This window comes from Streptomyces sp. ICBB 8177 (assembly GCF_003144095.1).
Lineage (GTDB): Bacteria > Actinomycetota > Actinomycetes > Streptomycetales > Streptomycetaceae > Streptantibioticus_D.
The window spans coordinates 1-53355 of record NZ_NSKH01000001.1 but is presented as its reverse complement, the minus strand read 5'-3'; the positions used below and the strand labels follow the sequence as shown (position 1 = coordinate 53355).

Genomic DNA, 53355 nt, shown 5'->3' with positions numbered 1-53355 from the left:
CCCGCGGAGCGGGTCCCATCGCGCTGCGCGCGATGCAAGCGAACACCCGTGCTGCGCACGAGTGTTGCGCTCCCGCTCCGCGGGAGCGCTGGCTGACCGCTGCGCGGTCAGCGCACCCGCCTTGCGCAGCAAGGCGGGTGACGCTCCGTCCGCTGCGCTCCCGGAGCGGAGGGGGCTGCGCCCCCCACCCGGTGCCTCCGCTGCGCTCCGGTCACCGGGTGGCGCTTCGCGCCACAAAGGCCGGCCCCGCTGCGCGGGGCGGGCCAACGGGCCTACGGCCCGAGCAGCAGCAAGGGTGGGGGGTGGGCTGTCCTCCGGCTGACCCCTGCGGGTTCTGGGGCTTGCCGCCGGATCAGCGTCTACGGGACCAAGTACTACCGATTCCCGCAACGTGCAGGGCCAGCGCGGTTAGCCCCAGGAGCATGACGTTGACTGACGAGAACGTGTGATTGGTGCTGATCTCGGCCGCGTTGATGAGGAACGCGATAAAGAACAGCACTGCCGCGACTATGCCGAGCATGACGAGCCCCTCTCATAGGAAGTGAACCCCGTATGCCCGGCCACCGCCCCCACAGACATGGGCGGCGCCTCCGAAGTGCTCCGGCCGGTTCGTGCAGGCAGGCTGACGGGTCCTCAGGCGTGGGCGTGGCGGGTATGTGCCGCCTTGTGCGGGGCGGCGTGATGCGCGGGGACTGCGAGACGCCGCAAGGACAGGCTGGCGGTGGCGAGGAGACCGGTGAAGACGGCCAGGAGGAGGACAGATACCCACATCTGCCGGCTCCCGGGGGCCTGCCAGCCGGTCCAGGCAGCGGAGGCCGCCCACAGCAGGACACCCGCGGCGTAGAAGGAGCGGACGCGGTGCAGCTGCCGCACGGCCCGCAGGAACTGGATGCGTTCGGTCATCGGTGCCATGCGGGGCCGTGTACCCCGATGTGCCACGACCATCAGGGCGGAAGGAATCTTGTGCAGGAGGCTTTCCGGGGCGTCTCGCACGTCTACATCTCAATGTGATGCAGCATGTAGCATTGGCGTAATTCAGAGACACCCGGTGGGGAGCGGTTTGCGTGTTGATCTACGAGTATCTTCCGCATGAGCTTGCCCGGCTCGGGGTGGTCGCGAAAGCTGCCGGACTCGATCGACAGCAGGTGGGCGCGCAGGTATGCCTGGCACAGGAACGCGCCGGGCGCGCACGAACGCGCTCTGCAGAACCGCATCCCTTGAGCGAGTTGTTCATCGCGGAACGGCGACGCCTTCAGTGGGAACGGATCGCTGCTCTCATGGACGCGGAGCAGATGGCCACGTACGCGCCGTGCCGCGACTCGCGTGCTCTCCGCTACGAAGAGCAGCGTCTGCAGCGGTTGATGACGGACGTGGTGGAAGCTGAGTGGTCCGGGAACGCGGCTCCGGAGATCTCGCGGCACCGCGTCTACCGGATCGACGCCCGGTCCGCTGGCCGCTCTCGTCTGGACATGCCCGCCCCCACCGTCCACCTGATGGCCGCATCCCCCGATGAAGCGGCCGCGAGAGCCTGGGCCATCCACGGAAGAGACGGCGGCCTCTACCAGCGCGGCGGACACCGCATCGCTTCTGTCAAACAGGTCCTTCCCGAGCCGGGAGAGCTCTTTTGATTCAGCTCCGAGAACACCAGGTGGAACAGAAATCACGGTTCCGTAAATGGGTCGGATTCCCTGCAAGATCACCGGTGCCGCCGGAGGGTGCGAGGGGCACGATCGTGTCCGCGACCGGGTCGGGCAAGACCATCACGGCTGCCGCGTGCGCGCTGGAGTGCTTCCCCAGCGGCCGGATCCTGGTCACCGTGCCGACCCTCGACCTGCTCGTGCAGACCGCCCAGGCATGGCGCCTGGTGGGGCATCGCGCGCCCATGGTCGCGGTGTGCTCGCTGGAGAACGACCCGGTCCTGAACGAACTGGGGGTGCGCACCACCACCAACGCGATCCAGCTGGCGCTGTGGGCCAGGTCCGGGCCGGTGGTCGTGTTCGCCACGTACGCCTCCCTCGTGGACCGCGAGGACCCGGAGGACCCGTTCGGTCAGGGAAACGTCCGTAGGCCGCTGGAGGCCGCTCTGGCGGGCGGGGAGCGGCTCTACGGCCAGCAGATGGCAGGCTTCGACCTCGCCATCGTGGACGAAGCCCACTCGACCGCAGGCGATCTCGGTCGTCCATGGGCGGCCATCCACGACAACGCCCGCATCCCCGCCGACTTCCGGCTCTACCTCACCGCCACCCCGCGCATCCTCGCCTCACCCCGGCCGCAGAAGGGCGCGGAGGGCAAGGAGCTGGAGCTGGCATCGATGGGCCAGGACTCGCAGACCTACGGGCCGTGGCTTGCCGAGCTTGGGCTCTCGGAGGCGGTCGAGCGTGGCATCCTCGCGGGGTTCGAGATCGACGTGCTGGAGATCCGCGACCCTTCCCCGGTCGTCGGGGAATCGGAGGAGGCGCAGCGGGGCCGGCGCCTGGCGCTCCTGCAGACCGCGCTCCTCGAGCACGCGGCGAGGTGGAACCTGCGCACCGTCATGACCTTCCACCAGAAGGTGGAGGAGGCAGCCGCGTTCGCGGAGAAGCTGCCGGAAACGGCGGCCGAGCTATACGCCAACGACGCCACCGACGGGGACCTGGCGGCCGCCGATCGGCTCCCCGCGTCGTCGATCGACGCGCACTTCTACGAGCTCGAGCCTGGCCGCCACGTACTCCCGGACCGGGTCTGGTCCGCGTGGCTGTGCGGCGACCACCTCATGACCGAGCGGCGCGAGGTACTGCGCCAGTTCGCCAACGGCATCGACGCCGCCGGGCGCCGGGTCCACCGCGCCTTCCTCGCCAGCTGCCGCGTCCTCGGGGAAGGGGTCGACATCACCGGCGAACGCGGGGTCGAGGCCATCTGCTTCGCCGACACCCGCGGCTCCCAGGTGGAGATCGTGCAGAACATCGGCCGCGCCCTCCGGCTGAACCGCGACGGCAGCACGAAAATCGCCAGGATCATCGTGCCGGTCTTCCTGGAGCCCGGCGAGGACCCGACCGACATGGTGGCCAGCGCGAGCTTCAAGCCGCTCGTGGCCGTGCTCCAGGGCCTGCGCTCGCATGACGAACGCCTGGTCGAACAGCTCGCCTCCCGCGCCCTCACCCGCAGCAAGCACGCCCGCACGGTCCACGGGCAGCGCGACGAAGAAGGCCGGATCGTCGGCGCCGGCGGCGAAGGCGACGGCGAGGACCAGGAGCACGACGACACCCAGGCCGCCGCCGAATCCGCCCTGCTCCACTTCTCCACCCCCCGCGACGCGGCCACCATCGCGGCCTTCCTGCGTACCCGGGTGTACCGGCCGGACTCACTGGTGTGGCTGGAGGGCTACCAGGCCCTCATCCGCTGGCGGGCCGAGAACGAGATCAGCGGCCTCTACGCCGTGCCCTACGACACCGAGACCGAAGTCGGCGTCACGAAAAATTTTCCCCTTGGGAGGTGGGTGCACCAGCAGCGCAAGGCACTGCGAGCCGGAGAGCTGGAGGAACGGCGCAAGGAGCTGCTGGACGCGCCCGAGGCCGGGATGGTGTGGGAGCCGGGTGAGGAGGCGTGGGAGAACAAGCTCGCCGCTCTCCGCTCCTACCGCCGTGCACGTGGGCACCTCGCACCGAGGCAGGACGCTCTCTGGGGCGAGGGGGCGAGCCAAGGTGCAGGAGACAGCTTGATCCCCGTCGGGCAGCACATGGCCAACCTCCGCAGGATGGGCGGCCTCGGGAAAGATCCCGAGCGTGCCGCGGCCCGCGCTGCTCAGCTCGCTCAGATCGACCCGGACTGGGATTGCCCGTGGCCGCTGGACTGGCAACGCCACTACCGCATCCTCTCCGACCTCGCAGCCGACGAACCCCACGGTTTCCTACCCGACATCCAGCCCGGTGTGCTCTTCGAAGGCGACGACCTCGGACAGTGGCTCCAGCGACAGGCGAAATCCTGGGCGGAGCTGTCCGAAGAGCAGCAGCAGCGGCTGTCCGAGCTCGGTGTGAAGCCCGCTGAACGGCCCACCCAGGCACCAGCCATCAAGAACGGCAAGGCATCAGGGAAGGCGTCAGCGGCCTTCCAACGCGGTGTGAGGGCCCTCGCCCAGTGGATCGAGCGGGAAGGCGCGGGCAGGCCGGTTCCACGCGCGCACAGCGAAGAAATCGTCGTCGACGACGAGGCCGAGCCGGTGGCCGTGAAGCTGGGCGTGTGGATCTCCAACACCAAGGCCCGCCGCGACAAGCTCACTCAGGAGCAGCGCGCTGCCCTCGCGGAGCTGGGGGTTGAGTGGGCATGACTGCCTGTGTTTGCGGGGTGCCCAGGCCGCCCTCCGGGTCGTACCTGCGCACGACGGCGTGGGCGTAGAACTCGTCGACCCGCGCCGGGCTTCCTGCCCCGCCCGCCCATGTCTTCCTCGCCCTGTCCTCTGCCAGCCTATTGCGACCATCGCAAATAGTTGCGATGATCGCACCATGCATCCGCTTGAAGAACTGGCCGCCCTGCGCCACCCCATGCCCGAACCCGGCACCGTCACCCCCGAGGACTGCTACGCCGACGCCTGCGAACAGGTGGCGGAGCAGCGCAGCAACGACGCCCTCGGCCTGGAGGCCGCGAGCCAGGAGCTCGAGACGGACCCGCTGCTGCTGGCGCTGGACGACCTGAAGGCGCAGAAGGAGGCCGTGGACGCCCGGATCCGGCAACTGCTGGCCTACGGGAGGGAGTTCCACGGCAGCCGCCCCTACCAACTGGAGGAACTCGCCCGCCACGCCGGATACAGCCCCTCCGGAGTGCGCACCGCCTACGGCGAGGCGGAGATCAGGCACGTCGCCGCGCAGATCGGCCGGGAACCGAACCGGCCCCGCCGCGACACCGCCGGCAGTCGGTGACCACGGCGGCCGACGCCACGCCGCTGCCGACTTCGGTCCCTTGCCCTGCTGCCTGCCTGCCAGCGGATCCGCCGCAGGCCTTCAGGCGGCAGATGCTGGCCGGCCGGCTGTGGCCGGGTGAACGGCGGCCTGCCGTGCGCAGCCCCAAGGAGCAGTGCACCCTCCCCCGGGGACACCGCTCAGGCGGCGCTGCGTGTCCTGCGCGCCGAGGGGGTGGGCCGGCATCGTGCGACGGCAGCGGCAGTCTCGTCGCCGCCGCTGCCCTGCCCAGGGACGCTGAGGCCAGCGACGGGCCACCGGCAGACCCACATCACATGCCCGCTCGGCGATGCCATCCGGTGGATCCTCCAAGGGCGGGTGCACCCTCATACCGGCCCGGGCGGCACGGTGTGGTGGACGGCCGACGCGTACGTGCAACTGGCGGCCGCCCGCGCCCGGATGGAGGCGGAAGCCGAGGCCGCCGCACGTGCCCGGGCGGCCGAGCAGGCCCGCCGGGCGGCCGCGGCGCGGGCCGCCGCCGCCGAACGGTGCCTTGAAGACGCCCTGCAGCGGGCCCAGGAACGGCAGGCCGAGCAGGAACGTCTGGCCGCCTTCCTCGAACACGCCGCAATAGACGCCCACCTGTGGCCCGCCTTCACGCAACTGCTCCGCAGCGCATCCGGCAAACCGGTCGAGTACGGCGTGCAGAGCCCCGCCCACGGCAACGGCCTGCTCGTCTACAGCAGGCCCCGCCCGGGCCGCGCGTTCACCCTCGCCGGTGTGGTGTGCCCCGATCCCCAGGCACTCGCCCAGTGGCCGGCCGAGCTGACCATCCTGGTCCCCGGCCAGACCTGGCTGGCCCGCATCCAGGCCGCCGCCCGCACCCCGCTGAAAGTCGCGGTGCTGAACCCGATCACCAAGCAATGTTCCTTCCTGCGCATCACGGCCCAGCCCCCGGATCCCACAACGCCCAGCGCCGGACACGCCTCCTCCAGCCCCAGGACCGCACCGCCGGCGGCACCCCGGCCGCGAGTCCGCACCTCTTGCCCACCCCGGTGGCCCCCCACGCGAACGTCCCACACACCCCAGTGACGGTTGGTAAAGTCCGTCACCCTCATACGCCAGAACACCGGAGGGGACCTTCGCTGCCGAAGTCAGCGAGGACAAGCGTGACCCTCCGACCGGTGCCCCATCCACACCGCCACGTCGCATACCCGCAGCGCACTCACCGTCTCCGGCACCCCCGCGACCTGGCGCAGCGCGAGCAACTGGCGGTGCAGGGAACGGTCGTCCGCGCGCAGCGCGGCATGCAGCGCAAGCCAGAACGAGGGGCGCGGGCGGCCCAGAGCGCAGCGCACCACCTTGTCGTAGACCGGCAACAGCTGCGGACGCTTACGAGCCAAGAGCTTCCCAGCGATGACCCAGTCAACTCCGTGCTGTGCGCAGAGGAGGTGCCAGGCCCGGTCCGCCGGCGAGCCCCCGGCCAAGACGTCCGCTTCGGCGTCGACCATGTCGACGTCCGCGGGGATGTCGTGCAGCAGACCAGACAGCTGCGCGCCGAGGGTGCCCTCCAGAATGTCCAGCGCGACAGAAGCCGGAACGGTCACCGACAAGGTCTGCACCGCGACCAGGTCCTCCGCCGTGATCCGGTCGGCGATCTCCGGCTGGTCTCCCCCACCGGCCAGATGCTCGAACCGGCTGCCGGTGAACGTCGCCTCACCGGGTGACATGCCTATGCCGAAGTAACGCCGCAGATCACCCACGGCACGCTCGGCACCCAGCAGTTCTTTCAACCGCTGCCCCAACGGCGACAACGACGCTCCACTGAGAGAGATCACGCGAATCCATCCTTCATTCGAGATCGCGAGCAAACCAGTCTGTAGCAGGGCGGCCAGGTGGGCGTGCCAACACAGAAGCCACTGTCCTGCGCCACCCCCGTCCTGCCGCGACGGGCACCGCCGCCGCGGCAGGGGTGGTGCTGGCCTCGAAGTCGCGGTATGCCATGGCGGCGAAGTCGGTCAGGGGCGGAAGTGCCCGCGGCGCTGCTGCCTGGACGGACCATGACTCTGTGGCCACGGCAACTATTGGGTCACGAAGCGCCATTGGCCATCACATCACCTTCACATACCTGCCAGGATGCGGAATCAGGCTCTGGAACGGGGGGGTTGTGGCGGCACCCGGGTGGTATGCGCGGTTAGCTGCGGTACGCGGAGTGGTCTATCAGCCTCCTACCGGTCTGAATATGGACCGGCTACGGGCCGCCGGTTGGGGGCAACGCCCAAGGATCGAGCGGTTCCAGGGGCGTGAGCCGTCGCTGTGGTGGGGAAACACCACCCAGTCGCCGGCTCAGCAGCATGCCCTGCAGCGCACCGAAGACGTCTCGACCGCTGAGGTGCTTGTGAACCTCGCGGAGGTGCTCGAGCTCCCGGGCCAGGCGTCGGACTACCACTACGCGCTGCAGAGCACGGTCGCGGAGCTGCGTAGGCGACGCCAGACAAGTCCGGAACTTTTTGGCGAGATCGAGCGGCTGTGCCGCCTGGATCTGCAGCTGGCCCTGGCCGTTCCGGACGCGGTCTCGTTCGCCGAGGGCCAGTTCGTGTACATCGGGGCCGTGGACTGGCTGCTGGAGATGTACCTCACGGAGGGGCTGCTGGCAGATGCCCTGTGGGTGGCGGAAGCCGCCGAACACGTCGGGGCCGGTGACAGGCCCCGCGTCCGCAAAGCGCGGGAGCGGGCAGCGCGTGTGGCCGCTGAGGACGCGGCCGTATGACGGGGCATCCCGGTCTGGCGCAGGTCCTGCCCAGCGAGTCGTTCCTGGAGTACGCGTTCGTGCGATGGGTGCTGACCCCTGCGGCTCATCCGGCCATCGTCGACCGAGTGCGGGCACAGGCGCCGCTGGATGTGGGCGGGCACTGCTACCGGCTCGACTATCTCGTGGCGGGCGACCGGCTGCAGGTGGCGGTCGAACTCGACGGCTTCGCGGCCCATAGCGGCCGGGAGGCGTTCACCCGCGACCGGCTGCGGCAGAACGACCTCACTGCTGCTGGGCACGCGGTGGTCCGGTTCTCCTACGACTCCATCCGCACGAACACGGCCCGCTGCGTCGCCCAACTGCAGGCGGTCATGGCCCGTGACCCCGCCTTGGCCCTGCTTGTCATCGCCCATCCGCTCGTGGAGACACCCGCTATGGACCCCGATCCCCGGGCCGCCTTCGGCCCCTCGCCGCGCATCAGCACCGTGGCCGGCGACCGCGACTACTTCACGCTTGCGCGAGAGGCCGTCGATGTGCGGACGTTGCGCGAGTGCCAGAAGCAGGCGCTGGCCGCGCTGAAGGACTTCTACGCAGTCGGCGGCACCAAGGCCGCGTGTGTGATGAGCGTCGGCGCCGGCAAGACCGCGCTGGGGGTGGCCGCTCTGCTCGCCGTGACCCGCAGGCGCGCGCTGGTCGTCACACCGGGCAACGTAATCCGCGGGACGTTCGACACAGCTTTGGACCACTGGGCTGTCGGTAACGCCCTCTACGGGCTGCACGGCGGGCCGCTGATCCCAGGGTGCCAGCCGCCCTCGGTGCTCACGGTGGACCGGGACGCCGGGGGTGTTCGCAAGGTAGATCGACAGAAGCTGCTGGCCGCCGACGTCATCGTCACGAACTTCCACTCCCTGGGCAGTGGGCAGGACCCCGACGATCTGCTGGCCAAGCTGGCCCCGGACGATGTGGACTTCATCGTCGTGGACGAGGCGCACATCGCGGCGGCCGAGTCCTACCAGCGATTGTTCGCGCATTTCGCCTCGGCGCGCGTCGTGCTGATGAGTGCCTGCTTCACCCGCCTGGACGGCAAGCCGATCGATGCGGAGGTGGTCTACCGGTACCGCCTCATCGACTCCATCGCGGACGGCAACGCCAAGAACTTGCGCGTGCACCGGTTCACCCCCGACAGCGCGGCCACCACCTACGAGCTGGTGTGGCCGGACGGCCGACGGGAGGAGATCAACGGCCGGGACGAGCTGCTGGCCATCCTCAAAGACGAGCGTAAGCTCTCGCGTATCACGGCCAGGTCGACCGAGCCGATCCGCCAGGTGATGCGCGTCGTGAAACGCCTGCTCGACCAACAGCGCGACCTGCTGTTCCCGGTCAAGCCCCGGGTGCTGTTCGCGGCCATGGGCCGCCAGCACGCGGAGCAGATCGCGCGCCTGGCCAACGAACACGGCATCACCTGCGACGTCCTGCACCACTCGATGACCGACGCGGCCATCGCCAAGGTCCGCGAGCGGTTCGAGTCGGACGCCGGAGACCTCGACGGCATCGTGCAGCTGAAGATGCTGGGCCAGGGCTATGACTTCCCTCCCATCTGCTTGGTGGTGCCCATGCGCCCCTACGGCAGCTTCAGCGAGTTCTACCAGTTCATCGGCCGCGGCATCCGCATCCTGTCCCACCCCTCGCTGCAGGGCCGGGTGGGCCCCCAGCAGCAGTTCCTCGACATCGTCCTACACGCCGAGCTCGGCCTGGACGACCACCTGGACACCCTCTACGCCGAGAACGACATGGACCCGGCCACCGGCACGGTCGCCGACGACGCGCCCGAGCCGATCGGCACCGCCCCGCTTCCCGGCAGCCGGGGCGGCGACGAAACCGGCCGGATGGACGCATTCGTGCTCTTCGAACGCGGCGAGATCACCAGCCGCGTCGTGCACGACTCCGAGCGCGTCGAGACCCGGCGCGCCGAACGCGAACGCGAAGCCCTCGCCCAGCGCTACGCACTGTATGCGGCCGGCACCCACAGCCCTGTGTCGTTCGAGCAATACGCCGACGTCGTACGAGCGCTGCATGACTGACAGCCTCGGCCGCACCCTCGCGGCCGCCACCGGCCCCGACGCCTTCCTCGCGGCCGAACGTGCCGACGGACAGGCAGGGCGCTTCGCTCCGTTCGAGGAGCTGGCCGCGACCGTCATGACGACCAGCTTCACCGGTACGGCGCCGGTGGAGCTGTCCGCCGACGGACACCTGTCCCTGCGCCTGCCGCCGTCGACGCGCACAGCCATGAACGGCTGGTTCGACCTCGCAAGGCAGCAGGCCAAGGGTGCCTGGTGGCTACCCGAGAGCACCGTGGTCAAAGCCGGCCCGGTCAATCTGCCCGCCTACTACACGGGCAACAACCCGCGGTGGGCCGCGAACATCGCCGCCATGGTCTCCGCGCGCTCCCCACTTGCCGGCAACTCGGACGCGTTCGCCTGCTGGGCGCTGCTCATCCCCTACGCCACCGACCTGCTCGCCCCGCTGGCCCTGCGCGGACCGCAGGCCGGCGCCCTCGAGCCCACCGCAGCCGGTGCCGCCTGGGCCGACGCCGAGGCCCGCTACCGCGCCCTGGGCCTGCTCACCGCGCCCGTGGAAACAGCGCTCGCCCGGCTGCGCCCGGGAGGCGGCTGGTCCCGCCTGACCACGGACCAGCAGATCACCGCCCGCCAAGCCCTGGTCCACGCGCTCACGCCGGCGATCGACACCATCACCGCCCGCTGGCGCGCCACCCAGCTGGCGGTGCTGCTGCAGCGCTACTACCTCAAGGCGAAGACTGGCCGCCCTACCGCCCGCGCTGTCCTCACCAAGGCGCTGCAGCCCACCCTCGCCGCGTTCTTCGACGGCGACTGGCTAGCGTTCCTCGACTACCTGGGCGAGCAGCCGGCCGACGACGAACAGATCGTCACGGCCCTGCCCACTGCCCGCCTGTATGTGCGCGCCTCCGCGAAAGTCGAGCAGATCGCCGCACAGCAGAAGCTGCCCGTCGAGCAGGTCGCCTCGATGGTCGCCAGCTACCTGGGCAGCGACGAGATCCGCTCCCCCATCGAGCAGCGCGTCACCGTGCTGCGCCACTACTGGGAGACCTTCGACGCCCTCCACGCCGCCCAGCCGCCCCTGTTCGAGCTGGTCGGCAACCCCTGGATCCCGCCGGACGAGGACGAAGCCTTCCCCACCCCCGTCTACGAGCGCGTCCTGCCGCCGCAGCTCCTCGCCGAAACCGAGAAGCTGTGGGGCTCGGAATGCCATCCGCGCTACCCCGACCGCCTGGTCTCCGCGCTGCTGCCCCAGGCCAGCATGGCCGAAGCGTTCGGGCCCGCACTCACGTTCTGGCACGAAATCGCCCTGAGCACGTGGTACATCTGCGAAGGCCCCTACGCCCGCAGCGACCTACACGGCCTGGCTGACTACCACGCCCGCCGCACCAACGCCCTGAAGGCCACCGGCACCCCGGTCGATCTAAGCCTGTTCACCGAACTCGCCGACGCAGAACAGCGCCTTGGACCGCCCCAGGACATCCAGCGCCCCATCAAGATGGACCACCCCGACGGCTACACCATCACCGCCACCACAACCGTCGGCCAGCGCCGCGACGGCTTCCCCCTCCTACGCGACATCATCACTCGCCACCGCCGGGCCTGGGCCCGCCAACACCTCGAGACCGCACTCGGCTCATGGGAAGGACAGCTGCAGGAGGTCTCCCGCGAGCTCAACCGGGCCGCCAACGGCCGCGGGAAACCCCTGACCGTCAAGCAGTTCGCTCGGATCGCCGCGCCCGTCGCGAACCGGTGGTTCGGCGGCGACCTGGCCGCCCTGTGCGCGGCCATCGGCGAGAAGACCCCCGTGCAGCAAGAACGCATCCACCTGCTGCCCTACGACCGCACCGCCCTGTGCCGCCACGTGTTCCATGCCCTGGGCGGCCGCTACGTCACCAACACCGGCGGCGACGTGCCCGGCTTCCAGCGAAGCTGGGCCATGACCCGCCTCGTGGCTCAAGCCCCCCGCCTCATCCAGCTCGAAGAACTCCTCGGCCGCACCCCCACCGAAAAGGAATTCCGCGCACCGTCCTACACCTGGCCGGAAGGCCTGACCTACCCGGCCTATACCGCCGCCACCCAGCAGGCCCGTCTCGACCTCCCCCTCACCCGTACCACCGAGGCAGAACAAGAACCCGCCACACAGCCCACACCCCCTCCACTCCCCCCGACCCCCGCAAACACCTCGACACCGACCCCGCAGCAGCCACCCTCACCACCAGCACCTCCGGTGCAGCCCGAACGTCGACGCGGACTCCTCGACCGCCTGCTCGGACGCAACTGAGCCAGAGAGGCGGCGGCCCCGTCCGGGCCATGCTCTCGCAGACGCCCGGGAAGGCTGGCAGCGTCGTAGGCTGGCGTCCGTGCCCCTTCCTCCGCTCCCTGGTGCACTTTTTCTCCCGCCTACCTCGGCAGCAGGCGGAAAAGCGCTCGCGCACCGGCTGCGGTGTCGTCGCAGAAGTGGACACTCCAGGGCATGGGCTCGCGGGCGCGAGGCTGAAGGGAAGTGTCATGATCCAGGGCATGGATAATGCCGAATTCGAGGTCATACCGGAACGGCGGTACGTCAAGAGCGTACGGCGCTACGCGCCGGAGAGTCTCATCCCGCATATTGCGTCGGTCTCGGCACAGTTCGGCATACCGGAAATCGGACGCGGCTGGATGCACCGCCCGGATGAGGGCATCACCTACTATCCCTGGGCACTCGCCGACATCGCGTCGGTGTCGCTGACCGCCCGCGATGCCCCGCGCCGTCACCATGCAACACCACGCCAGCTCCGGGAACTCGTGAGTCTCTACAACGCCTCCGTCGGCGCACACAGCCATGCCACCGGCAGCGCGACCGCCCGCGAAATCCTGCTTCTCACCTCCAACCTGCAGTTTCCGTACCAGGATGAGGCGTATCCACAATTCGCCCGTACCAAGGCGATCTTCGACGCAGGCTTCCCGCGGGACTACACGCCCGAGTGCATCAGACCCGGTTGGGACCGGGAGTTGTTCGGGACTGACCTGGCCGCCTACAGCCGGACCGCTCTGCTTCTCTACGTTGCGGCATCACAGTTCAGCGGCCGTTTCATACCCGACCGGCTCTACAGCGGCCCGGAAGCCGAACAGTTCGAGCAAGCTGCTCCCCGCGAGGAGCTGCTCACCCTCGTCGATGGGCACTTCGCCGCTGACCGTGACCAACTACGCAGGGACCATGCCACGGTCCTGGCCCGCTCCAAGAGCTCCCCGAACTGGACGCCCGACCACCGCAGGTACGCCTACAACCCGCTCACCAGCCACCCGCTCGTGCGTGGGATGGGCCCGGGTTACCTGTGCCCGGTCCCGGCACTCCTGCCGCGCAAGGCCGGTCCGGCGGGCATCTACTTCGCGGGCCTGGCTCGCTGGCGCACCGCCTTCACCCGGGACCTGGGCCACTTGTTCCAGCAGTACGTCGGCAGTCAGCTGGCACTGCTGCCCGCCGCCGACGTCCTGCCCGAAATCGACTACCGCATACGCGGCAGACAGAGAGGCAAGAGCGCGGACTGGATCGTCGTGCACGACGACGCTGTGCTCATCGTGGAGGTGAAGTCCGCGATGCCCACCCAGGACTACCGGCTCGGATGGGCCGAAGGGGTCTCAACCGCCCAGGGAAAGATCAGCGACGCGTTCAAGCAGATCGATCTGACAGCTGGTTTCATCCGCGAGCGACGCGAGGAGTTCACCGCTATCCCCAGCGACCGGCCCATCATCGGACTGGTCGTCACGCTCGAGCCCTTCCACCTGGCCCAGGGCTATCCCGTACGGCAGGAACTGCCCGTCACGTCCACGCCTACGCTCATCTGCTCAGCCGACGAACTGGAACTCCTGGTCATCGCGGAGAATCCCTCGATGAGCGACATCGTCCTGAAGGCCGTCCGCGACCCCACCGTCGAAGGTTGGGCGCTCAAGACCATCACCGGCCAGCGCAGCCCACTGCGTAACCAGATCCTCGAGGCCTCCTGGAACACATTCGCACACGCCTTCCGGTAGGGACCCCCACTCAGTGCCTCTCCCCCGACACCACTGCGGCTGGCTTCCATCAATATCCAGGACAGAGCATCCAGCCCTGCGGCGGCCCTCCACCAGCGGCACCGTTGCGGAGCGGTCCCAACTCGGGCGCACCACGTCCCTGTGCGGGAGTGTAAATCTAACGGCGGATCCGACGATCATGGGAGAGACGTCAAGTGACTGATACCGCCGTGGAGTTGGAGACCGTGGAGTCTGCCGAGAGTGCTGAGTCCGGGCAGCCTGTGCCTGTGTCCGACGAGCAGCTCGTCGCGATGCTGGTGGAGCGTGCCCGGTCGGAGGGACTGCAGCTGACCGGGCAGGGTGGGCTGCTGCAGCAGCTGACCAAGCGGGTCTTGGAGTCTGCCCTGGAAGGTGAGATCACCGATCACCTCGGCTATGAGAAGCACGATGTCGCCGGCCGGGGCAGCGGCAACTCCCGCAACGGAAGCCGGGCCAAGACCGTGCTGACCGACGTCGGGCCGGTCGAGGTCAAGGTCCCGCGTGACACCTCGGGCACGTTCGAGCCGCAGATCGTCAAGAAGCGGCAGCGGCGGCTGACCGGAGTCGACGAGATGGTGCTGTCGCTGTCCGCGAAGGGCCTCACCCACGGCGAGATCGCCGCCCACCTGGCCGAGGTCTATGGGGCCGAGGTGTCCAAGCAGACCATCTCTACCATCACCGACCAGGTCATGGAGGGCATGGCCGCCTGGCAGAGCCGCCCGCTGGACCGCGTCTACCCGGTCCTGTTCGTTGACGCGATCAACGTGAAGATCCGCGACCAGCAGGTCGCCAACCGGCCGATCTACCTGGTCATGGCGGTCACCGTGGAGGGTGAGCGGGACATCCTCGGCATCTGGGCCGGCGACGGCGGCGAGGGCGCGAAGTACTGGCTGCAGGTGTTCACCGAGCTGAAGAACCGCGGCCTCGAAGACGTGCTGATGCTGGTCTGCGACGGGCTGAAGGGCCTGCCCGACGCGGTGGAGACCGTCTGGCCTCCCACGATTGTCCAAACCTGTGTGGTGCATCTCCTGCGCAACTCGTTCCGTTACGCGGCCCGCCAGGACTGGGACAAACTCGCCAAGGCCCTCCGGCCCGTCTACACCGCGCCTACGGCCGAGGCGGCCGAGGAACGGTTCCTGGAGTTCACCGAGGTCTGGGGGAAGAAGTACCCGGCGATCGTGAAGCTGTGGTCAGACGCCTGGGCGGAGTTCGTCCCCTTCCTCGCCTACGACGTGGAAATCCGTAAAGTCATCTGCTCGACGAACGCGATCGAGTCGGTCAACGCCCGCATCCGCAAGGCCGTGCGAGCTCGCGGGCACTTCCCGACCGAAGCCGCCGCCCTCAAATGTGTCTATCTCGCGCTGATGAGCCTTGATCCAACCGGCAAGGGACGACGCAGGTGGACCATGCGCTGGAAGGCGCCGCTGAACGCCTTCCAGATCGCCTTCGACGGCCGACTGACCCCAAGCAACCGCTGACCACCTCAACAAACAAGATCAGCCGTTAAGTTGACACTCCCTGCCCTGGAGCACTGCCTCCCCGACCCGCGGGTATGCAGTGCGATGAGTATCCGTTTGCCAGCACGGACGAAGGCGGCACGGCCCTGCCTGCGACGCAGCGAGCCGTAACCTGGGTCCCTGCAGCGGAGCAGCGCAAGCAAGGCGGCATGGTCTCCGCGTTCCAGGTGCAGAATCGGGTGCTGAAGGGTGACCCGTTCTACGTGGAGGTGTAGCCATGGCTCCGGTGACACGCACCATTTTCGTCGACTACAGCCAGTACTACATCCACGGCGACGACTACGACACCTCTCAGTGGTCCTACGACAACTTCAACGGCCTCGTCGGCGTCTTGGACGCGCAGGGCCACCCGTGTGACCCGGGGGAGTTCGCGGTGGTCATCACTGGTCTGAACTCGGGAGAGGTCTGCGTGACCGTCGATGTCCGCGCGGAACCGCCCACGGTGGTCGACCGCGGGGAGTGGGACGAGATCGTCGAAGCGAGCCTGACCCTGGGCGGCTCGCGACCAGGGTTGTCGACCATGATCCCGACCGACGGGCTCATGGAACTGCCTGACTTCTCCCAAGCAGGCCCGGGCCCGTACCGGGTGCGCGTGCATGCGCGAGGCAGGGACGCCGCGAATGAACTCATGGACCTGCCCGAGGGAACCGAGCCTGTCGAAGAACACCTGATCCAGGTCTGGGGCGCCCCCGCCACTCCGCTGTACGTGCACAAGCAGACAGACACATACGGAAAAACCATGCTGCCCGCCCCTGGAGCCTGACCACCCGACGCGGCAGGACTCATGGTGCTGACGGGGCGCCGCGCCGTCCCGTCAGCACCTAACGCTCGGTGGGGGTTTGTTGGTGTGCGGGGTGGTGGCTGGTCTGGGGTATTGCGGGTTTATTGAGGGGTCGGCTGATCGGTTCCAGCGGGGAGGCCGGGGTGTGTGGGCTGGGGTTATGTGTTCTGTGCTGAGGGCGGATGGGTTTGTTGTGGGTTTCGCTAGCGTGTAAAGGCTCGGTTGGCGTTTTTGCTGGTCAGAGCTGTTTGCGCTGACGGGTGTGGTGGTTTAGCGGCCTCGGCGGGGGTGGTGGTGGGTTTCGGCGAGGTGGTCGAGTCGTACCGCGTCGAGGGCGGTTTTGGTGATGCGTTCGGTGCCGTCGTGGATGGCGGTGATGGCGGCTTGGCGGATGAGCCTTGTGAGGGATCCGATGCGGCCGGCGGTGCGCTGGTGGAGGTAGGGGGCGTGGCGGGGGAGGGTGCCGGGTTTGTGGCGGTGCAGGTCGAGGTTGTTTTCGATGTCGGTGATGGCGTCGCGGAACGGGTGGCGGGTGCCGTGGCGGGCGGGGAGGGGGCCGCAGTCGACGAGGGTGGCGCGTCCGGCGAGTTGAGCTCCCCGTGTCCCGCTGAGAAGCTGTGTCTGAGGCCTGCATGACAATGCGAACGCCCTTCCGATGAGCCATCTATGCTGGTCCGCAGCATCGCAGGGGGGATAGCGGATGGACTGGTTCTGGTGGGTTCTCATCGTCTTTTGGACGGGTGGCTTCGCGTGGGCAGCTGACAACGTGCGCACCGCACTGCGCAATCGGCATGAGCGCAAGTTGCAGTTGCTGGAGGCGGCGAGACAGGAACGTTTGGCCGTTGAAGCAGCGAACAAGTCTCCGGAGCCGGTGTGCGGATGCACGCACCATCTCGCCAAACACGACAAGCAGGGCCAGTGCCACGAGCGCGTCGAGGTGCCAGTGGCCTGGGATGAGAACAAGAAGCCGCTGCGTTACGAGGCTGGTCAGTGCAACTGCCAGCAGTATGTGGGACCGCAGCCTCTGTCGCAGGTGTTCGCGGAGGACCTGACAGATCTCGCCTGACCAGGATGGCGAGGCCGCTCTCCGTACATGACACTGGGGACAGTTGATCGCCAGCGCGATGGGGGATTCCCGGCGGCTCTCTTCGTTCTCTACGGTGGCCGCATGGGCAGGGACGGAGTTCCCCGGCTGCGGCTGGTCGTCGTCGCGGACGACGACGCGGGCCCGCGGTTGTGTCGTGGGTGCGGTGATCCGTTGATGCCGTCGGCCAAGGCGACGGCGGTGTTCTGTTCGTCCGCCTGCCGGTCGCGGAGCTGGCGTCGGACGCGGCGGACGAGGGCGCGGATCGAGGCGGTGACGGCCGGCGTGAGGGCCTCATGCCCGCAGTGCGGGGCCAAGTGGACGGTCGGGGTCGACCGCCTCGTCTCGGCGGTCTACTGCTCTCCCGTCTGCCGCAAACGGGCCTGGCACACGCGGCGCGCGCAGACTGACGAGGAGTGAGCCCGCACGCCGCCGGTCGGCGGGGCCGCTTCGTGCGCCGGGTCCGTACGCTCTTCCCGCCGAAGGCGAGGCGGTCGGATCGTGCGAAGTGGAGGGTCTCCAGGGCGAGTTGACGGCACTGGTCGGGTGTCGTCCCCCAGGGGCTCGTGGGGGTGGTGTCCGGATGACCGGGATGGTCGGCAGTGTGACCCGGCAGCGCTACGACGAGCTGGTGAAGCTGGGACGGGACTGGGTCGCGGAGATGAGCTCCGTCCAGTGGCGGCTGGGGGACGCGGCCGGGGAGATCGAGCCGATGCGCGCCCACGGCGGGGTGAACCCGCCGGGGAGCGAGGAGTTGTTCACCGTCAGCGAGGCCCTGCGGATGTTCGCCGAGGACGTCGGCCTCGCCTACACGACGGTGCGGGACTACCGGTGGGTGGCCTCGCGCTGGCCCAAGGAGCACCGCCGCGCGGACGTCTCGCACACGATCCACAAGATCCTCGCGTCGATCCCGGACGAGGAGGAACGGTTCGAGGCGGTCGCCAGCCCCCCGGCCCACCCGCGCGGGGGCCCGGCACGGTGGACGCACGACAGCGCGAAGCGGATCGTGGGCTGGAAGGTCGACACCCCCGAGAGCGTCCAGGAGAAGGTGGACGCGATCCACGACCTGGCGGCCGACGACCAGGTCGCGGCGAAGGTGACGACGGACTTCCTGCGCCGGCCCGCGGTCGCCTCGAAGGCGATGGCCGACGACACTGCCCGGCACGCCGTGAACGAGGCGCAGTTCGACCGCTTCCGCCAGGAGGCCGCGTTCGTGCACGACGAGGCGGCGCCGCTGCCGCAGCTGGCGCGGATGGAGCACAACGTCCAGTTCATGGACCTGGTCGCGGCCTGCACCCAGTTCGTCGTCACCGCCGGCAGGATCGTGCCGAACCTGCGCGGGGCGCCGTTCGACGACGCCGAACGTGAGACGGTCCTGCACGGCCTGTCCAGGGTGCGGGCCTCGGCCGACTGGATCGAGAACGCGGTCACCCGCGGCGAGGTAGACCTCGACGAGCAGCTCCAGAAGCTGCTGAAGGGCTCGGGCGAGTAGTCGTGGGGCGGGGCGTTCCCGCTCACGTCCACGCCGAAGCCATCCTGTCCGCCCTCCTGGAGGCCCGTCCCGCCGGACTGACCGTCGTCCAGCTCATGGCGGCCACCGAGCGCACCCGCGCGCAGGTCCACACCGGTCTCGCGCATCTGCGCAAGGTCGCCGCAGCGAAGGACCTACCGCCGATCACCTGGGACAGGACCTGGGGCTACCGGATGCTGGAGGACGCGCCGGAGATCTGGATCGGCTACGAGCGGGCGTTCTTCGAGTCCACCCACCACCGGATCGTCAACTTCATCGAGGGCATCCTCCTCGCGCACCGCAAGAAAAAGCCCGACGACCCCTACATCCGCACGGTCATGGCGCAGATGGGCGCGATCGAGTCCACCCTGCACCTCCTCGCCAACCTGGAGTGACCCCATCCGAGGAAGGCGACGGGCCGCGACCGCCCCGCAGTTGGCTCCCAGCACAGGTCGCGGCCCGTCACCCCGCCATGCCGCTGGACCTGCCCCGCTACCGCTACCCGTCCGACACCAGCGACCTCGAATGGGCTCTCCTGGAACGGCTGTTGCCGCCTCCCGCCTGCCGGACCGCCAGGGGCGGGGCGCCGGAGAAGTGGCCCCGCCGACGCATCGTCGACGCGATCCGCTACATCACCGACAACGGCGCGAAGTGGCGGGCGCTGCCCGCCGACTTCGGCATCCCCTGGCGCACCGTGTTCGGCTACTTCGCCCGCTGGGCGAAGGCCGGCGTCCTGCGGCACATCCTTGACCAGCTCCGCCGACGGCTTCGTCTTCGGCGGCACCGGTGTCCCTGGCCGGTCCGCGTGATCGTCGACTCCCAGTCCGTCAAGGGCGCCGAGACCGTCTCGAAAGCGACTCGCGGCTACGACGCGAATAAGCACATAAATGGGAGGAAGCGGCATCTCCTGGTTGACCAGGACGGCCTCCTCGTGGACCTCCTCGTCACCCCCGCCGACGTCCAGGACCGCGATGCGGCCCGCGTCCTTCTCGCCCGCCTGCACACCGAGCACCCCGAGATCGTGCTCGTCTGGGCCGACAACGGCTACGGAGGCGAGGAGTTCGCCACCTGGGCACAGGACGCCCTCGGCATCACCGTCAAGGTCGTCTCCCGCCCCAAGGACGCCAAAGGCTTCGTCCTGTTGCCGAAACGCTGGGTTGTCGAGCGGTCGAATTCGTGGACGATGCGGGCCCGCCGCAACGCGAGGGACTACGAGCGCCTGATGTCCCACGCCGAGGCTCACATCCAGTGGGCATTCATCACCCTCATGAGCCGTCGCCTCACCCGCCGAAACCCCCGCGTCGAGGCTGTCCCGGCTCCTCTTGCGACAGCAGCCTGACGATCTACAACTGCCGTTCGGGTGGGCGTCCATGGACGCCCACCCGAACGGCAACCTCAATCAGCACCCGACCTCACAACGTCGCTACCTGCGGAAAGAGGATGTGACACAGGCACTGAGCGGGTTGCCGCGCCGGGAGACCAGCCGTACCGGCCCGTCGCCTTCCGGGCGCAGCAGCAGGGCACGGAACCCGTCCCACTTGGGCTCGTGCGCCCATCCCGGCCCGCCCGGCACCTCGTCCACCGCCGTGGCGAGCATCGGCGCGTCCGGCAGGGCGCGGCTGACTCATGCGCCCACCATCCCGCGCGGCGGCGCGTTCTGCACAGGACGGCATACGCCCGGGTGGCGACCGCCGAGGCATGAGGGTCGGCGCGCTTGCTCGTCCTGGCGGGGCTGGTCCTCGTGATGGCGACAGCGGTGTACGTGTGGCGGCGCTCGACGCGGTCGGGAGACTACTTTTCGCTCCAGGAGGCGCGGCGCTCCCCGTCGCCGACGTCGTCACCCACTCCGGTGCGCGGCACCTGATCCGTCACCTTCCGCCGCCGCGGCCGCCCGCACTCGCTGCTCTTCGCGAACAGAGCCGACGTCCCGTTCCAGGGGTGTGTGGCTCACGGCCGTCGCGAGGTCCTCCAAGGCCCTGCTTTGCAGTTCCGCCTCGCGCCGCACGACCGGGCTCCGGTCCCCGGCCGCGTTCTCCCACGTGTGAAGCGCCTCCTCCACGCGTCCCCAGTCCGGATTTCGGTGCTCGCGTACGGCGGCTGCTGCCTTCGCGGTGTCCGTCTCCAGGGCGTCGGCGAACCGCTCCGCCTCGGGGACGACACGGCTGTCGGCCCCCGGGACGTGGCTCTCCATGAGCATCGCCGCGCGGCCGAACCCCTTGAGCGCCTCCTGCGCCTCCTGCGCCTCGCGCGACGTCAGTCCCCTGGGGCGGACGGGTTCCTGCCTTGCCCGGTCGTACGCCTCCTGCCAGGCGGCGCGTGCTTCCCTGCTCGCCAACAGTGCCCTGCGCATGTCGGCGTGATGCTCGCGGGTCGGTTCGGCGTAGTTGCGGAGCACCGCGGTCGCGTAGCGGCCGTTGGCGGCGAGCCAGTCCGCAAGCCGGCCAGGCAGCCGGGGCGTCTCCCATGCGGGGAACACCACGTAGGCCAGCATTGCCAGGGCCCCGCCGAGCAGGGTGAGCACCACCCGTTCCGGGACCGTCTGCTCCCATGCCTGGCCGCCCATGCCGAGCAGGAAGACGACGTACGCAGCGGTGAAGCACTGGGAGTAGGCGTAGCCGGTTCGGTTCAGCGTGTACGACAGGGCTGCTGAGCCCACGGCCAGCGCGCCGGAGACACGGGCGTCCGGGCTCAGGGCCCGCACCATGCCGGTGGCGAGCGCGACCCCCGCCAGGGTCCCAGCGAGACGGCCCACCGCACGCGCGTACGTCCGGTGGAAGTCCGGCCGCATCACCATCACGGAGGCGATGGGCGCCCAGTAGCCGTGGCCCAGGTGTAGCCGGGCGGCGATCAGATATCCGAGCGTGGCCACCGCCGCCAGGCGGACGGCGTGCCGGAACACGGGCGAGTCCCGGCGGAACTCACGCTGGACCGCCCGAACGACGACCGGGACCAGCCGGAACATTGTCGGGCGCATCAGGAACTCGGCGCTGGCGGGGCCGGGCAGCGTGGGCGTCCTCCCCGGCTCGCAGCCGCTCCCGGCGATCTCCAACGCCTCGCCGAGCAGTTCCACGAGCCGCTCGGCGGCCTGCCTCGCGGGGCCTTCCAGCACCTCGTGCTCCTCGTCGGCGCACAGGACGTCCGTGCTCCCGGGCAGCACCTCGGCAGGAGTGCCGCGGCGAATCGAACGGGCGACCGCATCCAGAACGTCGGCGGCCGCGTCGAGCAACTCCCGCGCGCGGTCCCGCCCAGGGCCCTCCGCCGGGGCGCCTACGTCCGGATCGGCGAGCGCGGCGACGACCGGCCGAATGCGCTCGGCGAGTCCTCGGGGGCCGTGGAGGGCGGGGGGACGGGTTCGGGCCTGTGACGGCGTCACGGCAGCCGCGTCCCGGGCCGTCATCAACGGCTCCGGATCGAACGGGGCGGTCGGATCGTGCCGCAACCGGCGGGCGTAGTCCGCCACCGCGGCCAGGGCGTCGGCGAGCGCGTCACGATGCGCCCCCCAACGCCGGATCGGGAACAGCAAGATCAGCGCGGCCTGCGTCACGCCTCCGAGCGCGATGACCCCGGCGTGCTCCAGGGCGCCCCCGACGCTCGTGGGCAAGGTGACGGTCACCAGCATGCTGCCCACGGTCGTCGCTGCGACGATCCCAGCGGTCGATCCGACGGCCCACGCCATACCCGCGGCAAAGGCCCACACGGCCAGCAGCGGAAGAAACGTCACGAGTCGCCCCGCCGCCAGGTAGCCTACGAAGGTGCTGAGCGCCAGGCCCGCGCCGGCGCCGAGTGCGATCACCTTGCGTGGACGCCAGGTGCGCTGGAAGGTGGCCCCGCCCGCGGAGTAGGCACCGAGGGCGGCGGACGCGGCATACGCAGGGGAGACCAGCCACAGCGCCAGCCCGATGACGATGGCCATCCCAGCGGCCGTGCGCAGCGCGAGCAGGGGCTCCAGCCGCGTCTCCTCGATCGTGAGCCCAGATCGCACGACCTCCCCGAAGGCCCGCAGCCACGTCACGGGTGTGAGCCTAGCCGGAACGCCCTTGCCGAGTGCGTCGGCCACGCCGTCGCCGTTTGGCGGCGCCACGCTCGGCGAACGCGCGATCCCGGGCCGACCTACACTCACAAACCGGCACCCTCGCATACAGGGCGATCGTGGACCCCCCCAGCTCCAGCTGTCAGGCCAAGCGGCCGCGGATCGACGTCGTCCTCGCGGCCGTTCCGGGATGGCCGAACGGAGGTCGCGAAGCGACTGAAGAAGGATGACGGACCTGCGCTACCTGGACTGCATCCGCCCCCTCATCGCCGTGATCGGCCCGCAGGGCACCTCGCGCTGCTGTCGCTGCCCATGCTCGGCTGATGCGCGCCGCCCACCGGCTGAGGCGGCGGCCCTCGGCATGATCGGAACGCTGATCCCGGAGCCCGACGACGCCCTGCCACCCGGAAGGATCCAGTACGCCAGCGAGGCACCGCACCTCCGCGGGCGGTTGCGGCTGCTAGGCGGGATGGTCCGCGTCAACCGGCCCTGGCCGTGCTGATCACCGGCCTCTCCCGAGCGCTCGCTGGCGTGTTCGCCACCCCAGCGTTCGGCCTTATGAGCAGCGGCATCTGGGGTCACCCTTTAGGTGGGGCAGTCCCCCCGACGCGGTGTTTGCCCTGCCGTCGATCCGCACGCCCGCCGACTACCCGGACAGTCGGACGCCTGGGCCTGGCAGGGCAATACAGGGAGGCTAATTGGGCCCGACATGCGCATGCGTTCGCGCGCCCCGTCGGCCAGGCTGAACGGGAAGCTCATGGGCCGGGAGCCCGCAGCCGGAGGTTGCCGTCATGACCGTGATGTCCATCGCCAGGTTCGAAAGGTTCTTCCGCGCCGCCGCGGGGCTGGATGTCGACAAGAACGATCTCAAGCGCTACAGCGACTTCGTCGACGCCAAGCTCTACGATCTGCTGACCGTCGCCCAGGCCACAGCCAAGGCCAACGGGCGCGACATCATCCGGACCTGTGACCTACCGATCACGAAAGGCCTGCAGGAGAGCATTCACCACTTCCGGAAGATCGACCAGGAAGTAGAACTCAAACCGATCCTGGAACAGCTCGCCACCCACCCCGCTCTGGACCGCACGCCCGACGAGGAGACCGAGGCAAGGTATCCGGACATCATCGGCGGACTCAGCCTGGCCCTTGCTCAGTGCTTCAAGATCCTCGACCCCCACCTGAAGAACCCCCAGACCCAGCACTGGGATGAGGCCCGAGCCGTCTTCGACCTCTTGTTGTGAGTGGCGACCGGACCAGGCGGCGCAGACCAGGACCGCTTTCGGCAGCACCTTGGACGCGGACGTGGACGAGGGCCTGCGGCGAGCCGGCGGGTCGTTGCGGCAGTCGAGGAGGCAGAGCGCGCTGAAGCTGTTCGGCCGTGGAGTCGCGTCTTGGCCGCTGCTCTCGGTGCTTTCACTCGTCTCGCTGATCTCGCGGCTTTGCAACCTCGGCCTTGGGTACGGTGACACCCCCTCCGACATCTGCGCATTGATCTTTTCGGTGTCGGAAGCCGGTGCTCGAAGGCTCCGGTGCGGCGGGTGCTCCGGCGCAGGACGCCTTTGCGTCTTTCTCCTTGATTTTTCCGGTGACCACCAACTCCTGGCCGCTGGCTTCGACGTCGATGCCCTTGCTCTTGACGCCGGGGAGTTCGATCTCGACGTGGAAGGCGGCGGACTCAGTGACATCCGCCAGGAGTGTCCACGCGACTGCGGGCGCCAGGCCTCCCATCGTGGAACTCATCTCGCCGAGCAGTTGGTCGAACTCCGTCAGCGGATCGCGTGCTCAGCCCAGGGGCCTGTCCTGCACTGCACCACCACGGTGGCGCGGGACATGGTCATTCCCATCGCCTCCTTCTCGTGATCCCCTCACCCGCTGGGCGTCATGCAAGCCAAGCGGACTCCTTCGGACGCATGTACGGGGAGCTGTCGGTGCCGCCCGGCGCGGCCGCGTGGCCCAGGTAGCGGTGCACGAAGTGGATACTCATCGCGCCTTCTCCGACCGCGGAGGCCACACGTTTCACCGAGCCGCTGCGAACGTCGCCTGCGGCGAAGACGCCAGGCAGGCTGGTCTCCAACGTCAGGCAGTCACGGCCCTGGCTCTGCCACAGCTCGGGAACGGAGCACGCCTGCGCCTGTGCGCCGGTCAGCACGTAGCCGCGCGTGTCGAGGGCGAGCGCGCCAGACAGCCACTCGGTGTGAGGGTCTGCGCCGGTGAAGACGAACAGGGCCCGCACCGCGAGGTGGCGGTGCTCGCCCGTACGGTGGTCAACCACGGTGACCGCCTCCAGCGCCTTGTCGCCGAGTGCCTTGGTCATCTCGGTGTGCAGCAGCACGCGCACCCGCGGATGGTGCTCGATCTGATCGATCAGGTAACGGGACATGTGCGCATCGAGGCTCTGCCCACGGACTAGCAGATACACCTGCGGTGCGAACCCGGCCAGGAAGAGCACGGCCTGGCCCGCGGAGTTGCCGCCTCCGACCACCGCCACAGGGTCGGTACTGCACTGCTGAGCCTCATAGACGGTCGCCGAGTAGTGGACGCTCGCGCCCTCCAACGGCTCGACGCCGGGCACCTGGAGGCGCCGGTACCGGGCGCCGGTGGCCAGAACGACGGCACGGGCGGTCACCTCGCTACCGTCGGCGAACCCAACGGTGTAGTGGCCGTCCCTCCGTTCGAGCCGGGCCGCCTCCGCAGGGACGCTGATCCGGGCGCCGAACTTGTCCGCCTGGAGCACCGCGCGCTCCGTGAGTTCGGCGCCGGAGATGCCGGAAGGGAAGCCGAAGCAGTTCTCGATCCGGGAGGATGTCCCGGCCTGGCCGCCGGTGCCCAGCGCCTCGACCACGGTCGTGTCGAGGCCCTCCGAGGCCGCGTTCACCGCGGCGGCGAGACCTGCCGGTCCGGAGCCGACGATGAGGAGATCGCCGCGGTCGTTGCCCGATTCCAGGGGCGGCAGGCCGATGAAGCGGGCCAGTTCGGCGTTGCTCGGATTGCGCAGCAAGGTCGTGTCCTGCCAGATCACCAGCGGCGTCTGCTCCGGATCGACCGCGAAGCGCCGCAGCAGCGCCTCGGCCTCCTCGTCCGTCTCCAGATCGATCCAGCGGTGTGGCAGCCGGTTGCGGGCGGCGAACTCGCGCAGCCGCCGGGTGTCGGGCGAGTAGCGCGAGCCGATGATGCGGAAACCGGCGCCCTGCCCGACGAGCAGAGCACGGCGCCCCAGGCAGGCGCGCAGCACCACATCACCAAGGGTGGAGTCCCGGGTCACCAGGTCACGCAGCTGATCCATGGACAGTACGAGGATCTCACCGGGGTCCCTGACCACGGCGGTGTAGAAGGCCACCTGCCCGTTCAGGAGGCCGAGTTCGCCGATGAAACGGCCTGGGCCGTGCACACGTAGAAGGTGTTCATCGGGCGTGCCGTAGCCCTCGACGATGGCGACCGAACCACTGAGGACGACGTAAAACGACTCGCACCGTTCCCCCTCCCGGATCAGCACGTCACCGGCGTCGGCCGCGTGCCGTCGGCCGTGCTGCGCCAGGCGGGCCATCTGGTCGTCCGCCAGGCGGGGATAGGCGCCGTAGATGTCGGGCGTCTCGAAGGGGACGCTCGCTCCCCCCTCGTCCGGCACAGGTGCTGCGCCGGGCCGCGTCTCGTCGCCGGGCATCACACGAACGCCTCATGGACGAAGCACCACCGCCAGTCCTCGCCGGGCTCCAGCGACGCCACGATCGGATGACCGTCGGCGGCGGCGTGACGGCGGGCATGCCGGTTCGGCGAGGAATCGCAGCAGCCGACGTGGCCGCAGGTGAGGCAGAGCCTGAGGTGGACCCAGGGGGAATGTGTGGCCAGGCACTCCTCGCACCCCGGGGCACGCGGGGCGACGGGGCGTACGAGGGCGAGGTGGGGGTCGATCCGTACGGTCATGGCCGATCATCCTTTCCCAGCCGGTGCGCGGCCCGCGATCGACTGCTCCACCCACCGTCGCAAGGCGGGGGCAGGTGCGGCACCCGACTGCCGGGCGATGGTCTGCCCTTTGTCGAGGACCAGCAGCGTCGGTACCGCCTGGACCTCGAACCGCCGTGCCAGGCGCGGGCTCTTGTCGATGTCTACCTTGACCAGCTTGATCGTTCCTGCGAGATCGGTGGCGACTTCCTCCAGCGCGGGGCTCACCATGCGGCAGGGGCCGCACCAGGTGGCCCACAGGTCCAGGACAACGGGCACGGTGGCCTGCTCGACGACGTCGGTGAAGTCGTCGTCGCCCGCGTCGGCCATCCACGGCAGCGGCTGCTTGCAGGCGCCGCACCTGGGGCGTCCCTCGGCCGCCGCCGGCACCCGGTTGGTGCGCCCGCAGTGCGGGCAGGCGACGTTGGCGGCTTGCACGGTGCTCATGCCGCCCTCGCTCCCTCCACGTCCTCGGGCTGGTCGTAGGTGACCACCAGCTCTCCGTGTTCGGCGTCGACGCGGACCGTCGCACCGTCCTGTACGTCACCGCGCAGCAGGGTGCGCCCGACCATCGTCTCGACCTCGTGGGAGATGTAGCGGCGCAGCGGCCGGGCCCCGTACACCGGGTCGAACCCCTGGTGGGCGATCACCTCGCGTGCGTCATCGGTGAGTTCGACGGTGATGCGGCGTTCGGCGAGGCGGTGGCGCAGTTCGTCGAACTGCAGCTCCACGATCCGCTCGATCTGCCGCTCACCGAGCGGCTTGAACAGCACGATGTCGTCGACGCGGTTGAGGAACTCCGGGCGGAAGTGCCCGCGCAGCTCGCCCATCACCAGGGCGCGGGCGTCCGGCTTGATCTCGCCCTCGGCGGTGGCGCCGTCGAGGAGGTGCTCGGAGCCGATGTTGGACGTCATGATGATCACGGTGTTGCGGAAGTCGACGGTGCGGCCCTGGGAGTCGGTGATGCGGCCGTCGTCGAGGACCTGCAGCAGGGTGTTGAAGACATCGGTGTGCGCCTTCTCGATCTCGTCGAACAGCACGACCGAGTACGGCTTGCGGCGTACGGCCTCGGTGAGCTGGCCGCCTTCCTCGTAGCCGACGTATCCGGGCGGTGCGCCCATGAGCCGGCTGACGGTGTGCCGCTCCTGGTACTCGCTCATGTCGAGGCGGACCATGTTCTCCTCGGAGTCGAACAGGGCCGCCGCGAGGGTCTTGGCCAGCTCGGTCTTCCCGACGCCGGTGGGGCCGAGGAAGATGAACGAGCCGATGGGGCGACGCGGGTCGCGGATACCGGAGCGGGCGCGGATGATGGCGTCGGCGACGAGCTTGACGGCCTCGTCCTGGCCGATGACTCGCTCGCGCAGGACCTCGTCGAGGCGCAGCAGCTTCTCGCGTTCGCCCTCTTGGAGACGGGCAACGGGGATGCCGGTCCAGGCGGCGACGATCTCGGCGATCTCCTCCTCGGTGACGACCTCGCGCAGCAGCCGGTTCTGCCCTTGTTTGGCGGCCAGTTGCCCCTCCTCGGCCGTCAGCCGGCGCTCCAGGTCCTGGAGGCGGCCGTAGCGGAGTTCGGCGGCGCGGTTGAGGTCGTAGGCGCGTTCGGCCTCCTCCGCCTCGTGGCGGACCTGCTCCAGTTCCTGGCGTAGTTCCTGCACGCGGCGGATGGCCTGCCGTTCGGCCTCCCACTGGGCGTGTTTGGCGTCGGCCTCGCCGCGCAGGTCGGCCAATTCTCTGCGCAGTTCCTCCAGGCGGTTCTTGCTGGCGGCATCGGTCTCCTTGGACAGCGCCGCCTCCTCGATCTCCAGGCGGGTGACGCGGCGGGTGATCTCGTCGAGTTCGGCGGGCATCGAGTCGATCTCGGTACGCAGCCGGGCGCACGCCTCGTCGACGAGGTCGATGGCTTTGTCGGGCAGGAATCGGTCGGTGATGTACCGGTGGCTGAGGGTGGCCGCGGAGACCAGCGCGGTGTCCTGGATCTTCACGCCGTGGAAGACCTCCAGGCGTTCGCGCAGTCCGCGCAGGATGGAGATGGTGTCCTCCACGCTCGGCTCGTCGACCAGCACCTGCTGGAAGCGGCGCTCGAGGGCGGCATCCTTCTCGATGTGCTTGCGGTACTCGTCGAGGGTGGTGGCGCCGATCATGTGGAGTTCGCCGCGGGCGAGCATCGGCTTGAGCATGTTGCCCGCGTCCATGGCCCCTTCGGCGGCGCCCGCACCTACGACGGTGTGGAGTTCGTCGACGAAGAGCAGGATGTGCCCCTGGGCGGCCTTCACCTCTGCCAGCACGGCCTTGAGGCGTTCCTCGAACTCGCCGCGGTACTTGGCGCCGGCGACCAGGGAGCCCATGTCGAGAGCGAACACCGTCTTGTCGCGCAGGCCCTCGGGGACGTCGCCGCGAACGATGCGCTGGGCCAGGCCCTCGACGATGGCGGTCTTGCCGACGCCGGGATCGCCGATGAGGACGGGGTTGTTCTTGGTCTTGCGGCTGAGGATCTGGGTGACGCGGCGGATCTCCGCATCACGGCCGATGACCGGGTCCAACCGCCCGGACCGGGCCTCGAGGACCAGGTCGCGGCCGTACTTCTCCAGAGCCTCATAGGCCACTTCGGGGTTGGCGGAGGTGACGCGCTGGTTGCCGCGGACCTGAGTGAGCGCGCTCAGGAACGAGTCCCGGGTCACGCCGTGCTCCTTGAGCAGGCGTCCGGCGGCGGTCGCCGAGCCCTCCTCGGCCAGGGCGAGCAGGAGGTGCTCCACGGACACGTACTCGTCCTTGAGGCGTTTGGCCTCCCGATCGGCGGCATCGAGCAGGCGGGACAGGCGCTGGGTGACGAAGACCTGGCCGGGTGCAGCGCCGGGACCGGTGACCTTCGGGCGGCGGGAGAGTTCCTCGCGCACGGCCGCGCGCAACTCCTTCGGCTCAGTGCCGGCCTGCTGCAGCAACCGTGGGATCAGACCGTCCTCCTGATCGAGAAGCGCGAGCAGCAGATGTTCCCCGTCGACCTCGGTCTGCCCCATGCCGACGGCCGCGCTCTGGGCCTCCTGCAGGGCTTCCTGGGACTTCTGGGTGAGACGGTTCATGTCCATGAGGGTGTTTCACTCCTCGTGCCGCGGCCGCGCAGGGCGGCTTCGAGCAGGCTGATGCGGTCGAGCAGGTCGAGCACCAGGCCGATGGATGCGTAGTTGAGGCAGAGTCCGGTGCGCAGCCGCTGGATACGGGCGAGAACCGCCGGGGCCGTGGGGTCGAACACCAGTCGCCCCGCGGAGTCGCGTTCGGCGTCGACCAGCCCGAGGGCGACGAACCGGCGGATCAGGTCGGGGTGCAGGCCCGAGCGAAGGGCAACGGCGGGCAGGGAGAGCCTGGGGACGGGCACGAGCGCGTACCGGACAGCCGTCGGGGCGGTGATGTCGGCGCCCGTTCGTACCGGACGGGCGTCCACGCCGGCCCGGCCGATGCCCCCAGCTCCCGCGGGTCGGTCGTTCATCGCGTCCTCCTGGGGTCGAACGAGGAAGTGGCGGCCAGCTCCTCGAACAGTTCGCGCTCCCGGTCGCTCAGGGCGGGAGGCACCGTGACACGGAGTTCGGCGTACAGGTCGCCGTTCGTGCCTCGCGGGTTCGGCATGCCCTCGCCGCGCAGCCGCAGCCGCCGGCCGCTGGACGAGCCCGCGGGCACCGTTGCCTTGCCCGTGCCGCCGCCGGGGGTGGGCACCGGCACCGTCGCGCCCAGGGCCGCCTCCCATGGAGCGACCGGGACCTGTACGTGCACGTCGCGGCCGTCCAGCCGGAACCGGGAGTGGGGCTGGATACGGACCCGCAGGTACAGGTCGCCCGCGGGGGCGTCACCACTGCCCCGGCCGCCCTCGCCCGACAGCCGGATGCGCTGCCCGTCGGTGACTCCCGGCGGCACGTCGACCTCGTACCGCCGCGGCTGACCGGTGGGACCGGCGAGTGTGACGGTGCGACGGCCGCCTCGGTACGCCTCCTCGACGGTGAGCGGCAGTTCGGCCTCCTGGTCCGCTCCGGGGACGCCGCCTCGGGTGGCGCCGGCTCCGAACATGGAGCCGAGCAGGTCCTCGATGTCGATGTCCTCCGCTCCGAAGTCGTCGCCGAAGCCGGTGGTGTACCGGACGCGAGGGCCGCCCGCGCCCGAGGTCCTTCGAGCGCGGAAGCCGCCGCCCGCTCCGGCCGCGACCCGTTCGTCGAAGTCCTCAGGGATCTTGCGGAAGTCCTCGCCGAAGCGGTCGTAGCGGGCTCGCGTCTTGGGATCGGACAGCACGCTGTATGCCTCGTTGAGGTCCTTGAAGCGTTCCTCCGCCCCGGGGTCCTTGTTGACGTCGGGGTGGTACTTACGGGCGAGTTTGCGATATGCCTGCTGGATCTCGTCCTGGCTTGCGGCCCGCGGCACGCCCAGCACCTCGTAGAAGTCCCGTGCCATGATCGGTCACTCCCGCTTCGTGACCGTCACGGCGGCGGGCCTGAGCTGCCGTTCGCCGTCCCCGTAGCCGGGGCGCAGCACCTCGACGACGGTGCCCGGGGGGGCGTCGGGGTCGTGGACGACGCCGACCACCTCGTGCCGGGCCGGGTCGAAGGCGACGCCGGTCTCCGCGTGCCGCGGGTAGCCGAGCAGTTCGAGGACGTTCACCGCCTGGTCGCGTACGGCCCGGATGCCCTCCGCGATCGCGCCCGGATCGGCGCCGACGTGGGTCAGGGCGAGTTCGAGGTTGTCGAGGACGGGTAGGAAGGCGGCCGCCGTGCGGGAACGCTCGACCGCCCGTTCGCGCTCCAGTTCCCTGGCGTGGCGCTTGCGAAGGTTGTCGAGGTCGGCGAGTGCGCGCCGCCAGCGGTCCTCCAGTTCCCGGATCGCGGTCGTGTACTCGTCCTCGGCGGGCGCGGGTCCGGCGGCATCGGGTCCCGGTTCGCCGTTCGCCGCTTCGGGCCGGGGCGCGCCCGGCTGGGGCAGGTCCCCGCGAGGGGGGCCTCCGGCGCCTTCCGGGACCCGTACGTCCGGGTCGGACGCTGCCCGGTCGGGCTTCTGGGGGTGGGTAGGCATGGCGAGCCTCAGCCCCTGTCGAACTCGGCGTCGATGACGTCATCGTCACCGCCACCGCCACTCGTGGGACCGCCGGTGGCCCCGTCCTGGCCGGGACCGCCGCCCGTGGCGGAGCCCTGATGGGCCGCCAGCCCGGCGAGCACCTGCTGGAGTTCGGAGGTCAGGGGCCGCACGCGCTCCACGCCCGCCTCTTCCTTGACCGCCACCCGGGCGTCGGACACGAGCATCTCGGCGCGTGCCTTCTCGTGCGCGGGCGCCGCGTCGCCCAGTTCGTCGAGACGCTTCTCGACCTGGTACGCGACGGCGTCGAGTTCGTTGCGGGCGTCGACGGCCTCGCGGAGTGCCTGGTCCTGGCCCTGGTTGCGCTCGGCCTCCTGGACCATGCGCTCGACCTCACTGCGGTCCAGGTTGGAGCTCTCGCTGATGGTGATGCCCTGTTCCTTGCCGGTGTCCCGGTCGCGGGCCTTGACGTTGAGGATGCCGTTGGCGTCGATGTCGAAGGTGACCTCGATCTGCGGTTCGCCCCGCGGTGCCGGCCGGATGTCGGTGAGCTGGAACCGGCCCAGCACCCGGTTGTCGGCGGCCCGCTCGCGTTCGCCCTGGAGGACCACCACGTCGACGGCCGGCTGGTTGTCCTCGGCGGTGGAGAAGGTCTCGCTGCGGCGCACCGGGATGGTGGTGTTCCGCTCAATGATCTTCGTCATCACTCCGCCGCGCGTCTCCACGCCCAGCGACAGGGGCGTGACGTCGAGCAGCAGGACGTCCTTGACCTCACCCTTGAGCACCCCGGCCTGAATCGCGGCGCCCAGGGCCACGACCTCGTCGGGGTTGACGCTCATGTTGGGTTCCTTGCCGCCGGTCAGCCGGCGGACCAGGGCCTGGACAGCGGGGATGCGGGTGGAACCCCCGACCAGGATGACCTCGTCGATGTCGCTCTCGCCGACCTTCGCGTCGGCCATCGCCTGCTCCACCGGTCCCAGGCAACGTTCCACCAGGTCGCCGGTGATCTGCTCGAAAGTGGACCGCATGATCGAGTCGGTGAGGTGCTGGGGGCCCGAGGTGTCAGCGGTGATGAACGGCAGGCTGACCTGCGTCTGCGTCACCGAACTGAGCTCGGTCTTGGCCTTCTCCGCAGCCTCGAACAGTCGTTGCAGCGCCTGCGGGTCCTTGCGCAGGTCGATGCCGTTCTCCTTCTGGAAGTCGTCCGCGAGGTAGTCCACCAGACGCCGGTCGAAGTCGTCGCCGCCCAGGTGGCTGTCACCGGCGGTGGAGCGCACCTCCACCACGCCGTCGCCGACGTCGAGGATGCTCACGTCGAAGGTGCCGCCGCCCAGGTCGAAGACGAGGACGGTCTCGTGCTCCTTCTTGTCCATGCCGTACGCGAGGGCGGCCGCCGTCGGCTCGTTGATGATCCGCAGCACCTCCAGTCCGGCGATCCGTCCGGCGTCCTTGGTCGCGGTGCGCTGAGCGTCGTTGAAGTAGGCGGGCACCGTGATGACCGCCTCCGTGACCCGCTCCCCCAGCTGCTTGGACGCGTCGTCAGCGAGTTTGCGCAGCACCTGGGCGCTGATCTCCTCAGGCGCGTACTGCTTGTCGCGCACCTTGAAGCGGGCCGCCCCGCCGTCGCCCTCGACGACGTCGTACGCCACCGCCCTGGCCTCGTCGGAGATCTCGTCGAAGTGCCGACCGATGAACCGCTTGGCCGAGTAGATGGTGCCCTTCGGGTTGAGGATCGCCTGGCGCCTGGCCAGCTGCCCCACCAGGCGCTCGCCGGTATCGGTGAAGGCCACCACGGACGGTGTCGTGCGGTTGCCCTCGCTGTTGGGCACGACGGACGGCTCGCCGCCCTCCCACGCGGCGATCACCGAGTTGGTGGTGCCCAGGTCGATGCCCACTGCCTTCGCCATGAGGAACTCCTCCCGGTCCGGTGCCTGCGCCGACTCTCCGGATCACGTTTTTCAGGTACGACTGGAACCTCAGCCGCCGTCTGCAGCAACCCGCCGATCAGCCGTACGGCCTCGTCGGCGACCGCCTCGTCCGCCACGACCTCGTACCGGCTCGGCTGCATCGAGCAGAGCGAGGCGCAGTCCCAGCGACCGCCCTGCAGGGCCTGCGGCGGCCAGGGCGGAGAGGACGGGGTCGAGCCCGTCACAAGGCCGAACAGCCAGCCGTCAGGACACCGGAGAGCGAACCGCTCGACCCATGGCCCTTCCGTAGTCCATCCGGCCGATCACCTGCTCGACCATGCACACGTCCTGGTCGGCGATCGCCACCGTCTCCACGGGAAACTCATGGTCGGAGAGGTGTCAACGGTGTGTTCGGCTTCCCGGTACGTCTTGTACGAGGCACCGGCCCGCGATGCTGCTCGGTCATCGCCCGACCCTTCCTGCCGACGCGCGCGGAGGGTTTTTCGAACACTCCCCAGTGTGGCGAGCCGAGCGACTCCACGCCTGCGCCTGGCGAGTCAGAAATGCACGGGTCCGGTCCCCCCGAGGGAACGAAAAGAACTATTCAGGCAAATCGGATAAGACGGCCATGAGCGGGTACGCGAAAGCCGCTCACCTCCCTGTAGGGTTGGATAGAACGGAGTGATCCCATGGTCGGCCCCCGGGCGCACAACGTGCACCGTCGGCGCTCCGACCGGGAGGGCAGCCTTCCGCGGGGCAGCGCCGGGCGGCACCCCAGGGCCGCGCGCAAAGAGCCTCGCCCACCTGCTCCAACCCCAGCCGACCACGCCTCACACGAACTGATGGCGCTCTCCCGCGCCCTGTTCGACACCCCGGACGAAGGCGAGATCCTGCGCTTGGCCATGGACCAGGTAGCCGCCGCAGGGCCGTACAGCGCCGTCGCCGGATACCTCGAGGTGGACGACGACCTGGTCCCCAGCCCCAGAAACGGGGAGATCCATGCCCGGGCCGTGGACTCCAGGGTGCGGGAACTGGCCGGGCAAGACGGCCGTGTGACCGTACCCGGCCGGCCCTGGGGCCGGGCCCTGGGCCTCCGCGGACTTGAGAGGCTCCACGGCTACCTCGTGGTGACGTCCCGCTCCCGGCCTACCGAGGCCGAGTACTCCCTGCTAGTCACGCTCGTCCGGCACACCGCCGCTGCACTGTCAGTCGCCTTCGCACACCGCCGCCAACGCGAGGACGCGCTGGAACTGCACCGGCTAAGGGAGGAACGCACAGTCCTCCAGCGGCAGCTGATCTCCGTCGCGGCTGAGCTGGGGTACCAGCGGGCCGTTCACGCGCTCATGGCCGACGTCGCTGCCTCGGGCGGCGGCGAGGAAGCCATCACCCGCGCACTGCACGGGCTCACCGGACTCCCCGCGCTGGTCGAGGACCGCTTCGGCCGACTGCGGTCCTGGACCGGTCCTGGCCGACCGGACCCCTATCCGGAACCGGACCCCGTGCGCCAGGACGAAATGCTGCACGCCGTCGCCCGAGAGGTCGGGCCGGTGCGGATAAGGGACCGGCTGATCACCCTGGTCCGCCCGCATGGCGAGATCTTGGGCGTGCTGGCCCTGGTCGATGCGCGGGACGAGGCCGACGGGCACACCGTGCTCGCCCTGGAACACGCCGCCACGTCGCTCGCCCTGGAACTGGTGCACCTGCGCAATCTGGCCGAAGTGGAGCTGAGGCTGCACCGCGAGCTGGTCGACGACCTCCTGGCAGGGACTGACGAAGCGAGCGCCTACGCCCGGTCCGAGGCAGTCGGACACGACCTGCACCGCAGCCACTACGTCGTCGTGGTGCAGTGGTCGAACCGGACTGCGGACGACTCCTTCGCGCAGACCGTGGGCCGGGCGGCCGCTGCGGTGGGCATGCGCTCTCTGCTGACCCGGCGTTCCGACCACGTGGTCCTGGTCGCCGACGACAGGCCGCGCGCCCGCGCACTGTACGAGGCGCTCGCCCGGGAGACCGGGACACGGTCTGGGGCGATCGGGGTGAGCGCCCGTTGCGACTCCCTGGACGGCATCCCCCACCGCTACCAGGAGGCGCAGCGCGCCCTGCAAGTGCGCCGCCACTCCCGCGAGCACTACGGCACGACGTTCTTCGACGAGCTTGGTCTCTACCGCATCCTAGGACCTGGCAGCGATTACCGGGAACTGGAGACGTTCGTCCACGAGTGGCTCGGGCAGCTCATCGACTACGACTCCCGACACCACGCGGCCATGGTGGAGACCCTCTCCCGGTACTTCGACTGCGGCGGCAACTACGACGAGACCGCCGAATCCCTCGCGATCCACCGCAGCACGCTCCGCTACCGGCTCCAGCGCATCCGCGACATCAGCGGCAACGACCTCGCGAACGTCGAGGACCGGCTGAACCTCCAGGTGGCGACCCGAGTATGGAAGATCGTGCTGGGCGGACACGGCTGATACAAGCGCTTGAACTGTTGTGCGAGCGATACCGGGCCGCAGTGGCCGGGCTGAGGGACTGACCGCTTGCGCGGCCCGCTGACCGTCGCCCGATGCCGCCCGCGCCTGCACTGCACTGCGGAGCGAGCCAGCCAGCCAAGCCGCTCATTCCTATTTGGCGAGGTTTCGCCGATTCGGCATAGATGCTGTGTAGGGTGGTTGTCGTGATGAGTACGGAAGACCTTCTCCGGCTCACGGTGTCGGCGTTGATGGCGCGTACCGGGGAGACTCAGGGTGATCTCGCTGCTGCGGTGGGCTTGTCGCAGACGCAGGTCAGCCGTAAGCAGAAGGGCCAGCGTAACTGGTCGCTGGACGACTGTGACCGGCTGGCCGCGCACTGGGAGATGCCCGTCCTCGACCTGCTGGCGGGCCCCACACACGCGGCATCCAGGCTGCCGGCTCACCGGGTGAGCGCCACCCTCGGCGGCGCCCAGACACTGCTCGCCGTGCCCGACCCGACCCGGAAGCAGGCACCGAAGGCAACCGCGACAGACACCGCGTCACCCGATGTGCGCGACGCCGTGGCCCAGCCCATCGGCAACGAGCTGGCGCGACACGACGGCAACCGCGAGGCGGCCACGCAGGCCGTGGTCGACCGGGCAGGCCAGGGCTCGCCACCCGGGGTGCTGCCCGAGCGCCCGGCGGCCGACGTCGAACTGCCCGACACCGGCCGCGTCCCCGCCCCCGTCGCGGCGCCGGTGGTCGAGCCTGCCGGGCCAGACCTGAATGCGGACGGCAGCAACGTCCGCGAGGCGCCCGCTCCTTGTGTGCTGTGCGGGCACGCCACGCCCTACCGGGCGGCGGGCCGCCCGCAGCACCCGTGGGGCCTGTGCCAGACCGCCACGACCCCCGTCCCAGCTCCCGCCCCGGTCCCGGCTCCGGCCTCGGCGCCTGCCGACGTCGAGCACCCCGCCGCCCCGGCCGTCGACACCGCGCTGCGCCCGGCTCGCGCCCGCGACGACGCCGGCCCCGGCATCGATGAACTGACGGGGCGTATCCGCCGCACGGTCGCGGACGTGCTGGAGGAAAAGGCGGGCGACCTGGAGGCGGCGCAGACCGTGCTGATCCGTCGCGCGATCCCGGACGTGATGGCGCTGTTCGACCTGTCCCGCGTGGGCGGCCGGTACGAGCACACCGTGTTCATGCGCGAGGTCGCCATCCTGCAAAAGCGCTCCCAGAAGGCCGCTGACGAGATCTGGGAAGCCCGCCCGAAATGGCGGAACGAAACCATCTTCCAGTCCGTCAAAAAAGGCGAAGGACCGTTCGAGGTGACGGCCCTGGATGCGAACGCGGCGTATCTCGCGGCGTTCAAAGCCCACCTGCCCATCGGCCGCCTGGAACACGACCCCACCGGCAGCTGGGACCCGAAACGCTCCGGCGTCTACCTCATCACCCCACCCACCTGGCAGCACCCCGACCTCCCCAACCCCATGGGCGCCCGCCGCGAGGCCGGACCCGTGTGGGTCACCGGCCCCACCCTGCGGCTCCTGCTACGCCTGGCAGGCCCCAAGTACGCCCTGTGCGGCGCGCCCACCATCCACGAGTCCTACACCTCCGGCTCCACCGAGGGCCTGCTGGAGAAGCTGCGCCGGGCCCTGGCGGCCGCCCGCGAGGACGCCATCGCCGCGGGCGACACCCTCACCACCGAGTACGTGAAAGCCATGTACGCCAAATTCGTCTCCACCATCGGCCAATCCTCCGCGAACCGCGAAATCTGCCGACCCGACTGGACCCACATCCTGCGCTCGCAGGCGTTCGCGAACCTGTGGCTCAAGGCCCACAAAGCACACTCCGCCGGACTCACCGTCGTCCGCATGCAAGGCACCGACGAACTCCACGTCACCGGAGACTGGCACACCGTCTTCACCGAGGGCCGCCAACTCACCGACATGAAAGCCAAGGAAACCTACACCCTCGGAGGCAAGTAAATGGCCGCCTCCGACCTGTGGACCAACTTCGGCTACTACGGAGCCCACGGCATCACCGGCGCCGAAGCCCTCATCTACGAAATCAACCGCATCGTCTACGAATCCGGCATCAAATCACCCATCACCACCACCCGCGGACTCAACGCCCGCCTGCGCTACCTCGACTCGGCAGCAGGCCGCGCCGAGATGCGCGCCCAGGGCATCAGCCCGGCCCGCATCCGAGCATGGCGATCCGGAAAAGCAACACCCAGCCCGACAAGCCGCGAAAAGCTCGACAACGCCTACTGGACCCGCCGCCGCGAGAACGTCATCAAAAGCGGCTACCTCAAGCGGCTACTCGACAACGACGGCCGAGGCCGCCAGATCGAGATCCACGCCGTCGACCAGTCCGCCGTCCAGCCCGGCCGGGCACGCTCGAACGTCACCGACCGCACCATCCGCGTGCGCTACCTGTGGAACGACGCGGTGGACGCCTGGGCCGCCCAGGATCTCGGGGCGATGGACGAGGTGTGGGACGACATCATCTGCGACCTCGACAGCGCCTTCCGTGCCTACGCCTACGTCACATCGGTCGGCATCGCCGCATGATCGTCGCCCCGCGCCTGCTGCGCACTCGCCCCCAATGAGCCGAAGCTCGGTAGTTGTCACAGAGGCAGGCTTGTTGTCACCGACCTGCGCGGCGGCGTATCTGTTCGTGCCACGCCGACAAGGTGCTCCGACTACCGTCGAGGCGTCGCGTACCAAACGCCGGTGACAAACTGCACCAGGTGATGCGCGGAGACCCTGGATGCCGCGGAGTACTCCGTGCCGGTCACGCCCGGGACGCGAGGTACCGCCAGTCGTTCCACGTGTCGAGCCGCTTCCGATAGGCCGCCTCGACAACCGGATAGGGGTACGTGCCGAGGAAGAGCCGCAGGGGTGGTGCGTCGGTGTCGACGAGTTCGAGGACGACGGCGGCGGTGGCTCGCGCATCCTGGGGCGTGCGGGCGGACGCACCAGCCCGGCGCGCGGCGCGCACGGGTTCGTAGGCGGGCAGCGGCTCGGTGCGCACCGCGGAGGCGCCCGACCAGTCGGTGCCGTAGGGGCCGGGTTCGACCAGGGTCACGTTGATCCCAAACGGGGCGATCTCCTGGGCCAGGGCCTCGCTCATCCCTTCCAGGGCCCACTTGGAGGCGTTGTACAGCCCGAGCGTGGGGAAGGCGGCGAGGCCACCGAGGCTGGAGACCTGCAGGATGTGACCGCTGCCCTGGGCCCGCAGGTAGGGCAAGGCCGCCTGCGTCACCCACAGCGGGCCGAACAGGTTGGTGTCGAGCTGGGCGCGAGCCTGTTCCTCGGTGGCTTCCTCCACCATGCCGAACAGGCCGTAGCCCGCGTTGTTGACGACCACGTCGAGGCGGCCGAAGGTCTCGGCGGCCCGCTGCACCGCGGCAGTCGCGGCGGTGCGGTCGGTCACGTCGAGGCAGAGCGGGAGCACGTCGTTCCCGTGGGCGTCCACGAGGGGCCGCAGGGCCTCGAGATCACGTGCGGTGGCGGCGACGCGGTCGCCGCGGTCGAGAGCGGCCTCGGCCCAGATACGGCCGAGGCCGCGGGACGCGCCGGTGATGAACCAGGTCTTCATGGCATCGAGCCTGCGCCGTGCGCACCTCGGCAGCCAGCACCCCCACAGGGTTACCCTCACACCATGGCGGTCGACAATCTTCTGGGAGACTTCCTCAAGGCCCGGCGCGGACGGGTCGCTCCGGCGGAAGAGGCGGTGCCCGCTGGCGGACGTCGCCGGGTGGCAGGACTGCGCCGGGAGGAACTGGCCCGGCTCGCCGGAATCAGCGAGCCGTACCTGGTCCGGCTCGAGCAGGGCGTCGACCGGCACCCCTCGCCCCAGGTGCTGCGCTCCCTCGCTCGGGCGCTGGAACTGGACGCCGACGCCTCCGCCCACTTGCACGCCCTTGCTGGCCCCGCCCCTGTGCCACCATCGCGGACCGAGGTCTCCGCGGACGTGCACCGGCTCCTCGACGCGTGGGCGGACCGCCCTGCGTACGTGCGCGACCGGTGCTTCGACGTGCTGGCGGCGAACAAGCGGGCCCGCGCGCTCGCCCCGATGTACGAGCCCGGACTCAACCTTGTCCGGGCGGTGTTCCTCGATCCGGCGTCCCGCCGGCTCTTCCCCGACTGGGCGGAGGTGGCTGCACAGACCGCGGCGGCCCTGCGCGCCGAAGCCGACCCACGCGACCCCAGGATCATCCGCTTGGTCACCGAGCTGGAGACGGACGAGGAGTTCCGTCGTCTGTGGGATCGGCACGAGACGCGGCCCGTCCGTGACGAACTCAAGCGCTTCGCGCACCCAGTCGTCGGCAGCCTCGCCCTTCGACGGCAGGCCCTCACCGTCGGCGGCGCCGAGCAACAGGTGATCATCGTGTACCAGGCGACGGCCGGGAGCCCGTCCGAGACGGCCCTGACGCGTCTTCTGTGACGTGCCATGCGTTTACGGGCGGCGGATCACCCGGCCGCGATCGGACCGAGGTAGGTGCCACCGGAGACATCGATGATCTGGCCGGTCACCCAGCGCCCCCGCGGGCCCGCCAGGAAGCCCACCACGTCTGCGACGTCTTCCGGCTCGCCGATCCGTCCGAGCGCGGTGATCGACTCGAGTCCGGCCACCGCCTCGGGAACGCCGGTCCACCCGGCGGTCATATCGGTGAGCACCACCCCGGGTTCGACCGTGTTCACCGTGATTCCGCGTCGGCCCAGTTCGTTGGCGAGCGACGGGCTGAGGGCGGCCAGCGCGGCCTTGGTGACGGTGTAGCCGATCTGGAGAGGATTCGCGATCCGGGTGGCCGCCGAGCCCACGTTGACGATCCGTCCGCCGTCGCGCAGCAGTGGCAGCGCCCGCTGGATCACGAAGATCGGCGTGCTCACGTTGACCGCCAGAAGCCGCTCCAACTCCTCCTCAGTCAACTGCCCGATCGAACTGACTGAGTGGACACCCGCGTTGTTGACCAGGATGTCCAGGCCGTCCGCGCCGTGGTCCGCCAGCCCGGTGGTGAGTCCGTCGAACAACGTGTCCACCGCGCCGCTCTCACCGAACCTGGCTTGCACCGCGAACGCCCGGCCTCCGGCCTTGCCGATCAGCGCCACGGTCTCCGCGGCGGCCGCGTCGTTGCCGCCGTAGTGGACCGCGACCAGCGCCCCCTCGGCGGCGAGCCCCAGGCAGATCGCGCGCCCGATCCCGCGCGAGCCGCCTGTGACCAGTGCCGTCCTGCCGTCAAGTTCCCCCACGCCCGCCACTCCCCTCATGCTCCCCCGGCCGAATCCGGGGCAGGCTCAAGTACATCCCGAAGTTCCGCGCCGGCAAAGGGGCGAAGGGTATCCAAGCTCGGTAGTGTGACGAAGCTGCGGTCGAAGCCGCACCATTGGCCGGCGTCATGGAGCTGCGGCGGATCCCGCCATGTCGGGCGGGGTGAGGGATGGGCGATCCTTGGAGTTGCTGGGCAGGGCGCGGTCGAAGTGGGTTGCCGGCCCGGCACGACGCAGGTGATCCTCCAGCGGATGGCCGGGGTAGGTCTCCCAGTGGTGACGCAGCGCCAGATCGAACGCGGGCAGTGGCTGCCATCCCGGTCAGGGCAGGCCGCAGGGCACTTGCCAATGCCTCCCACGCCAAGGGAGACCAGCACGTCGTGTTTGCGGCGCCTCCATTTCGGGTCGAAGCCCGGCCGGCTGGGAGGCGTGGTGCAGGTGCTCGGCGAACGCGGGCCCTCGCCGTCCGGCCACCGGGCCTCACGGCTGGTGAACGCCTTGTCGGCGTCCAGCAGTGGGTCGTTCGAGCTGAACAGTGCTTGCGGACCCCGGCCCGCCGCAACTCGCGCCCCGCCGAACTACACTGACGTCCAGCCGGCCAACCCCGGACGTGTACCGGAGGCTGCTTGTCGAAGGCTGGCGGGCGTCCGCCCCGGCTGCCGCGCCGGAGCCGGTTGCGGATCTGGTCGGACCGCTCGGGGATGGTGTGGCTGATACCGCGCCGTCGCAGCCAGGTGCGGATGGCTTTGGAGCTGTAGCCCTTGTCGCCCAGGACGTGGGCGGGCCTGTTGCGGGGCCGTCCGGGGCCGATGCGGGGCACTCGTATCGCGTCCATCACGGCGGTGAACTGCGTACAGTCGTTGGTGTTCCCGCCCGTGACCACGAAGGCGAGCGGGCGGCCGAAGGCATCACACGCCAGGTGAATTTTGCTGGTCAGGCCGCCCCGGGAGCGTCCGAGTGCCGGTGGGCAGAGCCCCCTTTTCGGGCCCCGGCGGCGTGCTGGTGGGCTCGCACGACGGTGGAGTCGACCGACACCAGCCAGTCGATGTCCCCGGCCGCGTCCGCCTCTGCCTGGGCGGCTCGGAGCATCCGCTCGAATGTGCCGTCCAGGGCCCACCGGCGGAAGCGGGTGTGCAGCGTCTGCCACGGCCCGTACCGCTCGGGCACGTCCCGCCAGGCGGTGCCGGTACGGAACTTCCACACGATCCCGTCGAGGACCCTTCGGTGGTCCAACCGCCTCCGGCCCCGCAAGGGCACAGGCAGCAGTGGCCGGACGAACTCCCACTCGGCATCGGACAGTTCATGGCGTCGTATCACCCGACCATGATCCACCATGCAAGATCATTTGAAGACACCCCCTAGGTTCTGTCTGATAATTGATCTTGTGGTGGGTCGTGGTGAGTTGACGGATGCGGCGTGGGAGCGGATAGCGCCGCTGTTGCCGGGTGTTGACGGGCGGGGTCGTCCGTGGCGGGATCACCGGCAGGTGATCAACGGGGTGTTGTGGCGGTTGCGGACGGGTGCTCCGTGGCGTGACCTGCCGGAACGGTTCGGGCCGTGGCGGACGGTCTATGAGCGGTTCGCCCGGTGGGAGGCGGACGGGACCTGGGGCCGCCTGCTCGAGGAGGTCCAGGTCCGCGACGACTCGGTCGGGGCGGTGGAGTGGACGGTGTCGGTCGACTCCACGATCAACCGTGCTCACCAGCACGCCGCCGGAGCCCGCAAAAAGGGCGGCGTCGGGGGGACGAACTGGAAGATCCGGAACGCGCGGCGGATCGTCAGGCGCTCGGCCGGTCCCGCGGTGGGCTGACCACCAAGGTCCACCTCGCCTGTGACGGCCGGGGCCTGCCCCTGGCCGTCCTGGTCACGCCGGGCAACGTCAACGACTCCACCGCCTTCGACGCGGTCCTGGACGCGGTGAGAGTGCCCCGGGCCGGCGTCGGCCGGCCGCGCCGCAGGCCCGACGCGGTCATCGCCGACAAAGCGTATTCGTCACGGGCGATCCGCCAGACGCTTCGGCGCCGGGGCATCCGTGCCGTCATCCCCGAACGGGCGGACCAGAAGGCCAACCGGATGCGGCGCGGCCGGGCCGGCGGCAGACCACCGGCCTTCGACCGCGACCTCTACACGGCCCGCAACGTCGTCGAACGCTGCTTCAACCGCCTCAAGCAGTTCCGCGCGATCGCCACCCGCTTCGACAAACTCGCCGACCGCTACAAGGCCGGCATCCGCCTCGCCTCACTCATCCTCTAACTCCGGGAACCTACCCAAGATCATTTGTCAGACAGAACCTAGTGCCGAGCGGACCGCCCCCTGGGCAACCCTCCTTGGGAACAGTGCTGGCATCGTACGAGTCATGACAACAGCAGGAACGACACCGGAACCGGAATCCTCGACACGGAGTGGCCTCACGTCTCTGGGTGAGGTGGCCTGCCGTTATCAGGCGGATGAGATCCGACTGGAGGACCTGCCGATGGTTGCGGCCGAGGCACTCGCGGCCGGGCTGGACACCCCGACGTTGTGCGAGCTCGCCGGTTTGCCTCGCAACGCGGATGCCCGCGATATCCGCGACGCGTTCGAGCAAGCACTCTCCGAGGCCGGAGTCGAGTTGCCTGATCCGGGCCTGGCCCGGCGCCACGCGCTGCGTCGGCTGGCGGCGAGGCTGATCAATGGGGACGTCGCTCCCGCCGATCTGGCCACGGACGACTGGTGGGAGACGGAGGTCGAAACCGTTGAGGAGCGATCGTTCGTATCGCTGATCCCGCAATGCGCGTGCTGCATTGAGTACACGTTGGGGCTTGACCAGCAGACGTGGGCGGCCGAGCTGCGGATCGCCGCGCTCGCCCTGACATCGTCTCCGCCGACCTGCCCCGGCTGCTGACTCTGCCCTGACGGCATGCTCCCCCGTCAAAGGCGTGTACCGGTCGAGCTGACTTCACCGAAGTGGCTGTTCAGCAGCCTGGTCTAGCAGGGCCCGTGCGGAGTCCGCGTAGCGGATGGCGGTCTTCTCGTCGATGCCGAACACCAGGGCGAGGTGGAGGGGGTCTGCGCCGTGAGGGCCTCTTCGAGCTGTCGGTCGACGCGGAGGCGTTCGAGGGTGGCGGTGAGGTTGCGGGTGGCCCGGGTGGTCCAGAGCTTGCCGGCCGGGCCGAGTTCGACGGCGGTCTTCTGGGTGATCAGCAGGTGGGGGTTGGCCGTGTTCGGCCAGCGGTTGTGGCGGTGGTCGAGCCAGTCCAGGAGAGCACGGTGGGTGAGGTCATCGAGTGGGCGGACGTGGCCGCCGACGGTGATGCGCCGGTTGCCCAGGTCGACGTCCTCCATCTGCATCGTGCGGATCATCTTCGGCCGTGCCGCGTGGACGGCAGCCAGAGCGACGATGAGCCGGATGTCCGCGGTGGTGGCGGTGGCGATGGCCTCGTCGATATCTTCCTGGACGAGAGCCTGGAGAACACCGCCAGTCTGCCGGGGGACACGGACGCGGATCGTGGGGTTGCGGAAGATCTGGCCCTTCTTCTTCACGTGCCGGAACAGAGACCGCAACGCGACGATCCGGCTCTCGCGCTGCTTGCCGGTGACAGCGTCCCGGGCCGCGATGATGTCCTCCCGGGTGACCTCTCGCAGGTGGTCGTAGTGGCTGGACCACTCCAGCAGCACCGGCTGGATCTCACCCAGGTAGGCCCATGTCGTATGAGGCGAGCGAGGCTCGGACCGCGGGCCACCGTCGAGGAGAGTGTGAACCCAGGCTTCGACGGCGCGACGAATGCCCGGAGATATCCCGTCGAGTTTTCGCTCCAACCAGCGGTCGACTGCAGGTGCCCGGTCGTCGTCGAACAGGCCCAGACAGTCGAGGACTTCGGCGGTCCGCACGACGGGGAGCCCACGGACTCGTAGGGCAGGGAAGAGCTCGGAGTATCGGATCGACTCACCTTCGCGGAAGCCGGACAGCACGGTTCATGTCACCAGCCGCGTCCGCCCGGGTCTGGGCGGCCCGCAGCATCCGCTCGAACGTGCCGTCCAGAGCCCACCGGCGGAAGCGGGTGTGCAGCGTGTGCCACGACCCGTACCGCTCGGGCACATCCCGCCACGCGGTCCCAGTCCGGAACTTCCACACGATCCCGTTGAGCACAGTGCGGTCATCAAGACGCTTCCGCCCGCGCAGTGACTCGGGCAGCAACGGCCGGACGAACTCCCACTCCATGTCGGTCAGTTCATGACGACGTATCACTCGACCATGATCCACCACCCAAGATCAATTGAAGACACCGCCTAGGAACACCACACCCAAGGCGGCAAGCGATGACAGCGCGGACGGCCGGGAGGGTGAGCCTGATCGGATGTAGCGGCCTCCGCTTGGGCGTGCGCTCGACAAGGATCCCCCCGGACTTCTCCGTACGGCCCCACGGCCGTGCAGTGATCAGTTCAACCGGCTGAGTGTGGCAGCCAGCCATCTCCCCGCCCAGCATCTGACCAGCCAATTGCGGCCGCACAGAGGCCGAACCACCACTGCCGACGGGGCGCACAGGCGACCGCTGGGTACACGGACATCGACCGCCGGGCACTCGAGAACGCTGCGAGTGGCAGACCGGGCTACGGCACTCATTACGCAAGGCGATGTGTACCGCACTGTGCCGATCGAGCTTGGAGCGGTAAGCGTCCGTTAGATGCCGAAGAGCCCCTGGGCATCCTCTTGATCGATAGAGGAGAACAGCGTTACGGTGCCACTCCTGACTTTGCGTCACGGAAGAAGCACGGGCTGAAAGCGGTGGGTACCGTGCGCTGGGGGGTGCCGTGAAAGATCACGTGACGATGGCGGCTGGTGTGCCGCCGATCAGTTTCGTGGCTCACCAGATGCGTACGGGTGGAATGGGCGGTGCCCGGGACGACTTCGAGAAGATGATCATTGAGCTCGCCAACGCCACGATGCCAGGGGTCCGCACCATCGCAGCCAACCCGGGTGACTGGGGCATCGACGCGTTCGCTGGCGACCTCGGTGGCTCCATCACGGTCTGGCAGTCCAAGTACTTTCATCCCGTCACCGCGGCTACACACCAGCGGACGATCAGGGAGTCCTTCCAGTCGGTGATCAAGCAGGCGGCCGAGCACGGGCACACGGTGAAGATGTGGATCCTGTGTATCCCCTCCAGCATGGATGGGCCGACCACGAAGTGGTGGGACAAGTGGAAGAGGACCCAGGAACGTGACCACCACCTGGTCATCGACTTGTGGGATGAGACGCAGCTGACGGTGAGATTGCGGGCTCCGGAAGCTGATCAAGTGCGCCGCGCATACTACGAACTGCCCACGGGAGTGCCTCCCGCTGACGGGGAAGCCCGACCCGTCCTGGAAGTGGACGACGACAAGGCGGTTGCCTTCGACTCTGCGCTCTTCGTCAGGCAGATGAGGGAGGCCGGCCATCTTGAGCTCGATGGTGCCAAGCGCCAGTTCTTCAATGCGGACCTGGTCGCGCGCGAGATCGCCCATAAGGGAGTGCCGTCGGAGGTCAACGCTCTGGTGTCCACCGACGCGACCCTCCACGGCGTGTGGGAGACCCGCTTCAACGAGTGCTGCGCTGACGACAGCATGCGCAAACTGCACAGTCTGGTCTGGGCTGACGTCCGGACGGAGCACCCTCAGCTGCCCAAGCAGTTGAGGCTGGAGGTAGCGCACGCCTGGGGCCTGGTTCACCGGCTCGTGGACAACCGAAAGGCCGGCTGGGTCAAGCACTGGCGCACCGTTGCCGCCGCGCACTCCGAAACCGATTCACACACCCAGCAGTCCCGGCACGAGCCCCCGACCGACGATGAGGAGTCGCCGTGGACGCCGACCGTCCGGTAGTCATGCCGGAGGACGAGGTCCAGTTCCGGCTGGCACAGCTCCTTCTTCTCATGAACGCCATGGCCAACCAGAAGCCGCCGGGCGCGAACCTGGAACGCATTGCTTACTACGACTTCCTCTCCGCGAACCCCTTCCTGGTGGTGGAGCCGGACAGCCGGGAGGCATCCCTGCTGCGTCTCGCGGGCTTCGACCCGCGGGTGCTGTCCTACGCGTCTTCGGGACAGCGATTCACCAGCCGCCGTGAGCGCATTCAGCATGACTTGAGCCTGCTGGTGGCCTACGGATGCTGCACCGCCGCGAATGAGCAGGGTGGCCTCGTCTACCGCATCACCTCTGCCGGACGTGATTTGAGCGCTCACCTCACCACGACCTACGCCAGATCCTTCACCACCGCAGCCGAAATGGTCGTCGGAAAGCTACGTCGGCTCAGTGACGCCCGCCTGCGCAAGGAGACCGCTGGCTGGCTGCGTGTCGACGGCAGCAACCGGCCCGCCGCAGCTCTCGCCAGCGTTCTTGCAACCGTAGACAGCGGCAGGACGGTACTTCAGCCACTTGAGCAGCCCTTCGTGGAGGACGGCCGATGACCGAAGCACATGGCATCCGCGTACGACGTCTCCGCCTGGTGGGTATCGGTCGTAACTACGACATCGACTTCACCACAGAGGGCCGAGTCCAAGATCTCTCTGTCATCTCGGGAGCCTTCAGCTCCGGCAAGACAGCCGTCCTGGAGTTCGTCGCTTATGGTCTCGGCGCCAAGAACCATCCCAGACACCCCGAAGTCCTCCGGAAGGTCCGCTCGGCCTTGCTGGAAGTCGAGCTCTCCGGCGACAGCCACATCATCGAACGCGCCGTAGGCGAGCCCTCCACCGTGGCCTTCGTCCGCCGCGGACGATTGGACCAGCCTTCCTTCGCCACCATCGAAAAGAAGGTCATCGCCCCGGCCGGCGACCCTCAAAGCCTGTCCTCTCTACTGCTGAGCCACTGCAAGCTGGAAGGCGTGGAACTGCGGGAAGCGCCAACCGACGCAGAATCACGCACCGACCCGCTCAGCATCCGCGACCTGATGTGGCTGACCTTCCTGCCCAACGAACGGGTCGCTGACAAGAACTTCCTCTTCGAGAACAGCCCTCCGCGCAAGCACAAGCTGCGCCAGGTCGTCGATGTCGTCTTCGGCGTCCACGACGACCGCGCAGTAGAACTCGGATCACGCATCAAACAGCTCGAGGGACGCCTCAACCGTTCGCGGGCTGAGCTAGCCGCAGCCACCGCCTTTGTCGCCGAACAAGACGGTGAAACGGCCACCGACCCGCAGACCCGCCTGGATGCCGAGCGCCAGTTGGCGTCGATCACTGCACAGCTTGAAGAGCTCGATGAGCGGGCCCACGCCGCCACCACCTTCGCCGAAGAGCTGCGCCAGACCCACCGGCGCTCTGCAGAGGAGGCCCGCACAGCTTCCGCCGTTCTGCGTGACCGGGAAACGCAGCTTGCACGCATGCTTCCCCTGCGCGCCCAATACGCCGACGACCTCCTCAAACTCGGCATGCTGGCTCAAGCGCGGCAGTTGTTTGATCCGCTCCGTGTCCGCACGTGTCCCGCCTGCTTGAACCCGTTGTCTGTCCCGCCCCATGTCATCGACGGGCGCTGCAGTATGTGCGACCACGACTTGCCGGAGCCGCCGGACCTGACCCTCGGTGCCGCTGCCGGCAACAACACCAGCGAACAAGCTGAGCAGCTGGACGTCGCGGCTGAGATCCGTTCGACGAAGGCCCGGCTCAGAGAGATCACTACGTACATCGAGGAACTCGATGCCTCGCTCTCCTCTGCCAGGCAGCGGGCTCAGACCGCCAGCTTGGAAGAACAGCGTGCGGCGAAAGCCCTCGACGAAGCCACCTCGCCGACCGTCTCCACCTTCCTCGTGGCCCGAGACGAGTTGCATCGCCGCAAAGAGGCAGTTACGCGCCAGATCGATCAGTTGAACACCGCGTCCAAACTCCAAGAAGGCTTGGCCAAGCGGGCTGGACTCGTGAACCGGCAAGAGGCGAACCTGAGCCAGCTTCGTGAGGAACTTGCGCAACTGGGTGATGCCACCCAGGACCGGAATGAGGTGCTCCGGCAGATCAGCACGCGGTTTGGTCGTCTTCTTGCTGAGTGGCACTATCCCAAACTCAGCCAGGCTCACGTGGCGAACGACCTGACTCCCCTTGTGCGTGGTGAGCCTTACCAGGTGGCATCTTCAGGAGCTAGGACGCTCATCACCCTCGCATGGCAACTGGCCGTCTTCGAAACGGCCTTCGAGAGCGGGGCATCGCACCCTGGCTTTCTCATGATCGACAGCCCGCAGAAGAATCTTGGACACGGCACCGGCCGTGACTCCCTCATCGCGGATGCTGTCAGCACCGACGACTTCTATCGGCACCTCACACAGTGGCTGGCACGTCATGGCAACGGGGCACAGGTCATCGTCGCAGACAACAGCCCACCCGAGCTGATCGAGGACCGTGTGATCGTCCGATTCAGCCGAGACGAGACAGAGCCGCCCTACGGCCTGATCGATGACGAGACGGGCTGAAAAACAAGGCCGTCCGGCTCAGGTCCTGCCCCGAAGACCGGACAGGGCCTGAGTCCGGGCTCACGCCCACTCCACGCCCAGCTCCCGCAGCGCGTCCAGCTGCTCCGCGCTGAGCTTGTACCGCCGGGTCTTGGTGTTCGAGACCCACACACCCAGCTTGACGACCACCGAGGCGGCCTCGCCCTCCACCGCGATCTCTTCTGCGTGGGCCCTGGGGACGCAGTGGTGGCCCTCCCGGGCGATGTACTGTGCAAGGGCCTGAACGCCGCGCTGGAACGCCTGCTGCGCCTTGCCCGGGCCCTTCGTGGCACGCGTGGCCGCAGGCGCGGGAGACGGCGTCTGGGCGGGCTTGATGCCCAGCGCGGCCAGTCGCTCCTGCTGCTCGGTCGACAGCTGCGCCCAAGTACCCGGCTGAGACTGCCGCTGGAGCCAGCGCCCGATGTCGTCGCCGTCGAACAGCACCCCGGGCCGGATGTGGGGGAGGTGGCCGTCGGCGTCGACGAGGTCGGCCAGGACGCGGTAGTGGCGTTGCCAGTTCAGTGGCCAGGGGCAGTTCCAGTCGGGGTCGATCTCCGCCAGTTGCTTCGCCCGCTCCGCCGCGCGCTTCGGATCCTTCCCAAGTCCGCCTTTGCGGCGGAGGTTGGCCATGTGCTGCCCGATGGGCACCATCGTCTCGCCTTCGCCCCATACCGCGTCCTGACGCGGCGCGAGGTGCCCCATGGCCCGCCGGTAGGACCGCAGCGCGGCCAGCTTGGCCTCCCACGCCTCCTCACCCGGCTCCCAGACCATCCCGGCCTCCGGAGCGTCCAGCAGCGTCTTGCGCCGCTCCTCCAGCTCCCCGGCCCGCAGCGCCTTCCTTTGCTGGTGGACCCATCGGCCAAGCGGAAACGCCTTCGTCGCCCCGACCTCGACCTCTACGTCATAGGGGACGGCGTAGAGGCCGGTGATCTCGTTCTCCTTCCGCCACCGGAGCAGGGCTTGGTATCCCTCCAGCCAGACCAGCGATTCGGGCCTGTAGACCCGGGTGCGCAGGAACGCCGCGATGGTCGTCGCGTCGCGGGGGCTGGAGAAGTGCAGCAGGGCCGATTCGGCAGCGGCGTCGGTGTCGTCGTCGTGCTCCTGGTCCTGGCTGTGGCTCGGGCCGCCGGCGGCCCCGACGATCCGGCCGTTCTCGTCGCGCTGGAGGTGAATCTTGCGTTTGCCGCTGGTGAGCGCGCGGGAGGCGAGTTGTTCGACCAGGCGCTCATCATGAGAGCGTAGGCCCTGGAGCACGGCCACGAGCGGCTTGAAGCTGGCGGAGGCGACCATGTCGGTCGGGTCCTCGCCGGGCTCCAGGAAGACCGGCACGATGATCCTGGCCACCTTCGTGCTGCCGTCCCTGTTGAGCCGGAGTGCGCGGCCGATGTTCTGCACGATCTCGACTTGGGAGCCGCGGGTGTCGGCGAAGCAGACGGCCTCGACGCCTCGTTCGCCGGTGATGTCGACGCCTTCTCCGAGGACGCGACAGCTTGCGAGGAAGGCGCGGTGGACCCGTCGGCCGGCGGCGTCGATGCCGTTGGCGAACTGGCGTAGCACTTCGCGCCGTTCGGCGACGGTGTGGTCGCCACAGAGCCAGGCCGACCAGACGCGGTCCGGGGGTAGGTGGCGGCCGGTCTCCAGCTCGTAGAAGGCCGCGTCGATCGTGGACGCGGGGAGCTTGTCGGCGGCGGCCAGGTCCTCGTCCGTGGCGTCGTTGACGTACAGCGCAGCCGCGGTCTCGGGGAGCTTGTCGGCGAACGCGGCGGCTTCCTCGACCTTCTGGTGGAACGTCATGACGGTGCGCAGGTTGTGTGCGGCGGCGTGTTCCAGGAGCGCGGTCTGCAACAGGGCCAGGCGCCGGCCGCGCCGCGCCTCCTCTGATTCCCCGAGGACCGAGGAGGGGTCGCGGATCTCCAGCACGTCGATCTCGAACCCGGCGAGGATCTCGCGTTCGATCGCCTCCGAGAGCCCGAGTTCGGCGATCCAGGGCCCGTAGGTCTCGGAGTCCTGGCCCATTGAGGCGATCTCCAGCTCCTGGCCGTCCGCGCCTTTCTGCGGCCGGGGGGAGGCGAGGATGCGGGGGGTGGCTGTGAGGTAGAGGCGGAAGTCGGCGGGGATGCGCTGGTTGTCGTGGATCGCCGCCCAGGGCCTGCCAAGATCACCTGCGGTTGAGTGGGCCTCGTCTACGATGGCGAGGTCGAAGCCGTTCATGCGCTGGCCGTAGAGTCGCTGGCCGCCTGCCAGAGCGGCCTCCAGTGGCCCGCGAACCTTCCGCTGGCCCTCGGGTGCGTCGATGTCCTCACGGTCGACCAGGGAGGCGTAGGTGGCGAACACGACCACGGGCCCGGACCTGGACCACAGGGCGAGCTGGATCGGGTTGGTGGTGCTGCGCACTCCCAGTGCCTTGAGGACCGGGTCGTTCTCCAGCGAGCACACCGCGAACATCGGGGCGCGGTGGCCCACCAGGCGCCATGCCTGGGCGGTCTGGGCGAGCAGGTCCAGGGTCGGAACCGTGACGAGGATCCGGCCGTCCGCGAACGACTCCAGCGCGCACGCGGCGGCCGTGATCGTCTTGCCCGAGCCGGTCGCTGACACGATCGTGCCCCGGGCGCCCTGCGGGGGCACAGACGACCTTGCAGGGAATCCCACCCACTTACGAAACGCGTAGCGCTGATCTACTTGGTGTTCCCTGAGTGAGATGACCTGCATTTTCTGGTTCCCTTTTCCGGGGCGGGATTCAGGTTGCGGGCGTCAGGTTATTTCGAGGGCGTACCGATGTCATCGAGTCCTTTGAGCCTCCACGCATCCAGTCCGGCGTAGATGGTGGCGGTCTGGCAACGTGGCGCCTCCATGACTTCTGCTTCGCCGCGGTAGAAGGCGATCAGCGAGTCGGTGCCGCGCCACCAGGTGTCCGCACAACCGGCGACCTCTGGCACGGCCTCGAACTCGGCCAGCTCAAGCTCGTCCACGGCAGCACCCGTCAGCGTCCTGGTCGTACGCGCATACCGACGGGCATGATCCGCCAAAGCCAAGGCCTCCACCCACCCCTCGACACTCGCATGCAAGGGCACCCACTTCCCGGCCTCGAGCCCGAACTCCCCGTTCGGACCCACCACGAACGCATAGGGAAGAGCCGTACGCCGCGCCCCGGCCTTGAAGAGCCAGTCAGGGGCCGGCCCTTTGGGAACGCCCCCGCGGAACGCCCGGGGGCCCCCGTCGTAGTGAGGAGACGGGGGGAAGGGCCAGGCCACCCCAGACAGCTTCGAAGGCCGCCACCCGATCGATCTGCTCTTCCGGAACGCCATGCCCTTTCCAGAGAGCCCGGTAGTGCTCGATATCAACGCTGCCAGTCCAGTAGCCGTGGCACCCAATAAAGTACCGTGCTCTACGGGTAAGCCCTTCCGGGATTCCCTCGTCGATTGGCACCCTCACCCCTACCTAGTTTCTGCCAATGTTACATGCTGCATCAGATGGAACCCACCGGTACACTGCAACCTACACAAACGAGCACCCCCACCCTCGTAGCCAGCTTCGCCCGCGTCAGCGGGCCCCAGCGGTTCTGGAGGCGCAGCCGGAAGAACCGACAGGCGGGGGAGCGCAGCGGACCCGCCAACCGGGCTGAAGCGAAGCGGAAGCCCGGTAGCGGGACGAAGTCCCGCT

At 69.1% G+C, this 53355-nt stretch carries 43 protein-coding genes and 3 pseudogenes; 24 read left to right on the top strand and 22 right to left on the bottom strand.

From position 1 onward, the window contains the following. Positions 1-352: 352 nt before the first annotated feature. Complete coding sequence (locus CK485_RS28905) at positions 353-520, bottom strand: hypothetical protein (RefSeq protein WP_165939570.1); 168 nt, start codon at positions 518-520, stop codon at positions 353-355. A 113-nt stretch (positions 521-633) separates the two neighbouring features. Next, on the bottom strand, positions 634-912 hold the full coding sequence (locus CK485_RS00245; RefSeq protein ID WP_109445572.1) for a hypothetical protein: 279 nt from the start codon (positions 910-912) through the stop codon (positions 634-636). 152 nt (positions 913-1064) lie between these two features. Between CK485_RS00245 and CK485_RS00240 the strand changes: the two genes are divergently transcribed. From CK485_RS00240 to CK485_RS28900, 4 genes are all read left to right on the top strand, one after another. Next, on the top strand, positions 1065-1628 hold the full coding sequence (locus CK485_RS00240) for a hypothetical protein (protein ID WP_146214469.1): 564 nt from the start codon (positions 1065-1067) through the stop codon (positions 1626-1628). Next, positions 1625-4303, top strand: coding sequence for a DEAD/DEAH box helicase (locus CK485_RS00235; protein WP_109445568.1), 2679 nt, complete (start codon positions 1625-1627; stop codon positions 4301-4303). Before CK485_RS00240 ends, CK485_RS00235 begins: the two co-directional genes overlap by 4 nt. A 175-nt stretch (positions 4304-4478) precedes the next feature. Next, positions 4479-4892 (top strand): hypothetical protein, encoded by a 414-nt coding sequence (locus CK485_RS00230; RefSeq protein ID WP_109445566.1) that lies wholly within the window; start codon positions 4479-4481, stop codon positions 4890-4892. Between the two features lie 357 nt (positions 4893-5249). Further along, positions 5250-5963, top strand: coding sequence for a hypothetical protein (locus CK485_RS28900; RefSeq protein WP_199239180.1), 714 nt, complete (start codon positions 5250-5252; stop codon positions 5961-5963). A gap of 62 nt (positions 5964-6025) precedes the next feature. On the opposite strand, the gene CK485_RS00220 is transcribed toward CK485_RS28900, so the two are convergent. Next, entirely contained in the window at positions 6026-6709 is a 684-nt protein-coding gene (locus CK485_RS00220) for a DUF6308 family protein (protein ID WP_241968033.1), read from the bottom strand. A gap of 404 nt (positions 6710-7113) precedes the next feature. Between CK485_RS00220 and CK485_RS00215 the strand changes: the two genes are divergently transcribed. The 6 genes from CK485_RS00215 to CK485_RS00185 all read left to right on the top strand — a co-directional run bounded on the left by CK485_RS00215 (position 7114) and on the right by CK485_RS00185 (position 16010). Beyond that, entirely contained in the window at positions 7114-7641 is a 528-nt protein-coding gene (locus CK485_RS00215; protein WP_109445564.1) for a hypothetical protein, read from the top strand. Continuing rightward, a complete protein-coding gene (locus CK485_RS00210; RefSeq protein WP_109445562.1) occupies positions 7638-9704 on the top strand; it encodes a DEAD/DEAH box helicase family protein in 2067 nt (688 codons plus the stop codon). Before CK485_RS00215 ends, CK485_RS00210 begins: the two co-directional genes overlap by 4 nt. After that, positions 9697-11982 carry a stress protein gene (locus CK485_RS00205; protein ID WP_109445560.1) on the top strand — a complete coding sequence of 762 codons (2286 nt, stop codon included), beginning with the start codon at positions 9697-9699 and terminating at the stop codon, positions 11980-11982. The genes CK485_RS00210 and CK485_RS00205 overlap by 8 nt, the downstream gene beginning before the upstream one ends. 227 nt (positions 11983-12209) lie before the next feature. Then, a complete protein-coding gene (locus CK485_RS00200) occupies positions 12210-13712 on the top strand; it encodes a hypothetical protein (protein ID WP_109445558.1) in 1503 nt (500 codons plus the stop codon). Positions 13713-14002: 290 nt separating this feature from the next. Then, complete coding sequence (locus CK485_RS00195; RefSeq protein ID WP_241968036.1) at positions 14003-15208, top strand: IS256 family transposase; 1206 nt, start codon at positions 14003-14005, stop codon at positions 15206-15208. 256 nt (positions 15209-15464) lie between these two features. After that, positions 15465-16010 (top strand): hypothetical protein, encoded by a 546-nt coding sequence (locus tag CK485_RS00185; RefSeq protein ID WP_109445552.1) that lies wholly within the window; start codon positions 15465-15467, stop codon positions 16008-16010. Between the two features lie 288 nt (positions 16011-16298). Here the strand turns inward: CK485_RS00185 and CK485_RS00180 are convergent. Next, positions 16299-16649 (bottom strand): annotated as a pseudogene (locus CK485_RS00180) (ATP/GTP-binding protein); the annotation flags it as partial. 79 nt (positions 16650-16728) lie between these two features. Between CK485_RS00180 and CK485_RS00175 the strand changes: the two are divergent. From CK485_RS00175 to CK485_RS00155, 4 genes and pseudogenes are all read left to right on the top strand, one after another. Further along, the gene (locus CK485_RS00175) at positions 16729-17094 is read left to right on the top strand and encodes a hypothetical protein (protein ID WP_109445550.1); all 366 of its coding nucleotides are present in this window, start codon (positions 16729-16731) and stop codon (positions 17092-17094) included. 601 nt (positions 17095-17695) lie between these two features. Then, positions 17696-18604, top strand: coding sequence for a DUF6192 family protein (locus CK485_RS00165; RefSeq protein ID WP_109445548.1), 909 nt, complete (start codon positions 17696-17698; stop codon positions 18602-18604). Between the two features lie 2 nt (positions 18605-18606). After that, entirely contained in the window at positions 18607-19017 is a 411-nt protein-coding gene (locus tag CK485_RS00160) for a RacP protein (protein ID WP_109445546.1), read from the top strand. Between the two features lie 77 nt (positions 19018-19094). Further along, positions 19095-19910: pseudogene (locus CK485_RS00155) on the top strand (IS5 family transposase); the annotation flags it as partial. Positions 19911-20045: 135 nt separating this feature from the next. Here CK485_RS00155 and CK485_RS28600 read toward each other — a convergent pair. Together CK485_RS28600 and CK485_RS00150 are read right to left on the bottom strand one after the other, a co-directional pair. Continuing rightward, on the bottom strand, positions 20046-20219 hold the full coding sequence (locus CK485_RS28600; protein WP_158288138.1) for a hypothetical protein: 174 nt from the start codon (positions 20217-20219) through the stop codon (positions 20046-20048). 240 nt (positions 20220-20459) lie between these two features. After that, positions 20460-22634, bottom strand: a complete 2175-nt coding sequence (locus CK485_RS00150) for an FUSC family protein (RefSeq protein WP_109445578.1) — start codon at positions 22632-22634, stop codon at positions 20460-20462. 809 nt (positions 22635-23443) lie between these two features. On the opposite strand from CK485_RS00150, the gene CK485_RS00140 reads away from it, so the two are divergent. Beyond that, positions 23444-23893 carry a DUF1931 family protein gene (locus tag CK485_RS00140; RefSeq protein WP_109445540.1) on the top strand — a complete coding sequence of 150 codons (450 nt, stop codon included), beginning with the start codon at positions 23444-23446 and terminating at the stop codon, positions 23891-23893. 172 nt (positions 23894-24065) lie between these two features. Here CK485_RS00140 and CK485_RS00135 read toward each other — a convergent pair whose 3' ends face one another. From CK485_RS00135 to dnaK, 9 genes are all read right to left on the bottom strand, one after another. Beyond that, positions 24066-24380 carry an Hsp20 family protein gene (locus CK485_RS00135; protein WP_241968035.1) on the bottom strand — a complete coding sequence of 105 codons (315 nt, stop codon included), beginning with the start codon at positions 24378-24380 and terminating at the stop codon, positions 24066-24068. 151 nt (positions 24381-24531) lie between these two features. After that, positions 24532-26313 carry an FAD-dependent oxidoreductase gene (locus CK485_RS00130; RefSeq protein ID WP_109445538.1) on the bottom strand — a complete coding sequence of 594 codons (1782 nt, stop codon included), beginning with the start codon at positions 26311-26313 and terminating at the stop codon, positions 24532-24534. Next, positions 26313-26573: a UBP-type zinc finger domain-containing protein gene (locus tag CK485_RS00125; RefSeq protein WP_109445536.1), complete on the bottom strand. Its 261-nt coding sequence runs from the start codon at positions 26571-26573 to the stop codon at positions 26313-26315. Before CK485_RS00125 ends, CK485_RS00130 begins: the two co-directional genes overlap by 1 nt. Positions 26574-26579: 6 nt before the next feature. Further along, a complete protein-coding gene (gene trxA, locus CK485_RS00120) occupies positions 26580-27038 on the bottom strand; it encodes a thioredoxin (RefSeq protein ID WP_109445534.1) in 459 nt (152 codons plus the stop codon). Next, the gene (clpB, locus tag CK485_RS00115; protein WP_109445532.1) at positions 27035-29674 is read right to left on the bottom strand and encodes an ATP-dependent chaperone ClpB; all 2640 of its coding nucleotides are present in this window, start codon (positions 29672-29674) and stop codon (positions 27035-27037) included. The genes trxA and clpB overlap by 4 nt, the downstream gene beginning before the upstream one ends. After that, a complete protein-coding gene (locus CK485_RS00110; RefSeq protein ID WP_109445530.1) occupies positions 29665-30072 on the bottom strand; it encodes a chaperone modulator CbpM in 408 nt (135 codons plus the stop codon). Before CK485_RS00110 ends, clpB begins: the two co-directional genes overlap by 10 nt. Further along, complete coding sequence (locus CK485_RS00105; protein WP_109445528.1) at positions 30069-31022, bottom strand: J domain-containing protein; 954 nt, start codon at positions 31020-31022, stop codon at positions 30069-30071. Before CK485_RS00105 ends, CK485_RS00110 begins: the two co-directional genes overlap by 4 nt. A 6-nt stretch (positions 31023-31028) precedes the next feature. Continuing rightward, entirely contained in the window at positions 31029-31637 is a 609-nt protein-coding gene (grpE, locus tag CK485_RS00100; RefSeq protein ID WP_109445526.1) for a nucleotide exchange factor GrpE, read from the bottom strand. Between the two features lie 8 nt (positions 31638-31645). Next, positions 31646-33544 (bottom strand): molecular chaperone DnaK, encoded by a 1899-nt coding sequence (gene dnaK / locus CK485_RS00095; RefSeq protein WP_109445524.1) that lies wholly within the window; start codon positions 33542-33544, stop codon positions 31646-31648. A 689-nt stretch (positions 33545-34233) separates the two neighbouring features. Between dnaK and CK485_RS00085 the strand changes: the two genes are divergently transcribed. The 3 genes from CK485_RS00085 (at position 34234) to CK485_RS00075 (ending at position 38570) form a co-directional block, all read left to right on the top strand. Next, positions 34234-36015 (top strand): helix-turn-helix domain-containing protein, encoded by a 1782-nt coding sequence (locus CK485_RS00085; protein WP_109445522.1) that lies wholly within the window; start codon positions 34234-34236, stop codon positions 36013-36015. A gap of 194 nt (positions 36016-36209) precedes the next feature. Then, positions 36210-37982 (top strand): helix-turn-helix transcriptional regulator, encoded by a 1773-nt coding sequence (locus CK485_RS00080; RefSeq protein WP_342673443.1) that lies wholly within the window; start codon positions 36210-36212, stop codon positions 37980-37982. Continuing rightward, positions 37983-38570 (top strand): hypothetical protein, encoded by a 588-nt coding sequence (locus CK485_RS00075; RefSeq protein WP_109445518.1) that lies wholly within the window; start codon positions 37983-37985, stop codon positions 38568-38570. It abuts the gene before it with no gap. 223 nt (positions 38571-38793) lie between these two features. Here the strand turns inward: CK485_RS00075 and CK485_RS00070 are convergent, their stop codons facing one another. Next, positions 38794-39600 (bottom strand): SDR family NAD(P)-dependent oxidoreductase, encoded by an 807-nt coding sequence (locus tag CK485_RS00070; RefSeq protein ID WP_109445516.1) that lies wholly within the window; start codon positions 39598-39600, stop codon positions 38794-38796. Positions 39601-39663: 63 nt separating this feature from the next. Here CK485_RS00070 and CK485_RS00065 point away from each other — a divergent pair, with 63 nt between their 5' ends. Then, positions 39664-40449: a helix-turn-helix transcriptional regulator gene (locus tag CK485_RS00065; protein ID WP_109445514.1), complete on the top strand. Its 786-nt coding sequence runs from the start codon at positions 39664-39666 to the stop codon at positions 40447-40449. 26 nt (positions 40450-40475) lie between these two features. On the opposite strand, the gene CK485_RS00060 is transcribed toward CK485_RS00065, so the two are convergent. Together CK485_RS00060 and CK485_RS29255 are read right to left on the bottom strand one after the other, a co-directional pair. Continuing rightward, positions 40476-41255 carry an SDR family oxidoreductase gene (locus CK485_RS00060; protein ID WP_109445576.1) on the bottom strand — a complete coding sequence of 260 codons (780 nt, stop codon included), beginning with the start codon at positions 41253-41255 and terminating at the stop codon, positions 40476-40478. A gap of 646 nt (positions 41256-41901) precedes the next feature. Further along, a pseudogene (locus tag CK485_RS29255) lies at positions 41902-42608 on the bottom strand (IS5 family transposase); the annotation flags it as partial. Positions 42609-42657: 49 nt separating this feature from the next. Here CK485_RS29255 and CK485_RS00050 point away from each other — a divergent pair. Both CK485_RS00050 and CK485_RS28595 read left to right on the top strand, forming a co-directional pair. Next, positions 42658-43526 (top strand): IS5 family transposase gene (locus tag CK485_RS00050; protein WP_199239177.1). Its coding sequence is split into 2 segments (ribosomal slippage): positions 42658-43012 and positions 43012-43526, totalling 870 coding nucleotides; the frame shifts between segments, so codons are not numbered across the junction. A gap of 103 nt (positions 43527-43629) precedes the next feature. Further along, positions 43630-44154: a hypothetical protein gene (locus tag CK485_RS28595; RefSeq protein WP_158288137.1), complete on the top strand. Its 525-nt coding sequence runs from the start codon at positions 43630-43632 to the stop codon at positions 44152-44154. 83 nt (positions 44155-44237) lie between these two features. Here CK485_RS28595 and CK485_RS00040 read toward each other — a convergent pair whose 3' ends face one another. Both CK485_RS00040 and CK485_RS00030 read right to left on the bottom strand, forming a co-directional pair. Continuing rightward, a complete protein-coding gene (locus CK485_RS00040; protein WP_146214468.1) occupies positions 44238-45140 on the bottom strand; it encodes an integrase in 903 nt (300 codons plus the stop codon). Positions 45141-45195: 55 nt separating this feature from the next. Next, positions 45196-45498 carry a transposase gene (locus tag CK485_RS00030; RefSeq protein WP_146214467.1) on the bottom strand — a complete coding sequence of 101 codons (303 nt, stop codon included), beginning with the start codon at positions 45496-45498 and terminating at the stop codon, positions 45196-45198. A gap of 563 nt (positions 45499-46061) precedes the next feature. Between CK485_RS00030 and CK485_RS00025 the strand changes: the two genes are divergently transcribed. From CK485_RS00025 to CK485_RS00015, 3 genes are read left to right on the top strand one after another with little or no spacing between them, the layout of a single operon-like run. Beyond that, the gene (locus tag CK485_RS00025; RefSeq protein ID WP_241968032.1) at positions 46062-47108 is read left to right on the top strand and encodes a serine/threonine protein kinase; all 1047 of its coding nucleotides are present in this window, start codon (positions 46062-46064) and stop codon (positions 47106-47108) included. Further along, the gene (locus CK485_RS00020; RefSeq protein WP_109445502.1) at positions 47087-47692 is read left to right on the top strand and encodes an ABC-three component system middle component 2; all 606 of its coding nucleotides are present in this window, start codon (positions 47087-47089) and stop codon (positions 47690-47692) included. Before CK485_RS00025 ends, CK485_RS00020 begins: the two co-directional genes overlap by 22 nt. Then, positions 47689-49677 (top strand): DNA recombination protein RecN, encoded by a 1989-nt coding sequence (locus CK485_RS00015; protein WP_109445500.1) that lies wholly within the window; start codon positions 47689-47691, stop codon positions 49675-49677. Before CK485_RS00020 ends, CK485_RS00015 begins: the two co-directional genes overlap by 4 nt. A 60-nt stretch (positions 49678-49737) precedes the next feature. On the opposite strand, the gene CK485_RS00010 is transcribed toward CK485_RS00015, so the two are convergent. Both CK485_RS00010 and CK485_RS29250 read right to left on the bottom strand, forming a co-directional pair. Continuing rightward, complete coding sequence (locus CK485_RS00010; RefSeq protein ID WP_109445498.1) at positions 49738-52404, bottom strand: DEAD/DEAH box helicase; 2667 nt, start codon at positions 52402-52404, stop codon at positions 49738-49740. A 47-nt stretch (positions 52405-52451) separates the two neighbouring features. Further along, positions 52452-52664: a hypothetical protein gene (locus CK485_RS29250; protein WP_241968031.1), complete on the bottom strand. Its 213-nt coding sequence runs from the start codon at positions 52662-52664 to the stop codon at positions 52452-52454. Positions 52665-53355: the final 691 nt, after the last annotated feature.

Excerpts from the sequence above, each read along its gene's own strand:
- grpE (WP_109445526.1), bottom strand. The coding sequence starts at position 31,637 with ATGCCTACCCACCCCCAGAAGCCCGACCGGGCAGCGTCCGACCCGGAC.
- CK485_RS00140 (WP_109445540.1), top strand. The coding sequence starts at position 23,444 with ATGACCGTGATGTCCATCGCCAGGTTCGAAAGGTTCTTCCGCGCCGCC.
- CK485_RS00015 (WP_109445500.1), top strand. The coding sequence starts at position 47,689 with ATGACCGAAGCACATGGCATCCGCGTACGACGTCTCCGCCTGGTGGGT.
- CK485_RS00200 (WP_109445558.1), top strand. The coding sequence starts at position 12,210 with ATGATCCAGGGCATGGATAATGCCGAATTCGAGGTCATACCGGAACGG.
- dnaK (WP_109445524.1), bottom strand. The coding sequence starts at position 33,544 with ATGGCGAAGGCAGTGGGCATCGACCTGGGCACCACCAACTCGGTGATC.
- CK485_RS00185 (WP_109445552.1), top strand. The coding sequence starts at position 15,465 with ATGGCTCCGGTGACACGCACCATTTTCGTCGACTACAGCCAGTACTAC.
- CK485_RS00210 (WP_109445562.1), top strand. The coding sequence starts at position 7,638 with ATGACGGGGCATCCCGGTCTGGCGCAGGTCCTGCCCAGCGAGTCGTTC.
- CK485_RS00245 (WP_109445572.1), bottom strand. The coding sequence starts at position 912 with ATGGCACCGATGACCGAACGCATCCAGTTCCTGCGGGCCGTGCGGCAG.
- CK485_RS00105 (WP_109445528.1), bottom strand. The coding sequence starts at position 31,022 with ATGGCACGGGACTTCTACGAGGTGCTGGGCGTGCCGCGGGCCGCAAGC.
- CK485_RS00065 (WP_109445514.1), top strand. The coding sequence starts at position 39,664 with ATGGCGGTCGACAATCTTCTGGGAGACTTCCTCAAGGCCCGGCGCGGA.
- CK485_RS00230 (WP_109445566.1), top strand. The coding sequence starts at position 4,479 with ATGCATCCGCTTGAAGAACTGGCCGCCCTGCGCCACCCCATGCCCGAA.
- CK485_RS00175 (WP_109445550.1), top strand. The coding sequence starts at position 16,729 with ATGGACTGGTTCTGGTGGGTTCTCATCGTCTTTTGGACGGGTGGCTTC.
- clpB (WP_109445532.1), bottom strand. The coding sequence starts at position 29,674 with ATGGACATGAACCGTCTCACCCAGAAGTCCCAGGAAGCCCTGCAGGAG.
- CK485_RS28600 (WP_158288138.1), bottom strand. The coding sequence starts at position 20,219 with ATGCTCGCCACGGCGGTGGACGAGGTGCCGGGCGGGCCGGGATGGGCG.
- CK485_RS00110 (WP_109445530.1), bottom strand. The coding sequence starts at position 30,072 with ATGAACGACCGACCCGCGGGAGCTGGGGGCATCGGCCGGGCCGGCGTG.
- CK485_RS28905 (WP_165939570.1), bottom strand. The coding sequence starts at position 520 with ATGCTCGGCATAGTCGCGGCAGTGCTGTTCTTTATCGCGTTCCTCATC.
- CK485_RS00165 (WP_109445548.1), top strand. The coding sequence starts at position 17,696 with ATGACCGGGATGGTCGGCAGTGTGACCCGGCAGCGCTACGACGAGCTG.
- CK485_RS00070 (WP_109445516.1), bottom strand. The coding sequence starts at position 39,600 with ATGAAGACCTGGTTCATCACCGGCGCGTCCCGCGGCCTCGGCCGTATC.
- CK485_RS00125 (WP_109445536.1), bottom strand. The coding sequence starts at position 26,573 with ATGACCGTACGGATCGACCCCCACCTCGCCCTCGTACGCCCCGTCGCC.
- trxA (WP_109445534.1), bottom strand. The coding sequence starts at position 27,038 with ATGAGCACCGTGCAAGCCGCCAACGTCGCCTGCCCGCACTGCGGGCGC.
- CK485_RS00010 (WP_109445498.1), bottom strand. The coding sequence starts at position 52,404 with ATGCAGGTCATCTCACTCAGGGAACACCAAGTAGATCAGCGCTACGCG.
- CK485_RS00195 (WP_241968036.1), top strand. The coding sequence starts at position 14,003 with ATGCTGGTGGAGCGTGCCCGGTCGGAGGGACTGCAGCTGACCGGGCAG.
- CK485_RS00130 (WP_109445538.1), bottom strand. The coding sequence starts at position 26,313 with ATGCCCGGCGACGAGACGCGGCCCGGCGCAGCACCTGTGCCGGACGAG.
- CK485_RS00205 (WP_109445560.1), top strand. The coding sequence starts at position 9,697 with ATGACTGACAGCCTCGGCCGCACCCTCGCGGCCGCCACCGGCCCCGAC.
- CK485_RS00135 (WP_241968035.1), bottom strand. The coding sequence starts at position 24,380 with ATGGGAGGCCTGGCGCCCGCAGTCGCGTGGACACTCCTGGCGGATGTC.
- CK485_RS00075 (WP_109445518.1), top strand. The coding sequence starts at position 37,983 with ATGGCCGCCTCCGACCTGTGGACCAACTTCGGCTACTACGGAGCCCAC.
- CK485_RS00215 (WP_109445564.1), top strand. The coding sequence starts at position 7,114 with ATGGACCGGCTACGGGCCGCCGGTTGGGGGCAACGCCCAAGGATCGAG.
- CK485_RS00085 (WP_109445522.1), top strand. The coding sequence starts at position 34,234 with ATGGTCGGCCCCCGGGCGCACAACGTGCACCGTCGGCGCTCCGACCGG.
- CK485_RS28595 (WP_158288137.1), top strand. The coding sequence starts at position 43,630 with ATGACAACAGCAGGAACGACACCGGAACCGGAATCCTCGACACGGAGT.